Annotated in this window: 51 protein-coding genes and 1 riboswitch (1 of these 52 cut by a window edge); of the genes, 32 read left to right on the top strand and 19 right to left on the bottom strand. The window is 58.6% G+C overall.

Annotation, left to right across the window (positions count from 1 at the left end; translation table 11 throughout):
- Window positions 1–487, bottom strand: the 5' portion of a protein-coding gene (locus tag DW870_RS07520; protein ID WP_117840182.1) for a ThiF family adenylyltransferase. 311 nt of this gene lie to the left of the window's left edge; the window shows 487 of its 798 coding nt (coding positions 1–487); the start codon lies at window positions 485–487; its stop codon lies off the left edge, out of view.
- Window positions 488–666: 179 nt separating this feature from the next.
- Here DW870_RS07520 and DW870_RS07515 point away from each other — a divergent pair, with 179 nt between their 5' ends.
- The 5 genes from DW870_RS07515 to DW870_RS09275 all read left to right on the top strand — a co-directional run bounded on the left by DW870_RS07515 (window position 667) and on the right by DW870_RS09275 (window position 5,284).
- Complete coding sequence (locus DW870_RS07515; RefSeq protein WP_147332646.1) at window positions 667–945, top strand: autorepressor SdpR family transcription factor; 279 nt, start codon at window positions 667–669, stop codon at window positions 943–945.
- Window positions 938–1,642 carry an SdpI family protein gene (locus tag DW870_RS07510; protein ID WP_117840184.1) on the top strand — a complete coding sequence of 235 codons (705 nt, stop codon included), beginning with the start codon at window positions 938–940 and terminating at the stop codon, window positions 1,640–1,642. The genes DW870_RS07515 and DW870_RS07510 overlap by 8 nt, the downstream gene beginning before the upstream one ends.
- Before the next feature lie 184 nt (window positions 1,643–1,826).
- Window positions 1,827–3,506 carry an energy-dependent translational throttle protein EttA gene (gene ettA / locus DW870_RS07505; RefSeq protein WP_117840185.1) on the top strand — a complete coding sequence of 560 codons (1,680 nt, stop codon included), beginning with the start codon at window positions 1,827–1,829 and terminating at the stop codon, window positions 3,504–3,506.
- A gap of 280 nt (window positions 3,507–3,786) precedes the next feature.
- Window positions 3,787–4,914: a hypothetical protein gene (locus tag DW870_RS09280; RefSeq protein ID WP_147332645.1), complete on the top strand. Its 1,128-nt coding sequence runs from the start codon at window positions 3,787–3,789 to the stop codon at window positions 4,912–4,914.
- A 31-nt stretch (window positions 4,915–4,945) separates the two neighbouring features.
- Entirely contained in the window at window positions 4,946–5,284 is a 339-nt protein-coding gene (locus tag DW870_RS09275; RefSeq protein WP_147335439.1) for a hypothetical protein, read from the top strand.
- 54 nt (window positions 5,285–5,338) lie between these two features.
- Here the strand turns inward: DW870_RS09275 and DW870_RS07495 are convergent, their stop codons facing one another.
- Together DW870_RS07495 and DW870_RS07490 are read right to left on the bottom strand one after the other, a co-directional pair.
- A complete protein-coding gene (locus tag DW870_RS07495) occupies window positions 5,339–6,628 on the bottom strand; it encodes a hypothetical protein (protein ID WP_117840187.1) in 1,290 nt (429 codons plus the stop codon).
- A 139-nt stretch (window positions 6,629–6,767) separates the two neighbouring features.
- Complete coding sequence (locus tag DW870_RS07490; RefSeq protein WP_117840188.1) at window positions 6,768–7,721, bottom strand: hypothetical protein; 954 nt, start codon at window positions 7,719–7,721, stop codon at window positions 6,768–6,770.
- 483 nt (window positions 7,722–8,204) lie between these two features.
- Between DW870_RS07490 and DW870_RS07480 the strand changes: the two genes are divergently transcribed.
- From DW870_RS07480 to DW870_RS07450, 7 genes are all read left to right on the top strand, one after another.
- Window positions 8,205–8,486, top strand: coding sequence for a DUF2087 domain-containing protein (locus tag DW870_RS07480; RefSeq protein ID WP_055251466.1), 282 nt, complete (start codon window positions 8,205–8,207; stop codon window positions 8,484–8,486).
- Window positions 8,464–9,648, top strand: coding sequence for an MFS transporter (locus tag DW870_RS07475; RefSeq protein ID WP_117840189.1), 1,185 nt, complete (start codon window positions 8,464–8,466; stop codon window positions 9,646–9,648). The genes DW870_RS07480 and DW870_RS07475 overlap by 23 nt, the downstream gene beginning before the upstream one ends.
- A 153-nt stretch (window positions 9,649–9,801) precedes the next feature.
- The gene (locus DW870_RS07470; protein ID WP_117840190.1) at window positions 9,802–11,802 is read left to right on the top strand and encodes an NAD(+) synthase; all 2,001 of its coding nucleotides are present in this window, start codon (window positions 9,802–9,804) and stop codon (window positions 11,800–11,802) included.
- Between the two features lie 118 nt (window positions 11,803–11,920).
- Complete coding sequence (locus DW870_RS07465) at window positions 11,921–13,084, top strand: pyridoxal phosphate-dependent aminotransferase (RefSeq protein ID WP_006234344.1); 1,164 nt, start codon at window positions 11,921–11,923, stop codon at window positions 13,082–13,084.
- A gap of 201 nt (window positions 13,085–13,285) precedes the next feature.
- Window positions 13,286–14,236, top strand: coding sequence for an L-lactate dehydrogenase (locus tag DW870_RS07460; RefSeq protein ID WP_117564413.1), 951 nt, complete (start codon window positions 13,286–13,288; stop codon window positions 14,234–14,236).
- A 114-nt stretch (window positions 14,237–14,350) separates the two neighbouring features.
- On the top strand, window positions 14,351–15,511 hold the full coding sequence (locus tag DW870_RS07455) for an Mbeg1-like protein (protein WP_117840191.1): 1,161 nt from the start codon (window positions 14,351–14,353) through the stop codon (window positions 15,509–15,511).
- A gap of 111 nt (window positions 15,512–15,622) precedes the next feature.
- The gene (locus DW870_RS07450) at window positions 15,623–16,627 is read left to right on the top strand and encodes a nucleoid-associated protein (protein WP_022094136.1); all 1,005 of its coding nucleotides are present in this window, start codon (window positions 15,623–15,625) and stop codon (window positions 16,625–16,627) included.
- 133 nt (window positions 16,628–16,760) lie between these two features.
- Here the strand turns inward: DW870_RS07450 and dapD are convergent, their stop codons facing one another.
- Genes dapD through dapA form a run of 3 tightly spaced genes read right to left on the bottom strand, consistent with a single transcriptional unit; the run spans window position 16,761 to window position 20,562 of the window.
- Window positions 16,761–17,480, bottom strand: coding sequence for a 2,3,4,5-tetrahydropyridine-2,6-dicarboxylate N-acetyltransferase (gene dapD, locus DW870_RS07445; protein WP_099431491.1), 720 nt, complete (start codon window positions 17,478–17,480; stop codon window positions 16,761–16,763).
- A 39-nt stretch (window positions 17,481–17,519) separates the two neighbouring features.
- Complete coding sequence (gene dapB / locus DW870_RS07440; protein WP_197032804.1) at window positions 17,520–18,260, bottom strand: 4-hydroxy-tetrahydrodipicolinate reductase; 741 nt, start codon at window positions 18,258–18,260, stop codon at window positions 17,520–17,522.
- Window positions 18,253–20,562: a 4-hydroxy-tetrahydrodipicolinate synthase gene (gene dapA / locus DW870_RS09500; protein ID WP_117840192.1), complete on the bottom strand. Its 2,310-nt coding sequence runs from the start codon at window positions 20,560–20,562 to the stop codon at window positions 18,253–18,255. Before dapA ends, dapB begins: the two co-directional genes overlap by 8 nt.
- Window positions 20,563–20,627: 65 nt before the next feature.
- Window positions 20,628–20,796: riboswitch (Lysine riboswitch) on the bottom strand.
- A 144-nt stretch (window positions 20,797–20,940) separates the two neighbouring features.
- Between dapA and DW870_RS07430 the strand changes: the two genes are divergently transcribed.
- From DW870_RS07430 to DW870_RS07400, 7 genes are all read left to right on the top strand, one after another.
- Window positions 20,941–22,128, top strand: coding sequence for an N-acetyldiaminopimelate deacetylase (locus DW870_RS07430; protein WP_233506200.1), 1,188 nt, complete (start codon window positions 20,941–20,943; stop codon window positions 22,126–22,128).
- Between the two features lie 102 nt (window positions 22,129–22,230).
- Window positions 22,231–22,512, top strand: coding sequence for a type II toxin-antitoxin system RelE/ParE family toxin (locus DW870_RS07425; RefSeq protein WP_006234335.1), 282 nt, complete (start codon window positions 22,231–22,233; stop codon window positions 22,510–22,512).
- Window positions 22,484–22,825, top strand: a complete 342-nt coding sequence (locus tag DW870_RS07420) for a HigA family addiction module antitoxin (protein ID WP_117877287.1) — start codon at window positions 22,484–22,486, stop codon at window positions 22,823–22,825. Before DW870_RS07425 ends, DW870_RS07420 begins: the two co-directional genes overlap by 29 nt.
- 28 nt (window positions 22,826–22,853) lie before the next feature.
- Window positions 22,854–23,177, top strand: coding sequence for a hypothetical protein (locus DW870_RS07415; RefSeq protein ID WP_117759042.1), 324 nt, complete (start codon window positions 22,854–22,856; stop codon window positions 23,175–23,177).
- 164 nt (window positions 23,178–23,341) lie between these two features.
- Complete coding sequence (locus tag DW870_RS07410; RefSeq protein ID WP_055309781.1) at window positions 23,342–23,785, top strand: FxLYD domain-containing protein; 444 nt, start codon at window positions 23,342–23,344, stop codon at window positions 23,783–23,785.
- Window positions 23,786–23,817: 32 nt separating this feature from the next.
- On the top strand, window positions 23,818–24,240 hold the full coding sequence (locus DW870_RS07405) for an XRE family transcriptional regulator (RefSeq protein ID WP_117759040.1): 423 nt from the start codon (window positions 23,818–23,820) through the stop codon (window positions 24,238–24,240).
- Window positions 24,241–24,338: 98 nt separating this feature from the next.
- On the top strand, window positions 24,339–25,718 hold the full coding sequence (locus tag DW870_RS07400; protein WP_117833482.1) for a protein kinase: 1,380 nt from the start codon (window positions 24,339–24,341) through the stop codon (window positions 25,716–25,718).
- Window positions 25,719–25,755: 37 nt separating this feature from the next.
- On the opposite strand, the gene DW870_RS07395 is transcribed toward DW870_RS07400, so the two are convergent.
- Both DW870_RS07395 and DW870_RS07390 read right to left on the bottom strand, forming a co-directional pair.
- Window positions 25,756–26,889: a glucosaminidase domain-containing protein gene (locus DW870_RS07395; RefSeq protein WP_117759034.1), complete on the bottom strand. Its 1,134-nt coding sequence runs from the start codon at window positions 26,887–26,889 to the stop codon at window positions 25,756–25,758.
- 234 nt (window positions 26,890–27,123) lie between these two features.
- Window positions 27,124–27,756 (bottom strand): MOSC domain-containing protein, encoded by a 633-nt coding sequence (locus DW870_RS07390; protein ID WP_199411461.1) that lies wholly within the window; start codon window positions 27,754–27,756, stop codon window positions 27,124–27,126.
- A 232-nt stretch (window positions 27,757–27,988) separates the two neighbouring features.
- Here DW870_RS07390 and DW870_RS07385 point away from each other — a divergent pair, with 232 nt between their 5' ends.
- On the top strand, window positions 27,989–29,245 hold the full coding sequence (locus DW870_RS07385; RefSeq protein WP_117759032.1) for an ATP-grasp domain-containing protein: 1,257 nt from the start codon (window positions 27,989–27,991) through the stop codon (window positions 29,243–29,245).
- An 84-nt stretch (window positions 29,246–29,329) separates the two neighbouring features.
- The gene (locus DW870_RS07380) at window positions 29,330–30,076 is read left to right on the top strand and encodes an aspartate/glutamate racemase family protein (protein WP_040358337.1); all 747 of its coding nucleotides are present in this window, start codon (window positions 29,330–29,332) and stop codon (window positions 30,074–30,076) included.
- 125 nt (window positions 30,077–30,201) lie between these two features.
- Here DW870_RS07380 and DW870_RS07375 read toward each other — a convergent pair whose 3' ends face one another.
- The 5 genes from DW870_RS07375 to DW870_RS07355 form a co-directional block, all read right to left on the bottom strand.
- Window positions 30,202–30,948: an energy-coupling factor transporter transmembrane protein EcfT gene (locus tag DW870_RS07375; RefSeq protein ID WP_022094111.1), complete on the bottom strand. Its 747-nt coding sequence runs from the start codon at window positions 30,946–30,948 to the stop codon at window positions 30,202–30,204.
- On the bottom strand, window positions 30,941–32,692 hold the full coding sequence (locus DW870_RS07370) for an ABC transporter ATP-binding protein (RefSeq protein WP_117759030.1): 1,752 nt from the start codon (window positions 32,690–32,692) through the stop codon (window positions 30,941–30,943). The genes DW870_RS07375 and DW870_RS07370 overlap by 8 nt, the downstream gene beginning before the upstream one ends.
- Window positions 32,693–32,798: 106 nt before the next feature.
- Window positions 32,799–33,371, bottom strand: a complete 573-nt coding sequence (locus DW870_RS07365; protein ID WP_117759028.1) for a hypothetical protein — start codon at window positions 33,369–33,371, stop codon at window positions 32,799–32,801.
- A gap of 400 nt (window positions 33,372–33,771) precedes the next feature.
- Window positions 33,772–35,748, bottom strand: a complete 1,977-nt coding sequence (locus DW870_RS07360) for a C69 family dipeptidase (protein WP_117848671.1) — start codon at window positions 35,746–35,748, stop codon at window positions 33,772–33,774.
- A 408-nt stretch (window positions 35,749–36,156) separates the two neighbouring features.
- Entirely contained in the window at window positions 36,157–37,074 is a 918-nt protein-coding gene (locus DW870_RS07355; RefSeq protein WP_117759024.1) for a diacylglycerol kinase family protein, read from the bottom strand.
- A 98-nt stretch (window positions 37,075–37,172) separates the two neighbouring features.
- Here DW870_RS07355 and rnd point away from each other — a divergent pair, with 98 nt between their 5' ends.
- The 9 genes from rnd to DW870_RS07310 all read left to right on the top strand — a co-directional run bounded on the left by rnd (window position 37,173) and on the right by DW870_RS07310 (window position 46,250).
- Window positions 37,173–38,306, top strand: a complete 1,134-nt coding sequence (gene rnd / locus DW870_RS07350; protein ID WP_006234315.1) for a ribonuclease D — start codon at window positions 37,173–37,175, stop codon at window positions 38,304–38,306.
- Window positions 38,307–38,430: 124 nt separating this feature from the next.
- A complete protein-coding gene (locus DW870_RS07345; RefSeq protein WP_117759022.1) occupies window positions 38,431–39,135 on the top strand; it encodes a zinc metallopeptidase in 705 nt (234 codons plus the stop codon).
- A 115-nt stretch (window positions 39,136–39,250) separates the two neighbouring features.
- A complete protein-coding gene (gene xseA / locus DW870_RS07340) occupies window positions 39,251–40,702 on the top strand; it encodes an exodeoxyribonuclease VII large subunit (protein WP_369831645.1) in 1,452 nt (483 codons plus the stop codon).
- 42 nt (window positions 40,703–40,744) lie between these two features.
- Window positions 40,745–41,011, top strand: a complete 267-nt coding sequence (gene xseB, locus DW870_RS07335; RefSeq protein WP_006234311.1) for an exodeoxyribonuclease VII small subunit — start codon at window positions 40,745–40,747, stop codon at window positions 41,009–41,011.
- 49 nt (window positions 41,012–41,060) lie between these two features.
- A complete protein-coding gene (locus DW870_RS07330) occupies window positions 41,061–41,396 on the top strand; it encodes a histidine triad nucleotide-binding protein (protein WP_035137921.1) in 336 nt (111 codons plus the stop codon).
- Window positions 41,397–41,437: 41 nt separating this feature from the next.
- Window positions 41,438–42,328, top strand: a complete 891-nt coding sequence (locus tag DW870_RS07325) for a LysR family transcriptional regulator (protein WP_117877285.1) — start codon at window positions 41,438–41,440, stop codon at window positions 42,326–42,328.
- Window positions 42,329–42,447: 119 nt separating this feature from the next.
- The gene (locus tag DW870_RS07320) at window positions 42,448–43,608 is read left to right on the top strand and encodes an MFS transporter (RefSeq protein WP_117770120.1); all 1,161 of its coding nucleotides are present in this window, start codon (window positions 42,448–42,450) and stop codon (window positions 43,606–43,608) included.
- 120 nt (window positions 43,609–43,728) lie between these two features.
- Complete coding sequence (locus DW870_RS07315; protein ID WP_117770119.1) at window positions 43,729–44,907, top strand: acetate/propionate family kinase; 1,179 nt, start codon at window positions 43,729–43,731, stop codon at window positions 44,905–44,907.
- A 164-nt stretch (window positions 44,908–45,071) separates the two neighbouring features.
- Complete coding sequence (locus DW870_RS07310; protein ID WP_117770118.1) at window positions 45,072–46,250, top strand: acetate/propionate family kinase; 1,179 nt, start codon at window positions 45,072–45,074, stop codon at window positions 46,248–46,250.
- A 550-nt stretch (window positions 46,251–46,800) separates the two neighbouring features.
- On the opposite strand, the gene pta is transcribed toward DW870_RS07310, so the two are convergent.
- The gene (gene pta, locus DW870_RS07305; protein ID WP_006234296.1) at window positions 46,801–47,781 is read right to left on the bottom strand and encodes a phosphate acetyltransferase; all 981 of its coding nucleotides are present in this window, start codon (window positions 47,779–47,781) and stop codon (window positions 46,801–46,803) included.
- 231 nt (window positions 47,782–48,012) lie between these two features.
- Here pta and glf point away from each other — a divergent pair, with 231 nt between their 5' ends.
- Complete coding sequence (glf, locus tag DW870_RS07300) at window positions 48,013–49,215, top strand: UDP-galactopyranose mutase (protein WP_117770117.1); 1,203 nt, start codon at window positions 48,013–48,015, stop codon at window positions 49,213–49,215.
- Window positions 49,208–50,239: a glycosyltransferase family 2 protein gene (locus DW870_RS07295; RefSeq protein WP_006234294.1), complete on the top strand. Its 1,032-nt coding sequence runs from the start codon at window positions 49,208–49,210 to the stop codon at window positions 50,237–50,239. Before glf ends, DW870_RS07295 begins: the two co-directional genes overlap by 8 nt.
- Window positions 50,240–50,615: 376 nt before the next feature.
- Here the strand turns inward: DW870_RS07295 and DW870_RS07290 are convergent, their stop codons facing one another.
- From DW870_RS07290 to ppk1, 5 genes are all read right to left on the bottom strand, one after another.
- Complete coding sequence (locus DW870_RS07290; protein ID WP_117770116.1) at window positions 50,616–51,617, bottom strand: P1 family peptidase; 1,002 nt, start codon at window positions 51,615–51,617, stop codon at window positions 50,616–50,618.
- A gap of 101 nt (window positions 51,618–51,718) precedes the next feature.
- Window positions 51,719–52,300: a nucleoside triphosphate pyrophosphatase gene (locus tag DW870_RS07285; protein WP_117770115.1), complete on the bottom strand. Its 582-nt coding sequence runs from the start codon at window positions 52,298–52,300 to the stop codon at window positions 51,719–51,721.
- Window positions 52,297–52,839, bottom strand: a complete 543-nt coding sequence (locus tag DW870_RS07280; protein ID WP_055287259.1) for a DJ-1 family glyoxalase III — start codon at window positions 52,837–52,839, stop codon at window positions 52,297–52,299. Before DW870_RS07280 ends, DW870_RS07285 begins: the two co-directional genes overlap by 4 nt.
- A 106-nt stretch (window positions 52,840–52,945) precedes the next feature.
- Window positions 52,946–54,274 carry a 23S rRNA (uracil(1939)-C(5))-methyltransferase RlmD gene (rlmD, locus tag DW870_RS07275; RefSeq protein ID WP_117770114.1) on the bottom strand — a complete coding sequence of 443 codons (1,329 nt, stop codon included), beginning with the start codon at window positions 54,272–54,274 and terminating at the stop codon, window positions 52,946–52,948.
- Between the two features lie 98 nt (window positions 54,275–54,372).
- Window positions 54,373–56,946: a polyphosphate kinase 1 gene (ppk1, locus tag DW870_RS07270; RefSeq protein ID WP_233504633.1), complete on the bottom strand. Its 2,574-nt coding sequence runs from the start codon at window positions 56,944–56,946 to the stop codon at window positions 54,373–54,375.
- Between the last annotated feature and the right edge of the window lie 592 nt (window positions 56,947–57,538).

The following is a 57,538-nucleotide window of genomic DNA, read 5'->3' as shown; positions in this document are numbered from 1 at the left end:
CGCCCATGGAGCTAACCAAACGAATGCCGTGGTCCTGAGCATATTTGGCAATGGTGAGCTTGGCCGAGATGGTGTCGATGGCGTCGACGACGTAGTCGAGCTTGCCGTCTGTTTGCTCCAAAACGCTCGCGAAGAACTCGTCGATGTTGTCGCTCAGCAGGTATTCGGTGCGCTTGATAACGGTGGCGGCGGGATTGATATCGCGAATCATGGCTTCCATAACATCGACCTTGCGTTTGCCGACGGTGCTGTGAAAGGCGATAGCCTGGCGATTGATATTGCTGGGCGCGACGATGTCCTTGTCCAGAATGACGAAATGACCGATGCCGCCGCGGGCAAGTGCCTCGCAGCAGTTAGATCCCACGCCTCCGCAGCCGAGCACCAGCACCGTGGCATCAGCGAGCTTATCGAGTGCCTCGCGGCCCATGATGATCTCGAGCTTGGTGTCGCGTGTCTCGTTGGGAGTTGCGGCTGTGGTTTCAGTCATAGACATCCTCCGATGGGGAAGTGAATCGTGTTCTAGCTATCGCCATTATAGGTAATCGCCCATAGGCTGCGATGGCGTTTGCTTTGATGTGGTTTGAAGCATTGCGGTTAGATAGTTAGACAAACATCTAAATATCGAGTATAGTGTGCGCGTCGAACGAAATGATGAGAGGAGGTCTTATGCCGGGAGAGGGTTTTAAGGCGCTGGCCGATCCTACACGGCGTCACATTTTGGAACTGCTGCGCGAGGGCAATCGCACGGCCGGGGAGCTTGCCGAGCATTTTGACATCAGCAAGCCGTCGTTGAGCCATCACTTGGCGACGCTCAAAAACGCCGGGTTGGTGACCGACGAGCGCCATGGCCAAAACATCGTATACAGCTTAAATACCACCGTCATGCAGGATTTGATTGGTTGGTTTATGGGCTTTACAAACACGGAAGGTGATAAGGATGAATAACGAAAACAAGGGCATTCACGCCACGGGGGTATCGCGGCGTGTGTGGATTGCGCTGATCGCTCTGTGCGTCGCCAATGTCGTAGCGCACCTCATGGTGATGCCGAGCTTGCCTGGGCAGATTCCCACGCACTGGGGCGCGAACGGCGCCGTCGACGGTTGGGGTCCCAGCTGGATGGCCTCCGCGCTCGGCGTGCTGCCTCTGGTGCTTCTCGCAATGTTCTGCGTGGTGCCGCGCATCGATCCCAAAGGTGAGGCATATCGAACCTCGGGCAAGTTCTATCAGGGCTTCGTAATCGCCTTCACCTTGTTCATGTGCGCCGTAAGCTGGTTGGGTGAGCTTACGGTCTGGGGCGTGGTGCCGGCGGTCGGTTCGGTCAACGTGCTGATTTCCGGTGCTATCGGTTTGCTGTTCATCGGCGTAGGCAACTACTTGCCGCGTGTGAAGCAGAACTATACGCTCGGTATCAAGACGCCTTGGGCGCTTGCCGATCCCGAGAACTGGCGCCGTACGCAGCGCTTTGGCGGTGCCTGCTTTATGGTGCTGGGTGTTGGCCTGATTGCGATGGGCGTGGCAGGTGCGGTGCTTTCGAGTGAAGTCGTCGCCGCGGTGATTGCGGTTCTGGCGTTTGGTTCGGTCGGAGCCGTCTACGTCTACTCGTATCTGCTGTGGCGCAAATCTCAGCGGGCTGTTCGTTAAGGTTGCGGAAAACTAGCGTACGCAGTTCATAGTGTGTCCCGGGGGACTTTTCCCAGGTAGTATTAGGGGGTGTGGGCAACCATGCCCCTTTTTCGCTAAGTTTCAGAGCCGGTTTCCTCATTTCGTTTCCACTAAAGCGAAACAAGAATATGGAAACAGCAGGTAGAAAGGATAAAACAGACAAATGGCGGAGTTTATCTACCAGATGTATCAGGCTCGCAAGGCCCATGGCGACAAGGTAATCCTTGACGACGTGACCCTGAGCTTCTACCCCGGTGCCAAGATCGGCGTCGTGGGCCCCAACGGTATGGGCAAGTCGACCCTGCTCAAGATCATGGCCGGCATCGAGGAGGTCTCCAACGGCGATGCCAGGCTCACCCCCGGCTACACCGTGGGTATCCTGCAGCAGGAGCCGCCGCTCGACGACGACAAGACCGTCATCGAGAACGTGCGCATGGCGTTTGGCGACATGATTGCCAAGGTCGATCGCTTCAACAAGATCGGCGAGGAGATGTGCGACCCGGACTGCGACATGGACGCCCTCATGGCCGAGATGGGCAAGCTCCAGGACGAGATCGACGCCGCTGACGGCTGGGATATCGATTCCAAGCTCGGCCAGGCCATGGACGCCCTGCAGCTGCCCGATTCCGACATGCCGGTTAACGTGCTTTCCGGCGGCGAGCGCCGCCGCGTGGCCCTGTGCAAGCTGCTGCTCGAGGCTCCCGACCTGCTGCTGCTCGACGAGCCCACGAACCACCTGGACGCCGAGTCGATCCTGTGGCTTGAGCATTTCCTGCACAACTACCAGGGCGCGGTGCTGGCCGTCACGCACGATCGCTACTTCCTGGATAACGTTGCCGAGTGGATCTGCGAGGTCGACCGCGGTCACCTTTATCCCTACAAGGGCAACTACTCCACGTATCTGGAGACCAAGGCCGCCCGTATCGAGGCGCAGGGCAACCGCGATGCCAAGCTTGCCAAGCGCATGGAGGCCGAGCTCGAGTGGGTACGCAGCTCGCCCAAAGCTCGCCAGGCAAAGAACAAGGCCCGTCTGGCTCGCTACGAGGAGATGGAGGCCGAGGCCCGCGCAAGCCAGAAGCTCGACTGGACCGACATCCGCATCCCTGTGGGCCCGCGTTTGGGCAACAAGGTGCTCGAGGCCCATCATCTGCACAAGGAGTTCGATGGCCGCGTGCTCATCGACGACCTTTCTTTCACCCTGCCGCGTAACGGCATCGTGGGCGTCATCGGCCCCAACGGTGTGGGCAAGACTACGCTCTTCAAGACCATCGTGGGCCTGGAGCCGCTGACTTCGGGCGAGCTCGAGGTGGGCGAGACCGTCAAGATCTCCTATGTCGATCAGAACCGTTCCGGCATCGACCCCGACAAGAACTTGTGGGAGGTCGTCTCGGACGGCCTGGACCACATGATGGTCGGCGAGACCGAGGTTCCGAGCCGTGCTTATGTGGCGAGCTTTGGCTTTAAGGGCCAGGACCAGCAGAAACGCGCTGGCGTACTCTCCGGTGGCGAGCGCAACCGTCTGAACCTGGCGCTTACGCTCAAGCAGGGCGGCAACCTGCTGCTCCTCGACGAGCCCACGAACGACCTCGATGTCGAGACGCTGTCCTCGCTCGAAGCGGCGCTGCTCGAGTTCCCGGGCTGCTCGGTGGTCATTAGCCACGACCGTATGTTCCTGGACCGCGTCGCCACGCACATTCTGGCGTGGGAGGGCACCGACGATAATCCGGGCAACTGGTATTGGTTCGAGGGCAACTTCGAGGCCTATCAAGCCAACCGCATCGAGCGCCTGGGCGAGGACGCAGCCCAGCCGCATCGTATTCACCGCAAGCTGACGCGTGACTAGTAGCAAGTAGAAAGGCCGCCAGCAAGGGCGGCCTTTCTTGTAGCAATTGCACTGCAGCTATGCCCTGGCTGCTGGTTTGATTCATAATCAAAGTCATCTCTTTGGGATTAAAGCCCGTTTTTGCTATGAGTGATTTTCTAATTCCGTTTAAAACGTAAAGACGTATTGGGTTACAAGGACATAAGCGAATCGAATTGAAATATAACCAGTGCTGTAACGTTACAAAAAAGGTTATAGAATAGGAGTATCTTATAAGTCGCTCCTCTAGAAAGAAGAACATATGCTTTCGCGTCGTCGTTTTCTGCAACTTGTCGCGTCTTCAATTGTCGCCTTAGCCGCACGTCCGAAAGAGGTTTTTGCTTCGACGGGCAATATTGATGGTGAGCAGATACAATTTACTTCTGAAATTGCGCAAGAGCTTGCCGATAAATATATAAAGGGACTCCTCGGCTCTTCGTATACGCCTTCTGACCCTATTCCTTTTGTAGACGTTGATGGGTCCCCGCTTGGTTACATTGTTCCGGTTGTGACATCCAATAGAGCCGCGGGCTATTTGGTTTTAGATGCTTCAGATGATGAAATACTTACGGGATATCGTTTTGGAGACGGCTTAGTCAGCCCTATGGATCGGGGAGGAGATCTTGGTGTCGAGCCTTATTCTTTCAATAACCCAGTCGTAATGATCAATCCATTCGAATTCGGCGTGCAATCTTTGGACGGTTCAATAACAACAAATTGCGGAAGAACAATCCCGGCTGTTTCCATAGAAGGACGGCCTGTCGTTTTATCGAATAAACCTTCAAGCTGGAACGATGTTGTAATTTACGCAACTCAAATGCAGGATTACACAGTATCTGGATTTCGTTCCATTTCTCAGTTTATGTCATATGATGAAAGCGAGATTAAGAGGCTTACCGCCCACTATGCTTGTATGGTGACAGCTTTTTCGAACGTTGCGGAACTGTATGGCATTGCCAATTTATATAGCGACCCTTCGCAATATATGCAGATATGGAATTACACCAATACCCATGCTCTTTCCGATGAAGAACAGACTGTTCCCGGTGTTGTTTTGGGCGGAACGCCGATTTCAACCTGTGCAACGGGGTTTACAAATTACTGCGCAAGCAGAGGGAGTAATCTTATCGCTCGCACTGTCTCCTCCCCGGCTATCGTGAACATTCAAAATGAGATTAACTCTAATAGACCGAATGTTTTACATGCGAGTTTGTACAACGGATCAGCCCATTCTGTAACAGCGGAGGCTTACGCCACACTTACTGGTAAGAAAACTGGAGAGACAAGGCAGATGATTGGCATAGCGGACGGCTGGAATTCATCCTTATCCTTCCTGAAGTATGATCAGAGTTATTATGCGTGGACTTATGGAACGACTTTTTCGAAGTAGGACGATTCGTTTAGTCCTGTCTTTGGTGTTGATGGCTTTATTGGTGAGCTGTTCAACAAAAGAAGAGATGCCGCGCGGAGATTCCGGAGAAATGTCTGTGACAAACTCAGATTCATTGGAAATAGCTGGTGGGCATGCCGATGTGATGTTGCAAGGTAAAGGCATGCTTAGGTCGATTGATGCTGAAGACGCTGTCTGCTCAATAGAGGAATTAAAGACAGGTGAAACTGCATCGTACCGTGTTTCAGATAATGCTGCGAATATGATTGAGTCGATACCGATTGGAGCACAAGTTTCTTTTAGGTATTTTGCTCCGCAACTTGAGGAGGAGCTTGCTTCTCTGGTGTCTATATGCGCCGATGACAACTAAAAGGCCTGAATTTAAACGGCCTCGGATGGTCAATTGGCTATCCGAGGCCGTTTTTTACTCGACCGGGGCGTTGACCTTGTCGATGGTCCAGGCGGCTCCGAGGCCGCCGGTGGTGTTGCGGCGGATGCGCACGGTGACTTCGTGGCGCTCGCCTGCCTGCGTGTAACGCAGGGGGAAGCTTGCGCGGTTTCGCGCGGCCTCGATGGTACCGCGCTCGCGGGCGATCCAGTAGTACTCGCCGACAATGCCGAGGGTATCGGCGCCGTAGGGGAGATAGGTCGACAGCTGGTGTAGCAATGGACCGGGGCAGAAGACCTCGGTTGCGAAATCGATGGGGAAGTCCTCGGGGATGGCGGGCGCTACGGGTGCGGGGGCCGGTACCATCGTCGGTGCGAAGGCCTGCTCATTGACGGGCGTCACCTCGATGACGGGCGCGGGTTCGGCGCCGAGTACTGATTCGGTGTCCGCTTTCGGCATCGCCGCGGAATCTGCGGGCTCGACGATGGCGGGTGCGTCTGCGGTCGCGGTGTCGAACTCGACTTGCGGAGCGCTCTGATTCTCGACGCTCGACTTTGCCTCGATGGGCGTGGAGGCCATGGTGGTGATGCCGGCGTTGGCGTTCTCGGGGTCATAGACGACCGTGAGCGAGATGGCAGGCTGCGGTGCCTCGGGCTCCGATGCCACCTCGGTAGCGTCCTGTTCTGCGGGCTCGCAAGGCTGATCGTCCTCGGCCTCGTCGCCAAAGACATCGCTGTTTTGGAACGCAGACGTCTCGGGCTGGTCGGCGGCTTCTTCGGTTGTCGACTTGGGAGCTTCGTTGAGCTCCGCAGTGGCTTCCTGCTCGGATATGACTTTGGGATCGGCCGTGGTGGCGATTTCGGTTTCGGCTTCTGCCGTTACCTCAATAGCGACTTCGATCTCGGGCTCGGGCTCGGGCACAGCTTCAACTACGGGCTCGGGACGCTTAACGTGCTTGGGACGCACGGCCTTGAGGTCCTTCTCACCGCGTTTTTTCTTTTTGTAGGACTGTTTAGCGCCCTTGGCTGCCTTGGGCTTGTCCTCGCCCTTGGCAAGGGCGGCATCCCAGGCATCGTTGGCGATGACGGTGGCATACAGGCGACCGCCCTTAAAGACGGTCAGCTTAATGCAGTCGTCGAGCTCCTCGAGCAGCTCGCGCGTGGACTCAAAGCCGAGGTCATAAGCGGCCATGTCACCAGCGGCGAGTGCCTCCTCGACCTGCGTCATAAACGTTTGCTTGCCGCATCCGATTGCATCGCGCAGCAGGCGATACAGATAGATGTGGTTGCCCAGCGAAAGCGTGGGCCTAACTATTGTCTTGCTCATGGCAAATCTCCTCTTTACACACCAAAGCATCTTACCATCGCACGGGGCGTGCCGCCTCGGCGCCCAAGGCAAACGGGCGCGAACCGCTTTCGATTCGCGCCCGTTGTACAGGTCGGTTATCTATGAGAGACAAATGTGCTTAGTTGCCCGATGCCGTGCCTTGGCTCGAGTTGTCAGATGCCGTGCCGGAAGCGGTTCCGCTCGAGCTGTTGGTGTTGCTACTGTCTGCTGCGCCCGTTCCCGACGTGGTGTCGCTCGTTTGGTCGCCCGTGTTCGGCTGTGAACCGTCAGTCGTTTGGCTTGAGTCGGTCGTGCCGGACGGCGTGCCACTGTTGGCCGTAGAGGAATCGGTGCCCTGCGATTGGTTTTGGGTGTTCGAGGACGAATCGGCAGAGGTAGAACTGTCTTGCGTGCCGTCCGCCTGTGCCTGCTGATCCTGCGACTGGGTGTTGCCATTTGCATCGCTCTCGGTCGTGCGCGACGAAAGGATTGGCTCGGGGCGCTCGCCCAGACCCTCACCGGCGGTGGTTATAAGGATGGCGCCGGCGCAGGCGATGACCGCGACGATGGCGATGGCGATCGAGAAGACGATGACCTTCTTTTGCGTCTGGCTGCGCTCTGCCGCCGCCTTGGCGCGCAGACTGTCGGGAGCGACGCGCGCCGTGGTCGCGCGCCCCGCAATCTGGCGCATCTCCTGCGTAGTCGCGGCGCCGCCCAGGTGCTCCTCGGCATCAAGCTCAACGGGTTCATAGGCGCCGGCAGGGTAGTCGTCGGCGGTGTGTGTACCTTTGAGGGCTTCGGCGCTGGCAGAGATAAAGTGGCGGTAGACCTGCGAAGACACAACGGTGATGACCGAGCTCACGGCGGCGCCGATTACCGATCCGGCGATACCGATCTTGGAGGCAAGCGCGACGCTCGTGGCGGCGGCTGCGGCGCCGGCAATGATCTGAGGAATGGAAATGTCGTCGAACAGGCCCTTTTTGGGCGCGATGGCCATGGTCTGTCCGATGGAGTGGTTCTCGTGCACGCCGTTGTTGAGCGATGCCGGCGTCATAACGCGCGTGCGCGGCGCGTCAGTGTACTTGGTTGTCATACGGGGTCCTCCCGGTGTAAATCTGCTTCGTTTCGTGTAGCCATCAGGGTACCCACCAGATGTGAATCGTGCGTGACGTTTAACAGATACCATCAACTCATCAAGGGGGGCTTGCTGTCTTTGGCGAAATAGCTTGATGCTAAACTGGACTTACGATTGCGAGGTGGTTTACGTGATGTACCCGTATATGACATTCGAAGACGGTACCGAGGTCATTCATTCTGACCTGATTACAGATGTCGATGTCGAAAAGGTTATCGTGCATTTTGAACGACCGACGGCAGAGGGCTTCGACTCCGCTCGTTGTGAGTTGCCTTCCTGTTCGTGGACTGACTGGGAAGGGCATTTTACTCAGAGTGAAAAACGAGCTTTCGAAGAGTGTTTGAGCAAATTATTTAGATTAGTTCGAATAAAGAAGCTGAATGCGATGACCTAAAGCGTATGCATTTTTAGTATTAGATGCGTATGAAATGGAGGATGTGAATGGATGAGCTAATAGACTTTAAAAAACGATTTCTCAAGAATGGCGAGCTGGTTTCAATTCCAAAAAAGGAAAGCTATAAAAGAATCATGCTGCTATGGGCCGTCTCTTTCTTTGAATTAAATACAAGTTATACGGAGCTTCAGGTTAATCGTGTGCTTTCACAGCTCTATCCTGATTATGCCGTGTTGAGGCGGTATTTGGTTGATTATGGATTCCTATTAAGGGATGAACGAGGCCTGAAATACGAGGTTAATCGTGATGTTCACGGTATTGAGAGCTAGCCGTCCGGTTCGGGTCCTATATATTGCTAGAGGGATAAGCGAAATAGGCAATTGGTGTGCGAATATTGCTTTGCCAATGCTGATTTACGAGGTAACTCACGATGTTTCTGCAACTGCTTTGATGGTCTGCTGCAGATTTGCCCCCTCTCTGTTTTCAGTTGCGCTCGCGCAGCTGCCTCAGAAGATGGGTATCGGGACACTGCAGGCCATGAGATTGGCAGACTTAATTCGCGCGGGATTATTCATTTGCTATATTTTTGTTGATAGTAAATGGAGTATGTTTGCTATTACGTGCGCGGTATCGCTTTGCCGAACGGTTGAAATGCCCTGCTTTTACTCGTTGTTAAGAGCCAATACGAATAGTATCAATCGCGACGTAATTAATAATTCGTTTGGGTTTCTGCAGAATTTGATGATGGTTCTGGGGCCAGTTGCCGGCGGTTTTGTTGTCGCTCAATTTGGGGCGGAGGCTGTTCTTGCATTAGACGCGCTATCTTTTGCCGCGTCGTTCTGGTTGCTGCGAGATGTTCCGTCGGTTATCGAGGTTAATGATAAAGAGGGGATAAGCAAAAATGAAAAATACAGGACTGAATTTAGTGATCTTAGCGCGAAGCACTTGGCAATTGGTTTCCTATTAATCGATATTTCTAGTGGCGTGGCATTCGGCTCTCTGAATTCTCTTTTGCCAGCTATAGCGCAATTGCAATTTGACTCGTCATCGATACAATACGGATTCCTTCAGAGCAGTCTTACAATCGGACTGTTGTTCGGAAATACAATATATGGTCGTTTAATCAGTGGTTCCGATTGCGTTAAATCATATTGTTTTGTGACGTATCTTGCGCTCGGTGCGTATCTGGCGTTTGGCTATCGCTATGCGTCTGGGATATCGTTTATTTTCCTTTTTATCGTCGGTGCCGGAAACGCCATTCAAGATGTGCTTCTCATAACATCGCTGCAGGATTTGGCGAGAGACGGATCTGAATCGATAGGCCTGTTTTCAATTAGGGAGTCTTTGCAATCGGTTGCTGTTGTTATTTCAACACTCCTTGTTTCGCTGTTCACGAGCATCGCGATGTTCTCAATTCTCGTTACAGGACTTGGTGTATTTTCAATTATGATGGTAGTTGTGTTTCAATTGAATTATTTGCGAAAGATGTGACGTTGATATGCAGATGTGACGTTGATATGCCTTAATTTTGAAATACATGCTCTTAGCACAGGTTGGCCTCTCAGTAAACTGGGAGGTTGCTTTGGCTAGTTAGAGATATGTGAACGTCCGTTAGACTGAATCTCAGGGTAGAAGGGGCCTCCAGTGTCCAGATCAACAAAGCAATGCTGCGTTTCGGCTAATAAGAACGATGGCTTTTTGCGTGTGGCGGCGGCGTCGCCGCGGATTCGCGTGGCCGATGTCGAGGGCAATGCCGAGGTTGCGCTGGCGGCCGTTCGCGAGGCTGCCGAGCGCGGCGTTCGTGCTCTGGTTTTGCCCGAGCTTAATCTGACTGGCTATACCGCGGCCGATCTGTTCCATAACCGCACATTACTGCATGCCTGCGAGACCGCACTGGCACATATTCTCGATGAAACCCGCGGGCTGCCGATTGTCTTTACCATCGGTCTTCCCGTTGCAGTTGCCGAGAGTATCTACAACTGCGCCGCCGTGTGCTGCGCGGGCGAGCTTTTGGGCCTCACGGCCAAAAAGTATCTGCCCAATTACGGTGAGTTTTATGAGCGCCGCTGGTTTGCTCCGGCGCCCGTAGATTCTGTGTGGGTCGAGTTTGCCGGTCAGGGTCCGGTTCCGCTGGGTTCGGGGCTTGTCTACCGCTGCTGTGATGAAGGTGCCGAGGATATGGTGCTGGGCGTTGAGGTCTGCGAGGACCTGTGGGTGCCGGCGCCCCCTTCGACCGAGATGGCGCTTGCCGGTGCGACGGTGATCCTCAATCCGTCGGCTTCGGACGAGATTATCGGTAAGGCGGATTACCGACGCAGCCTCATATCCAACCAGAGCGCGCGCCTGTACTGCGCCTATGCCTATGCGGACGCGAGTGAGGGCGAGTCCACGACCGATATGGTCTTTGCGGGCGAGAACCTCGTCTACGAAAACGGCTCCAAGCTCGCCGCGACCAAACTGCTTACCTGCGATATGGCCATCGCCGACGTTGACCTTGACCGCCTGGTTGCCGAGCGCCGTCGCTCGACGACGTGGGCGCGCGCGGACGATGCGCCGGAGGCCACGACCGTTGAGTTTTCGTTTGAGGGCGTGCTGGCCAAAGAGCCTGTTCTGCGCGATGCCTGCGATATCGACCGCGTTTTCCCTCGCGCGCCTTTTGTGCCGGCCGACCACGGCGACCTGGCCGAGCGCTGCGAGACCATCCTCGACCTGCAGACTGCCGGCCTCAAGACCCGCCTTGCCCATACGGGTACCAAGGCTGCAGTCATCGGTCTTTCGGGCGGCCTGGACTCCACGCTGGCACTGCTTGTAGCCGTGCGTGCCTTCGATGCACTGGGGCTGCCGCGCACGGGCATCACGGCAGTCTCCATGCCCGGCTTTGGCACGACGCACCGCACTAAGTCGAATGCCGAGTCGCTCGCCCGCGACTTGGGTGTGAGCTTCCGCGAGGTTTCGATCCACGCGGCTGTGGAGCAGCACTTCAAGGACATTGAGCACGATCCGGCCGTGCAGGACGTAACCTACGAGAACAGCCAGGCGCGCGAACGTACGCAGATTCTGATGGACCTGGCCAACCAGGCTGGCGGTTTTGTCATTGGCACGGGCGACCTGTCGGAGCTGGCGCTCGGCTGGGCTACCTATAACGGCGACCACATGAGCATGTACGCCGTCAACGCGAGCGTGCCCAAGACGCTTGTGCGCCATCTGGTGCGCTATGCCGCCGATGTCTTTGGCGGGCGCATTGCCGAGGTCTTGCTCGATATCCTCGATACGCCGGTGTCCCCCGAGCTTCTGCCGCCCACGGGCGACGGCGAGATTGCGCAGAAGACCGAGGATTTGGTGGGCCCATACGAGTTGCACGACTACTTCCTCTACTACCTGCTGCGTTTTGGCTTTGAGCCGGCCAAGATCTACCGCATGGCGCTCAAGAGCTTTGAGGGCGTCTACGATGTCAAGACCGTCCACACATGGCTACGTACGTTCTACCGTCGCTTCTTTGCCCAGCAGTTTAAGCGCAGCTGCCTGCCCGATGGTCCCAAGGTGGGTTCGGTGACGCTCAGCCCGCGCGGCGATTGGCGTATGCCGAGTGACGCAAGCTCACGTCTGTGGCTCGCGCAGATCGACGCCCTCAATCCAATTGACTAAGGTTGGCTAAATTGAACCAATACGGGGGTTGTAAGCGTTACACTTTTGAAATCTGATGGCCCGTATCGCGCGGCGCTCTTGTCGGAGCGCCGCGTTTTTTATATCGAAAGGTGGCACCATGCAGGCATCGCAGCGTCTCGACCGCTTTGGCGCGGAGGTCTTCGCCTCGCTCAACAATAAGCTTCTCGCGCTGAAGGCTCAGGGCAAGACCATTTACAACATGAGCGTGGGCACGCCCGACTTTAAGCCGTACGACCACGTGGTCGAGGCGCTCACGCAGGCAGCCCAAGATCCCGAGATGTGGAAGTATGCCCTGCGCGACCTGCCCGAACTCAAGCAAGCCGTGTGCGATTACTATGAGCGCCGCTTTGGCGTTTCGGGCATTACGCCGTCCATGGTGCAGTCGTGCAACGGCACACAGGAGGGCGTGGGCCATTTGGGCCTGGCCCTGCTCGATCCGGGTGACACCATTCTGGTTCCCGATCCGTGCTACCCGGTCTTTGAGGCAGGTGCCAAGATCGCCGATGCCAAGCTCGAGTACTATCCGTTGGTTGCCGAGCATAATTACCTGCCCTATGTGGCGGGTATCGATCCCGAGGTTGCCGACCGTGCCAAGTATATGATCGTGTCGCTGCCCGCGAACCCGGTCGGCTCGGTGGGCACGCCCGAGGTCTACGAGGAGATCATCGCTTTCGCCCGCGAGCACGATCTGCTCATCGTCCATGACAACGCGTACTCCGACATCGTGTTCGACGGCGAGCCGGGTGGCAGCTTCTTGCAGTATCCCGGCGCGCTCGAGGTGGGCGTGGAGTTCTTCTCGCTCTCCAAGTCGTTTAACGTCACCGGTGCGCGTATCGGCTTTTTGGTCGGCCGCGAGGACGTGGTCTCTGCCTTTGCCAAGCTGCGCGGCCAGATCGACTTTGGTATGTTCTTCCCGATCCAGAAGGCTGCTATCGCCTGCCTGAACGGTCCGCGCGATGAGGTCGAGGCGCAGCGTCTGAAGTACCAGGAACGCCGCGATGCCCTGTGCGACGGTCTTGAGGGCCTGGGCTGGGAGCGTCCCAACGCGCATGGCTCTATGTTTGTGTGGGCCAAGCTTCCCGGTGGTCGCACCGATTCCATGGCGTTTTGCGAGGAGCTTATGGAGAAGGCCGGCGTTGTGGTGACGCCGGGCGCGAGCTTTGGCCCTTCGGGCGAGGGGCACGTGCGTATGGCACTGGTCTTGCCGCCCGATCAGATCGCTTTGGCTGTCGAGGCCATTCGCGAGGCTGGCCTGTATTAGAAACCTATTTCGACCCGTCAATAGCTCGAAACCGATTTCGTGCAGTTATTTTACGAATTCTGCAAACAATTTCGGTAAACGGTCGATTTTTGGCTGCGAATAGGGGCATAATCAAAGTCCCGATTGGATGTATTGGGATTACGACAAGCCGCTCGGGTCGTTCCCGGGCGGCTTGTTTGTGGAGAGAGATGGGAGTTTCTAATGGTTAACGAGAAGAAGGTCGCTATTGTCGGCTGCGGTTTCGTCGGTTCGTCTTCGGCGTTCGCACTGATGCAGAGTGGTCTGTTCTCCGAGATGGTCCTCATCGACGTGGACAAGAACCGTGCCGAGGGTGAGGCCCTGGATATCGCGCACGGCATGACGTTTGCCGAGCCGATGAAGATCTACGCCGGCGATTATTCCGATGTCGCCGACGCCGCCATGATCGTCGTCACTGCTGGCGCTGCCCAGAAGCCCGGTGAGACCCGCCTGGACCTGGTCAACAAGAACGTCAGCATCTTCAAGTCCATTATTCCCGAGATTAAGAAGTCCGGCTTCGACGGCATTCTGTTAATCGTCTCCAACCCGGTCGATGTTCTGACCTACGCCGCCATCAAGATGTCCGGCCTGCCCGAGGGCCACGTCATCGGTTCCGGTACCGTGCTCGACACCGGCCGCCTGCAGCAGATGCTTGGTGCCCACGTCGAGGTTGACCCGCGCGATGTCCAGGCCTATGTCATGGGTGAGCACGGCGACTCCGAGTTCGTCGCTTGGTCCAGCGCTCAGGTTGCCGGCGTTCCGCTGAACACCTTCTGTGAGCTTCACGGCCACCTGGAGCATGAGGCTGCCGAGAAGCGTATCGCCGAGGACGTCAAGAACTCCGCCTACACCATCATCGAGAAGAAGCACGCCACCTACTATGGCGTCGCCATGGCCGTCAAGCGCATCTGCACCGCCGTCATGCGCGATGAGCAGACCGTTCTGCCCGTCTCCTCGCTCATGGTGGGCGAGTATGGCCTGTCCGATCTCGCCATCTCCATGCCGACTGTCGTTGGCCGCGACGGCGTTGTCTGCCGCGTCCCCGTCCCGCTGGACGATGACGAGCAGCATGAGCTCACCGCTTCCGCCAAGGCCCTCAAGGACATCATCGACAGCGTCGACTTCTCCTGCTAAATCAAGCTCGCCAGAGCGAAAAGCTACAATGAAGGCGTCCGGGTCCACACGGCCCGGGCGCCTTTTTGGTGCAAAGTAACCTGACCTCAATGCACCATAGTTGATGGGAGGGCCATGTCGGATTCGCCTAATTTTTTGACCTATGCCCAGACGGCGTTTGATCCGTTTGAGGAGCGGCCGTTCTGCGCGGTGGATAGCCTGGTCTTTGCGTGGCTGTCCTATTTGCGTTTGCCGGGTGATATGGCGGAGCTGACGGACTGGCAGGGCCTAGACGTACGCGAGCTGCTGCGTGCCGAGTGCTACCGGGACATGATTGACGACTTGTGGGACCCAGAGGGGAGCAGGGCCTTGTTGGAGGCCGTGGCAGCAAGCCCTCGCTACCGTGGCGTGCACGTTTGCGGCTATCGTGCCGTGAGCGATGTGGTGGCGACAGAGCAGTTTGCAGCCATGGCGTTCCGGTTTCCGGCGGGGTTTAGCTATCTTTCCTTCCGGGGGACCGACAGCACGATTGTGGGCTGGAAAGAGGACTTTAACATGGCGTTCCGGTGTCCTGTGCCGGCCCAGGAATCCGCGACGCGTTATGTGGACGAGGCGGCGGATGCGATTGACGGGCCGCTTTTGTGCGGAGGTCATTCCAAGGGTGGAAACCTTGCGGTGTACGGTGCGGCGATGTGCCCCGATGTCGCCCGTGAGCGAATCGAACGGGCGTATTCCCATGATGGTCCGGGCTTCGTCGAGGAGTTTCTGAGCGGCAACGCCTTCGCCGACCTATCCGGTCGAATCGACAAGACGCTACCTCGGTCGTCGATCTTTGGCATGATTTTCGAGACACAGGAGGACTATGCCATCGTTGAGAGCACCGAGTTCAGCCTGCTTCAGCATAATCCCTTTAGCTGGGTGGTTGATGGTCGCGACTTCGTGTACTGTGAGCGCCTGTCCGCCGGTGCTCGATACGTTGATGGCTCCATTCGCGAGATGCTGCTTGCGGTGTCGCCTAGCGAGCGCGAGCGTTTTGTAGATGCGTTGTTCTCCGTGCTTGAGGCTACGGGTGCTGAGCGGTTTGCGGATATCGCTGGGAATCTGCGCGAGAGCCTGCCCGTGATGCTCCAGGCTGCGCAAGGCTTTGACAAGGATACACGACGCTTTGTCTCGCAGACTATCGTTGCGATTCTTAAGTGTGCGCTTCTGCCCAAACGTCCCCAGATCGACATGCCCGCTGCCGGCAAGAGCTTGGCAGAACAGCTCGAGGCTTGGCAGTCCGAGCTCCTGCGCTAACCATTGGTGCAAAGCAACCTGTCCCCGATGCACCAATCTTCGATGCGCCTGGGGCGGGATCGACCGCTATACTGGTTCGTGCCGAAATCGATCTAGAACGGAATGCCGTATATGAAAATCAATCACGCGATTCTGCATATCCTGGACTTTGACTCTGCCGTCAACGTCATGAGCCAGCGCGAGCTCGATATCGAAAGTCGTACCGTGCGCAATTTCGTAACCACGCATCTGCGCCGCGCACGCACCTCGGCCGACAATAAACGCGCCACGTTTGCCGAGAACTCTGCGTTCGGCGGCGAGCTCAAGGGCTATTTCTTTGGCGAGCGCGAATTCGTGGACCTGTCGCAGCAGATTGCGGAGTTTATCTCCTCCGAGCTCACCAAAGCCGAGAAAGCCGAGTCTACCGATGTGCTCGTGGCTGATTTTGACGACGATGAGGATGCCCGCTGGTTTGCCGTGATGCTGCTGGGCTCCAAGCAGGCTTTTATGCACGAGGTGGGCCGCGAGGAAGGGGAGGTACGCAACGACATCGCGCGCCACTACGCTATTCTGCCGAATCCCTCGCAAAAGGTGCCAAGCTATGCCATCGTGCGCGCGAGCACCATGGAGATCGGCTACGTGGACAAGAAGCGCAAGATTGCCGGCGAGGATCGTATGCTTATCCCCGATGGCCTGCTGCAGTGCGACACGGGCGTATCGGGTAAGGAGGTCATCGACACCGTGACGCGTGTGGTCGAGGAAGTCGCCGAGGAACACGGTGCCAATACGGCCGTAGCGCTCGCTAAGGTTAAGGCTGCCGTTGCCGAGAAGGTCGAGGATGACGAGGAGCTGCCGCCTTGGGATATCGTCGATGAGGTCTTTGAGGACGAGCCGGTCATCAAAGAGAGCGTGCGCGCGGCACTGACCGAGGAGAAGGTTCCTGAGCGCGTTCCTGTGGAGCGCAAGCAGGTCGAGCGCGCGGCCGTGCGCAATCACAAGATTCGTACCGATACGGGCATCGAGATCAGCTTCCCGGCCGAGATGGGTTCGAATTCCGAGTACATTGAGTTCGTCAATGAGCCCAACGGCCTCATCTCCATCGAACTCAAGAATATCGGCAGCATCGAGAATCGATAAGTTGCGTTACGTCTACAGCGAGAAAGCAAAGGCCGAAGCTCTTTGGGGCTTCGGCCTTCTTGTTTGGGGATGAATTGCCCCGCAGGTTGAGCATAAGTCAGCGAAAACGCGGTTTGTCAAAACCGCGTAACTATTAAAGTTGACGTAAGCCCTCTTCCAGGCCGGTCTTGCTGTCGGTCTTCTCGTCGCGCATCTTGATGACGCGGGCGGGGACACCGGCCACGACCGCACCGGCGGGGACGTCCTCGACGCACACGGCGCCGGCGGCAACGACAGCGCCCTTGCCTACGTGCACGCCCTCCAGAACCACGGCGTTGGCGCCGATCATGACATCGTCCTCGATGATGACGGGCGTGGCGCTGGCGGGCTCCACGACGCCTGCCAGCACGGTGCCGGCGCCGATGTGGCAGTTCTTACCCACGGTGGCGCGACCGCCCAGCACGGCGCCCATATCGATCATGGAACCCTCGCCGATAACGGAGCCGATGTTGATGATGGCGCCCATCATGATGACGGCACGGTCGCCAATCTCGACGCGGTCGCGGATGATCGCGCCCGGCTCGATGCGGGCGTTGATGCCCTTAAGGTCGAGCATGGGCACGGCGGAGTTGCGGCAATCGTTTTCAACGTCGTAGTAATCGATGGAGTCGGCGTTGGCGTCCAGGATGGCCTTAAGCTCATCCCAGTCGCCAAAGACGGTCTTGCCACGACGACCGCCGTAGACATGTGCGTCGCCCCAGGCAACCTTCATGCCCGGCTTCTCGCGCACGTACAGCTTGACGGGCGTCTTTTTGGGCGCGGTGGCGATGTAGTTGATAATCTCCTGTGCATCCATCTCGGCTGCGTTGCTCATTTGCTATCTCTCCTTTGGGTGGATTCGGTTGATACCTGGTTAGGCAAACATGACCTGGTCGAACGTATAGAAGCCGGGTTCGCGGGCGACGAGCTTCTGCGCGGCTGCCAGGGCGCCGTTGACAAAGATCTGACGGCTCGTGGCGCGGTGGGTGAGCGTGACTTCCTCGTCCTGGCCAAAGAAACCCACCTCGTGCACGCCGGCTACGGTGCCGCCGCGCAGCGAGTGCATACCGATTTCCTTGGGGTCGCGCGCGCCGCACATGCCCTCGCGGCCATAGACGGGGTGGTAGCCTGCCTCGGGCTCGGCCTCGACGACGGCGTCGAGCAACAACTTGGCAGTGCCGCTGGGGGCGTCGACCTTTTGGTTGTGGTGCGTCTCGACGATCTCGCAGTCAAAGCCGGGCAGCTCGCGTGTGGCCTGGGCCACCAGATGACGCAGGGCGGCGATGCCGATGGAGTAGTTGCCCGAGTGCATGACGCGGGCGTTCTGACCCAGCTCGCGCAGGCGGTCCATCTGCTCGGGGGTGTAGCCTGTGGTGCCTGAGACCAACGCCGCGCCCGTGCGCTCGACATAGGCGACGACGGCATCGAAGGTCACGACGTTCGAGAAGTCGATAATCACATCGGCTGCCGGGGCGCTCTCGAGCCCGGACAGATCAAAACCGATCTGGGCGACGATATCAAAAACGGGCTGCCCGCCGGCGTCGACAATGCCTTCGGCGGTAGTGCGGATGAGCGAGCCCATGCGGCCCGTTCCCATAATGACGGTCTTAATCAAGCAGACCAGCTCCCTTCAGAGCATCGGTAAGTGCGGCTCGCGTGTCGTCTGCCATGGGGCACAGCGGCATACGGTAGTTTGCCTCGATCATGCCCATCTGGGCGAGCGCTTCCTTGACGGGGATGGGGTTGACCTCGCTAAAGAGGGCGTTGATGAGCGGCTGGCCGGCAATCTGGATATCGCGGGCGCGCGCTACGTCGCCGTCCAGATAAGCGCGGCACATGTCGTGTACGAGCTGCGGCTGCACGTCGGCCCACACGCTGATGGTGCCCGAAGCGCCCAGGCTCATGAGCGGCACTGTGAGTGCATCCTCGCCCGAGTACATGCGGAAGTCATCGGACAGCAGGTGGGCGATCTTGGCCGCGTAGGCGACGTTGCCCGAGGCCTCCTTGATGCCCATGATGTTGGGGTGCGCGGCTAGGCGCTCTACGTTGCGCTCGCTGATACCGCAGCCGCAGCGGCCGGGGATGTTGTACAGGATGCAGGGGATGTCAACGGCATCGGCGACGGTCTTAAAGTGCTGATAGATACCCTCTTCATTGGACTTGTTGTAGTAGGGGGTGATGAGCAGCAGACCGTCGGCGCCCAGGCCCTGATAGGTGAGCGACTTGGTGAGCATGGTCTGCGTGGAGTTGGAGCCCGAGCCGGCGATGACGGGGACGCGTCCTGCAACATGCTTGACCACGGCGGCGACGACGGAGTTGTCCTCGTCATCGGTCATCGTGGCACTCTCACCGGTGGTGCCCAGGGTGAGGATGGCGTCGGTGCCGTTTTGCAGGTGGAAATCGATAAGGCGCTCGAGCGCGTCAAAGTCGACGCTGCCGTCCTTTTTAAACGGCGTAACTAGGGCGACGATTGAGCCCTCGAGAGTGCGGATGTCCATGTTCTTCTCCTTCGCCTTCGCGATCTGGATGCGTTTGTTCCATTGAGCTGCGACTGCTAGGCGCTCGTCTTGGGCGCGACGGCGGGCACTTTCGGCGCGCGACTTGGCCAGCAGCTCTCGGCCGCACGGCAGCACGTCGAGCGTGGCAAAGTAATCGCCCGGGCGCTCAGAGCGTCGAATGAGGTCGGCCGAGCCATCGGGGCGCAGCAGGACCTCGGCGGAGCGCAGGCGGCCGTTGTAGTTGTAGCCCATAGAGTAGCCATGCGCACCGGTGTCGTGAATCACGAGCAGGTCGCCCATTTCGATATGCGGCAGCTCGCGGTCGATGGCGAACTTGTCATTGTTCTCGCACAGATTGCCCGTGATGTCGTAGGTGTCTGTGACGGGCGCTGTGGTCTTGTCGTCGCCACCCGGCTGGCCCATCACCGTAATGTGGTGGTAAGCGCCGTACATGGCAGGGCGGATCAGGTCGACGGCGCTTGCATCGACACCGATATAGTCCTTGTAAATCTGCTTCTCGTGAATGGCCTTGGTGACCAGGCAGCCGTAGGGACCCATCATAAAGCGACCCATCTCGGTGCAGATGGCCACATCGCCCATGCCGGCAGGAACCAGGATCTCGTCGTAGGCAGCGTGTACCCCCTCGCCGATGGCGTGAATGTTGTTGGCCTGTTGCTCGGGCTGATAGGGAATGCCGACGCCGCCGGACAGATTGATGAAGGCGACGTGCGCGCCGGTCTCGCGCTCCAGGCGTGCGGCAAGCTCAAAGAGGATGCGTGCGAGCTTGGGGTAGTAGTCGTTGGTGACGGTGTTGCTGGCAAGGAATGCGTGGATGCCAAAGTTTTCGGCGCCCTTGGCCTTGAGCATGCGGAAGGCCTCGAAGAGCTGCTCGGTGGTCATGCCATATTTGGAGTCGCCCGGGTTGTCCATGATGCCGTTGGAGAGCTGGAACAGACCGCCTGGATTAAAGCGGCAGCTGACCGTTTTGGGGATGGGCCCCGCAACGCGCTCAAAGAACTCGATGTGGCTGATGTCGTCAAAGTTGACGATGGCGCCCAGCTTGTCGGCGAGCTCAAAGTCGGCAGCCGGCGTATCGTTGGACGAGAACATGATGTCGTGTCCCGTGATACCCAGCGAGCGGGCGATCATGAGCTCGGTATAGCTCGAGCAATCGCAGCCGCAGCCGTATTTGTTGAGAATGGAGATGAGCGCCGGGTTGGGGTTGGCCTTGACGGCAAAGTATTCCTTAAAGCCCGGGTTCCATGCAAAGGCGTCGCACACTTCTTGCATGTTGCGGCGGATGCCCGCCTCGTCGTATAGATGAAACGGCGTGGGGAACTGCTCGACGATATGCTCGAGTGTCTCCTTGTCCACAAACGGCTGCTTGGCCGCATATGCCTCGTTGGGGGTCAATGCCATGTCCCGTAAACCTCGCTATCCAGACGGCGCCATCTGCGCATCGAATCCGCATAGCGTGGACCCAATGTCCGGATAGCGCTCCCGCATTGCTGCAGACAGTCCTGTGGGTGTTTCCCACAGGCCCACCAGGTTGTTCGTGCCCGAAAAACCCAGTTCGGCGGGTTTCGCCTCCCCACGGGGTCAAAGCCTGCTGGCTCGCCCGCGGCTCTTCGTGCCCGCGCCTCTATCAAGTGGTAAAGACCCTATCACGTTGCACTTTACCAAACAAGAGTATTCGTATATAACGTTTAAAAAATGCAAGGATATGCTGGAAACATGTGCGCCACAATCCTGTATCACAATAAGTTGCAACAGATGTGCCTCACGAAGGGATCCTCTATGACCGAGCTCCAAGAACTCCGTCGCTATCGCCGCGATCTCCATCGCATTCCGGAGCTCGATTTCGATCTTCCGCAAACCATTGCCTATATCGAGGGCGTGTTGGCACCGCTCGCTTGCGAGGTGACCCATCCGTGCCCCAGCTGCGTCTGCGCTTTCTTCGACGCCGGCGTTGGTGCCGCGCATGCCACGGCGATTCGCGCCGATATGGATGCGCTGCCCATTGCCGAGGCAACAGGGGCAGCGTTCGCCTCGACACATCCCGGCAAGATGCACGCTTGCGGACATGACGGACACATGGCCATGGCACTTGCCGCCGCGACGTATGTCGACCGTACGATTCGCGAGCAGCCGGGCGCCATTAGGCGCAACGTACTCTTTGTGTTCCAGCCGGCCGAGGAAACGACAGGTGGTGCCAAGACGGTATGCGAGAGTGGTGTGTTCGAGCGCTATGGGGCCGACCGCATTTTTGGCTTCCATGTGTGGCCCGATCTGCCTGCCGGCACGTTGGCGAGTTGTTCCGGTCCGCTGCTGGCGCGTTCGAGCGAGACGCATATCCATATTCACGGTACGAGCATCCACATCGCTAAGACCTATGGTGTGCCGGTTGGGGAGTCGCACGATGCCGCGTTGGCGGCAGCGAAGTTTTTGGTTGCCGAGCGCGAGCTGATGGACGAGCTGGGCACCGACGAGCCCTGTATCGGTAAGTTTGGTCTGCTGCAGGCCGGTACCGTCTGCAACGCGGTGGCGGGGGAGGCCCATGTTGCCGGCAGCCTGCGTGTGTTTACGGACGACATGTTCGACCGTGCGCGTGAGGGTGTGCGCCGCGTGCTTGATGAGGCATGCGCCGCAACGGGCTGCGCATATGACCTCGATTTTGCCGAGGGCTATCCGCCGGTCGACAACGACCCCGAGCTGTTTGCCAACATCATGCCTGCCTTGCCCGAGCTGCAACTTGTGGACGAGCCGCTGCTGATCGCCGAGGATTTCGCGTTCTATCAGCGCCATCTGCCGGGCGTGTTTTTCCTGCTGGGTACGGGTATGCCAGAGGACCAAGACAACCCGAGTGATTCGGATGGCTGCCCCGCTTATGCCACAAGCGCTCTGCATACCGATAGCATGCTCTTCGACGAGGAGATTCTTCTCAAAGGCTTCGATGTCTACAAACGATTACTTTCGCTTGACTAAGGCGTGAAGGACTATTTGTTCTAGAAAACACGAACAAACGTACGATATAATAGAGATGTAAGTCTATAGAAACGTTTGACGTTACTAACGTAAGGCGATACTATGATTGCATCGTATAAAGATGAGGATACCGAACGCTTTGCCATGGGTGTGCGGGTCAGGAGGTTCGTGCCCTTTGAGCGCGTTGCGCTGAGGAAGATTCGCCAACTGCAGGTTTGTGCTTCGCTTGATGATCTTCGCGTTCCGCCGGGCAACCGCCTGGAAGCTTTGAAGGGCGATCGTGCCGGTCAATATAGCATCCGTGTTAACGAGCGCTATCGGGTCTGTTTTGAGTGGAGACAGGAGATGGCTTGGAATGTCGAAATCGTCGATTATCACAAGTGATGAGACCTCGGCCGATTTGCTGTCGCCGGTGACCCCTGGTGAGCTTCTCAAAGAGGAGTTTCTTGTTCCCATGGGCATTTCTCAATATCGCCTTGCGAAAGAGACCGGGATTCCGGCTCAGCGTATCGGGCAGATTGTCTTGGGAAAACGTCGCGTGACGGCCGACATCGACCTCCGTCTTTGCCGTTATTTTGGCCTGACGGATGGTTATTGGCTGCGCGCTCAGGTGGCGTTTGACCTTGAGGTCGAGAAAAGGCGGATCGAACCGGAACTCGATAAGATCGTTCCTGTTCAGCAGGCCATCGCACTGTAGTGCTCAGAGATGATGGGGTGGCGCGGCGATGAAGCGACGCCGACAGTCTGCTGTATATAGTCCGGGCGGTTGCGGGTGCGGCTTGCTGCTGCTCCCGGTCATCGCTGTGAGCATTGGCGTAATGTTTGCGCTTGCCGGGTTGGCAGCAGCGGCACTCGTGTTGCTGATTGTGGCCATTGGCGTGACGATTTGGCTTTGCCGCAATCGCGAGCAACGCCGTGCCGACGGTAAAACCACTGTCGGCTGGGTCGTCTTCCTGATTATTGCGTACCCGCTGAGTGCCAGCTACCTGGTGTTCTTTGTCCTGTTGATGATCAGCGCCTTTACTGGGGAATCCGTAACGGTGGGTTGACGCGCTGCCAGCAGACGGTTGCGCAAAGTGCGTTTGCTCGGCGTTTGGATAACTGCATTGGCCGTTTACTGCAGCCTTAGCTCTCAGCTAATGAATTCAAGTTCAATCCTTTCTACGATGTGCTGTGTGCCGGCGCGGTAGCCGGATCGTAGGAAGGATGAATAATGGCAAAAGAGGGAAAGAAGCCGATCGGCAAGATTGTCCTAGGCGTCATCGTGGTGCTGGTTATCGTCGGTGCCGTGGGCTCTATGGGTGGCAATTCAACCGATTCGTCTGCGAGCGATTCGGCAAAACCTGCCGAGGCGACACAGCAGGCTGAGGAGCAAAAAGAACCGCAAGAACCGTATACCATTGCTGATGAGGCTGAAGACACCTCCAATCAGTTTGCCTATAAGATCACGGGCACGCTGACCAATAACACGGACAAGGAAAAGAGCTACATTCAGATTGAGTATGTTCTGTATGATGCCGATGGCAACCAGGTTGGAACGGCTCTTGCAAACACCAATCATCTGAAGGCGGGCGGCTCCTGGAAGTTCGAGGCGCTGGGTACAGTGTCTCCCGACCAGGTTGCTAGCTGGGAGCGTTCGGACGTAAGTGGTTTCTAGCATGTTGCATGCACTGGGGGAGGTGAAGCCGTATGCCCGATAAAAAGCTGACCGAGGAGTTGCTCAATGAGCTTCTCGATGCGCCGAACATCGATGGCTATATCAGGGAGCACGACTTTGCCGCCCCGTCGCTTTCGGACTACCTGAAGCAGCTACTGCAGGAAAAGGGCTTGGAGCGTTCGCGCGTGGTTCGCATGGCCGATCTCAATGAGACCTTTGGCTATCAGATCTTTACCGGCGCGCGTCATCCGAGTCGCAATAAGGTGCTGCAGATTGCCTTTGCGATGGCGCTGACGCTCAAAGAGACCAACCGTGCGCTGACGGCTGCCGGGGTAAGCGTCCTTAACTGCAAGGACCACCGCGATGCGATTATCATCTTTTGCATCGATCGCGGGTGCAGCCTCCAAAAGGTCAACGAGGAGCTGTATCGCTTTGGCGAGGAGACGGTGAGTTAGCGGCTGATATCTGAGCCGGTGGAGCTGTCGAACAACGATGCAAACGAACGGGGCGCGGATGCCATGGGGTGTCTGCGCCCTGCGCTATGATGGAGGCTATGGATACTCAGACCCCAACATATTCCAATGACGAGCTGACCGCAGCGCTTGCCGAGCACCTGGCGTCGCTCGATCGCGACGACAGCTATCGCGTGGAGCGTGTACTTAAGCGCTCGTCCGTTGAAACAACCGAGCTCGTGTACTTTGAAGGAACCGGCGGTGGTTCGCTCGGCCCCTTTGTCCGTAAGCGCATCGATGCTTCGGCTCAAATCGGTGGGGCATACGGGCGTCTGTTTGCCGCTCAGCGGGCAGGTAGGCGTTTTGAGCACCTGCCCAGAATCGTCGATTGTCGTCGTGCGGGCGACGAGCTCAACGTGGTTATGGAATACATCGAAGGGGAGACACTCGGGGCGCTGGTGGACCGTCTGGGAGCCACCCCCGATTATGCGCACGAATTGTATCCTGCCCTATGCGATGCCGTGGGCGAGCTCCACGCCGGTTTTGCGATGGCGGGGGAGACGTCGGCGCCGGTGATCCATCGCGACCTCAAGCCGTCGAATATCATCATGACAGGTGCCAACTATACGCCTGATGACGGTCTGACGTTTTCGTCGCTGGTGATTATCGACTTGGGGATCGCGCGCGTATGGCGCGATGGCGCCGATGCCGACACCATCAAGTTTGGGACACGGCCCTATGCGCCGCCCGAGCAGTATGGGTTTGGGCAGACGAGCGTGCGAAGCGACGTCTACGCACTTGGCGCCCTGTTGTTCTTCTGCTTGACGGGAGTCGACCCTAAACCAGGGCTCGACATGCGCGAGCAATGCGAGGCGCGTGGCATTCCCACCCCACTTGCCGATGTCATCTGCATGTCGATGGCGCTCGACCCGGCCAAGCGTTTTGCGAGCGCGGAAGCGTTGGGACGGGCGACGCGCGCGGCATACGATCTGAGTCGCCCCGTGCGGCCTCCTGCGCCTGCGCCTGTCCGTACTCCGGCCTCGGAGACGGTGTTGACGCCCCAAGGGCTCCAGAACCCCACAGGGCTTCCTAGGCCTGCCGCCTCCGCTGCATGCGGTTTGCTCTCTCGCGTTCCGGAGTCTCTGGGGCGTATTTGGAATACGCTCGTCTGCTTCTCGCTGCTTGTGTTCTTTGCCGGAAGTCACTTTGCCGTCTTTCACCCCACGGGAGCAAACCAAAGCTACCCGACGTGGCTTCTCATAATCGAGTATTTTTTCTTTGTCGATGGCCTTATGGTGCTTATGCATTTTGCGCTGCTCGATAAGCGCCGTCTTCGTCGGCGATTCGCACTGCTCGACAGCTATCGCGGCAAGAAACTCGCGAAACTCTGGCTCAAGGCATTGGGTGTGCTGCTCCTATGCATGATCGTCATAGTCGCGGTTGCCAATGCGACCGGCGTTGTCGATACCTCCGCTACCTAAAAGAAAAGGGCCCCATTGGGGCCCTTTGCAGTTGCACTTAGATGCGGTTCATCTGAGCGGCGACTTTGTTGTACCAGTCCTGCCACGTGGGCGGGCAGTACTTTTTGGCCGCAGCCGGGGTAAGGGTGGAGCCGTAGTTGGCGCCCAGATAGGCAACGTGAGCGGAGATGCCCTCGCTCCAGCTGCCAAAGCTGCGCCAACCGCCGCCACGTGCACTCCAGCCCCAGGCGTTATAAGAATTGGCGCAATAAGCACCCTTGGTGCTCTCGATGCAGGCGATGGCGGGGGACCAACGGGGGTCGACACCGGTATTCCAAGCGGCGACGGCAAAGTTATAGCCCTGGCCTGCCATAGGGGAGCCGGCGAGATAATTGTCGATGCGGCTCGTCCACTCATTAATGAACGAATCGTAATCGGAGCTACCGGTATTGGAGTTGTTCACCGTGGTGTCGATGGTGGTGTTGGTGTTGGTGGCCTGGCTGCTGGAATTGCTGCCGCTTACGCCCTCGCCCGAGAGCTTCTCGGCGGCAGCGGCCTTATCGGCCTCAAGCTTGGCAAGCTCGGCGGCATTTTCCTGCTCGGCTTTTGCCTGTGCCTCGCTGCGGAGCTGCTGGGCCTGTGCCAGCGCATCCTCGGCGTTTTTCTGCTCCGCCTCAAGCTGAGACTTGGCCTGCTGGAGCTCGGCCTTGTTCTGCTCGAGTTCGGTTTGCATGCTATTGAGCTCTTCGATCTCGTCGACGCTCGAGCTCGTGATCTGGTTGGTGTATTTGCAGGTCGTGATGAACTCACCCAGGCTCTGCGCGTTGACCAGGAAGCTCACGATGGGATTGGTGCCCTTCTGATACTTGTACAGATCGCGCATGGCAGAGCTTGCCTTGGCCTGCTGCTCGGGAAGCTTAGCCTCGATTTCCTCGATGCTTGCCTCATTGGAGTCAATCTGCTTTTGCAGGTCATCGAGTTTGGTGCGGGCGTCGTTGTAGGCGCTCGTGGCGGCTTCGATCTTCTGCTGGGCTGCGGAAAGCTGGTCCTGCGTTGCCTGCGAGGCGGCATACGCCGCAACGGGGGAGAGCATCGGCGAGGCCGTCAGCGCAACGGCGAGCGCGGCGCTCGTGATGATACGAGCCGGCTTCGACGCAATGAGCGCTGCGGTGCGATGATTCGAATGCTGCATCCAGTCCCTCTGCAATCAATCGTAGGTTATGGTTCGAACGGTATTCTACTACTGCTTTCGACCTCAACTTGAACCTTAAAGGTTCCAAAGGGTCAAGTTGAACTTGAGGCTTTGGCTTTGACCTGCAGTTATGATGAATTGTTGAGAAACCATAGAGTTCAACTTTAACGTTACGGGGGCCTGTTTAAGAGGAACTTTGGGCTGTAAAAGCTATCTCAACGTGGGGTTTTACAACTACAGCGTGCCCTCCTGGCGAGCCTGCTCAATCTCTTCGAGCGCCTCGGCGGGGGTGAACGAGCAAGTGCCGTCGCCGAGCTTGACCACCTGGATTTCGTCGCCGGTATGGACCTCTCCGCCCTTTAGTACCACGCCGAAAACGCCCTCGTGGGGAAAGATGCAGTCGCCGGCGAGATAGTAGATGGCACAGCGGGTATGGCAGACTTTGCCGATCTGACTGATTTCGACGAGTACTTCGCTGCCGAGCTTGAGCTGCGTGCCCAAGGGGAGTGAGAGCAGGTTGATACCCTGGGTGGTGAAGTTCTCGCCAAAGTCGCCCTCGTGCACATCGAGCCCGCGCGCCTGCGCCGTCTGGATGGACTCCGCGGCTAAAAAAGAGACCTGGCGGTGCCAATGTCCGGCGTGCGCATCGGTAGCGAGGCCAAATTGCTCGATGACGGTGTCGCGTCCATCGGCGACGGGCGACTTGCGAGTGCCTTTGTGCTCCGACGTGTTGATTGAGACGATACGGGCAGGCCCGTTGTAAGCATCGTTTGCGGTGCGTAGGGGAGCTGCCGTCTGGGCACGATCCGCAAGTTCGCGCTTGGCGGCGTCAATGATGGGGTTGTTGATCGGATGAGCCTGGGGCACGGTGCACCTTTCGACGGGGCGGGCAACATGTTGAATCCTACAACAATGGTAGGTTCATTGCCCATTGTCATACAACGGTGAGCGCCGTCTTTGTGCTGGCCTTCGTGCTGGACGATTACGTCGATTGCCATAGATACGGTGGAGCTTTGGGCGTCGGCGGCTTGGCACGCTAGAATAAATCAGATGCGCAAAGACCGCCCGTTGTGTGGGCAGTTCATGATAGGAAGTTTCCATGGCATTGCAATTTACAGAGCGCGAGTTCATTCCCGTGCTGCTCGGTGGCGACATCAACGCCTATTCGGTGGCGCGCGCCTTCTACGAGGAGTACCAGGTCAAGAGTCTGGTCTTTGGCAAGTACCAGACGGGTCCCGCGTACCGCAGCCAGATTATCGACTACACGCCCAACGTGGATATCGATACCATGCCCGTGATGCTCAAAACCGTCAACGGCATTGCCCAAGCGCATGCCGATAAGACGATTGTCCTTGTGGGCTGTGGCGATAACTATGTTGCCCTCGTGGCTCAGGCCAAGGATGCCCATGAGTTGGCGGATAACATCGTCGCGCCTTACGCTCCCTACAGCATGCTCGAGCAGTGCCAGAAGAAGGAGATCTTCTACGAGCTGTGCGAGAAGCATGGCGTGCCTTATCCGCATACCTTTACCTTCACCATGGCGATGCTGAACGACCAAGGCGAGGCACCTGCCGAGGTGCTCGACCAGATCGATTTTCCTTACCCGATGATTCTGAAGCCTTCTGACGGCATCATGTGGTGGCAGCACGAGTTCGAGGGCCAGAAGAAGGCCTATGAGATTGCCGACCGCGCCGAGCTGGAACAGGTCATTCGCGATTCGTATGCCAGCGGCTACACTGACGACCTGATCTTGCAGGACCGCGTGCCCGGTAACGACGAGTACATGCGCGTGCTCACCAGCTATTCCGACCGCAACGGCAAGGTGCGCATGATGTGCCTGGGCCATGTGCTGCTCGAGGAGCATCAGCCCCACGGTGTCGGCAACCATGCCTGTATCATTACCGAGCCCAACGACGAGCTCATGGACGGCGTGCGCAAGTTGCTCGAGGACCTTCACTTTGTGGGCTATTCCAACTTTGACGTTAAGTACGACGAGCGCGACGGCTCGTTTAAGTTCTTCGATTTCAACACGCGCCAGGGCCGCAGCAACTACTACGTCACTAACAGTGGCTTTAACGTTGCCAAGTATGTGGTGGACGAGTATGTGTTCAACCGTCCATTTGAGCCGGAGTTTGTGACGGCTCAGGACGAGGCCCTGTGGATGGTCGTCCCCATGGGCGTCGTCGACAAGTACGTCAAGGATCCCGAGCTGCGCGCTAAGGTGCATCGTCTGGACAAGGAGGGCAAGGGCGCCGACCCTTCGTTTATGAAGGGCGACTTTGTCTTTAACCGCTGGCTGCGCATGTGGCACACCAAGCTGCGCCACTTCAAGCTGTTCAAGACGTATTACAAGTAGATGAGCGCGGCGCCCGTCCGGTTTGCATCGGGCGGGCGCGGGTATGATACGCGCAATTGCGCAAGCGTCACCAAGGAGGCGGCGATGGAAAAGCTGGGAGTTATCGGCGGCATGGGCGCCGAGGCCACGTCGTATTACTACGACCAGGTGGTGCGCCACACGGCTGCTGCCTGCGATCAGGAACATATCGACATGGTGGTGCTCTCCAAGTCGACCATGCCCGACCGCACGTTGGCCATTAAGACCGGCGAGCATGCCAAGCTGCTGGCGACCATGAAAGAGTGTGCCCAGGCACTCGAGTCGCTGGGCTGCGCGCACATTGCCATTCCCTGCAACACGTCACACTACTTCTACGATCAGATCCAGTCGTTTACGAAGGTGCCGATTATCCACATGCCGCGTGAGTCGGTGCGCTATGCTCTGGCCGGTGCGGTGATGGGGGAGTGCGAGTTCGACCCCAACCTGAGTATGCCGGCCGAGCCGGTGCACAAGATTGGCATCATGGGCACCGACGGAACCGTGGGCGCGGGCGTCTACGGCCGCGAATGTAAGGCTGCGGGTGTTGAGGTCGTCTATCCCAGCGAGAAACGTCAGAACGATGTGATGTCGCTTATCTACGATGATGTGAAGGCCGGACGTGAGCCCGATATGGATAAGTTCGACCGCGTGATGTGGGAGTTCGCCCGTAGCGGCTGCGACCGCGTCATTCTGGCCTGCACCGAGCTCTCGGTGCTGCAAAAGTACCGAGAGATGCCCGAGATCACCCTCGACGCCATGGATGTCCTGGTGCGCGAATCCATCATCCGCAGCGGCGCCCCCTACCGCCTCTAGCTTCCGACCCGCCAAAAAGGGACAGGTTAATTTTGGTAGGTTTTATCTGGTGAAACAGTAAAGGCCTCGGCTCGTTTGGTGCGAGCCGAGGCCTTTTGCGTTGGGCGGTTGCTGTCGGTGGTGAACTAGAACAGGAAGCCGATGGCGATGAGGGCGATGCTGACGATGAGCACGGCGATGTCCAGGCCCTTGATGGGGTAGCGCTTGTACGAGCTGGCGCGCGTACGCAGATAGAAGCCGCGCTGTTCTGCCGCCAAGGCTGTGGCATCGGTCTTGCCCACGCTTGAGATGAGCAGCGGCACGCACAGTGGCAACATGAGCTTAAGCTTCTTGATGGGGTTCTTGGTGTCGTACTCGACGCCGCGTGCGGTCTGCGCCTCCATGATGGCATTCATCTCCTGACCAAACACCGGCACAAAGCGCAGCGCCGTGGTAAAGGTGAAGGCATAGCGATACGGCACGTGCAGCACCTCGACGCAGGCGTTGGCAAGGTCGTTGAGCTTGGTCACCATGAGCATGAGGATGAGTGGTAACGCCACACCCAGCAGGCGCAGGCAGGCCTTCGATCCTGTGATGAGGCCCGTGTCGGTGATAAAACCCCACACCACGTTGCCATCGCGCATAAAGGCCAGCTGGAGCACCAGCATGATAAGCGCGAGCGGAATCAGCAACTTGAGCAGCGAGAACAGACGGTCGACGACGCCGGCATAGGCACCCAGTGCAAGGGTGAGTGCCAAAAAGCCCAGCAGCGCTACGTAGGTGTCGGACAAGAAGATGCCGACGATGATGGCAGCGGCGAGGCCCAGTTTGACGACGGGGTTCAGGCGATGCAGCAGCGTATCGCCCGGCATGTAGTCGATGACGTTAACCACGGTGGACCATCTCCTTGGTAATTCGAACGACATCGGTGACCTCGCTCACCTGCGCAAAAGCGGGCGAGACGGAAGATGCCAGACGGCGCGAGAGTTCAATAACCTGGGGAGGCTCCACGTAGGCATGCTGCATGAGTTCGATGTTCGAGAATAGCTCGTGCGTGCGGCCGCGGTCGAGGATGCGACCGTCGGCCATCACCACAATGCGCTCGGCAAAATCCGAGACGACTTCCATATCGTGGCAGACCATGATAACGGCGCAACCGCGCTCGGCCATGGTGCGCACCGTTTCCATGACGGTCATGCACTCGCGGTAATCAAGGCCGCTCGTGGGCTCATCGAGTACGACGATCTTGGGCTCAACCACTACGACGGAGGCAAGCGCCACCATTTGTCGCTGGCCACGCGAAAGCGAGAACGGCGCCTCATCGGCAGGCAGGCCAAAGCGGTCGATGACGAGTTGGGCACGACGCAGAGCCTCGGCACGGTCCATGCCGCCAAGCTCCAGGCCAAAGGCGACCTCGTCGAGCACGGTGTCCTTGCAGATCTGGCGGTCGGGGTTTTGGAAGAGGGTCGCGACCTCGCGAGCGATGCGGCTCGTGGGAACGGCTGCGGTATCCAGTCCCGTGACGCGCACGCTGCCCGAGGCGGGCTTAAGCAGGCCTATGAGCAGTTTGGTGAGCGTGGTCTTGCCGGCGCCGTTTTGGCCGACGATGCCCACGAGCTCGCCAGGATAGAGCGTCAGGCTAAGGTCGCGTACGGCGGCTCCGCCATTGGGATAGGCAAACTCAACATGGTCGAAGGTGAGTACGGGTTCGGCGTCCTTGGCATGAGGACGCAACGACGGTGCATGCGGGGAACCGGCGGGCGCCTGGGCTTCGATAGCCGCGTGTGCGGGGTCGACGATGCCCGAAATCAGGCGCTCGGCCTCATCGACATCCAAGCAGGGGGTGCCGCTTACCAGGCCATCGGCCTCGAGGCTATTGAAGATACGCGTGACGCGAGGGCAGTCGACGCCGATGGCACGGAGCTCGTCGGTATGCGCGAAGACCTCGTGTGGCTCGCCCTGCAGCGCGATTTCGCCATGGTTGAGCACGAGCACGCGGTTGCAGTACTCCGAGAGCAGGGCGACCTTTTGCTCAACGACGACGATGGTGATTCCAAGTGCGCGGTTTGCCTCACGCAGCGTCTCGAAGACCAACGTGGAGCTAGCGGGGTCGAGTGCCGCGGTGGGCTCGTCGAGAACCAAGACGCGCGGACGCATGGCGAGGATGGCGGCGATGGCTACCTTTTGCTTCTGTCCGCCCGAGAGGGTGGCGATCTCGCGGTCGCGCAGGTCGCTGATGCCGACGGTCTCGAGCGTTTCGCTCACGCGCCGCTCGATCTGGTCGTGGGGAACGCCAAAGTTCTCGAGGCCAAAGAGCATCTCGTCCTCGACGACCGAGGCGACCATCTGCGTGTCGATATCCTGCAGCACACTGCCGACGATTTGCGACACGTCGGTCAGCGAGACCTCGCAGGTGTCGTGGCCGTCAACCATGACGGACCCAAAGAACGTGCCGGTGTAGTGGTGGGGCACGGCACCCGACAGGCAGGCGGCAAGCGTGGACTTGCCGGCGCCCGAGGGCCCGATGATGCCGATGAAATCTCCCTTGTTCACGCTGAGCGAGATGTGGCTGAGCGCCTGCTCGGTCTGCGTGCCATAGGAGAACGAGACATCGTCGACGTTGATGATCGTTTCCATGGATACCTTTCATAGTCATTGGGGACGTTCTTAAATGACCAGTCGTTTAAGAACGTCCCCAAGAGCTCGTTGTTTGGGACAGTCTTTACCGATGGGGCACTGTGGGTTAGTTGAGCCTAAGGGCCTTCTGGATGGGCAAGTAGAGGGCGCCGACCAGAATGGCGTTAAAGACGGCGGTCATGGCGACGACGGGCAACATGGCGGCGGCGAGCTCGCCGACCACGCCGAGCATGGCCATCTTGATGACCATGAAGATGACGCCGGAGACAAAGGTGGTCAGGAAGGTTGCGACAATGGCGATCGCGGGCTTGACCTGACCGTTCTTGCCGGCGGCGTTGACGATGCCGGCCATGAGCATGGCGGCGATGCCCTCAGCGGCAAAATCGACGAACGGCGAAGCGGTGGTGATCTGGATTACGGCAGCCGAGATGAGGCCAATGACGAGCGCCTGGCCGATGTTGGGGCGAACGACCAGGATGGTGAGGCAGAAGGCCGAGATGATGAACTCGGGGCTGATCATGCCGCCCGAGATGCCCGAGATGGCCTTGCCGACGGTGAAGTTGAGGATGAAGCCGGCAGCGAGCAGGATGGCGAGCAGGACGAGAGCACGGACGTCGAGTTTGCCGCGGTCGGCGGTCTGGACGGTGCGGGGCTGGGCGGCGGTGGTGTTCTGAGACATGGTGAAAATCCTTTCGGAATGGGGGTGCAAGAGAAAAGCGGAGGCGCGTGATGCGAATGCGATCGGGCTCGAGATAGAAAAAGGCCCCCGGTCGAAACCGGAGGCCTTCCAATCACCTAGAGCGCAAAAACAGGCGTGAGGGACTCACTGTCGACCGATCGTATTCGCATCACGCCACCACCAGTTGTTGAGAGACTTCATCGTGTTCTTCATGTTGGTGGCTCCTTTCGTGATACCGTGGCACGGTCGCACCTAGTTGCTGTTGCGCTGCACTATAGCACAGCGAAGTGCGTGCGGGGAAATCTTTTTTGAAAAGATTTCAGGCGGGTTTCCCGCCGGTCAAAAGAGCGGGCTGGGCGGGCGAGGCTGCCATTGCTGCCTTGCCCGCCCAGCTAAGACGTTACTCCTTATTGCGACGGTAGAGGAAGTAACCGCCCGCGGAGATGACGGCAACGCCAGCGATGGCGAATGCGGCCACCATGCGGCCATCAAAACGATCGCCAGTGGTGGGCAGGCCGCCCTTGGTGTTCGTCTTGTTAGTGGTTACCGTGGTCGTGGTGTCGGACTTGCTAGGCTTCTCAGGCTTGGCGGCTGGCTGCTCGGGCTTAGCGGGCTGCTCGGGGGTACCGGGCTGCTCAGGAGTACCAGGCTGCTCGGGAGTGCCGGGCTGATCCGGGGTGACCGGATCGGTGGCAAGAGCATCCTTGGCGTAGGTGATGGACACCTTGAGGCCGTTGGTCTCGGTGTTCAGGTCGCTTGGGGTGAAGGGCTGGTCGAAGTTTTCGGCCTTCTGATAGGCGCGCATCTCCTGGAGCAGTGCCTTGCACTTCTTGTAGGTGTTCTCGGTAGCAGCCTTGCCGGCCTTGTTGGCCAGGGCAGTGCGGCCCTCGGTGGTCGTCTCGGCCAGCATGGCGGTGTCGACTTCCTTGTTCTGCTCGATGAGCTCGTTCTGGAGCGCATCGAGGTAGGTGCGGACGCTGGTGGCGAATTGTGCGCGGTTCGCGAAGCAAAGCGAGTTGATGTCCATCAGGACGTAGTTAATGGAGTTCTCGGGCTCCTCGTTGTTCACGATGTCCGTCTCGCTGCAGTGACCATAATCAACGGTCTGGTCGCTGAAGTAGGGGCTGACTTCGGTCATCAGAGCGGAGTATAGCGGGATAGCGACGGAGAACTCGGCGCAGGAGAGCATCTCCCACTGGATGGTTGCAACCTCGGGGTCATAGCCCTTTCGAATCTGGAAGAGGTTGGCCTCGGCGTTGCGGTCGGAACCGATGCTGCTGACACCGTCAGTATTGGCATTAAGGCCGGGGACTTTTTCACCGCGGTTGCCGAAGGCGCGAATCAGCTCAAACGTGTTCCAGTCGGACTTGCTGGGCTGGAAGAACAGCGGCTGCATCTCATGAACCATGGCACCGAGCGTGACGTCATTCTTGTCCTTGTCCTTGACGATCTCGTAGTCGGTGCCCTCGGTCAGCGGAGCCATAAAGTAGTCACGGCCCTGGATATAACGCGCCCAAGAGCCCATGCCCGTATTGTTGATAGATACACCGTAGGTCTGGGCAACATCGAACTGTCCGTCTTCAAAGTACTTGGCGAAGCCCTTCTCTTCGGGCATAGTCTTGATCCCCTCAGAGTGGAGGCAGTTCTCAGGATCGTCAAGATTGACCTGGAAATTGAGGTTACTAATGTTGGGGTTGACCGAAGCGACGTCGTCGGTCAGCTTCATAGCGATCCACTGGTGGCCGGAAAGCGCGGCGAACAGCCAAGTTTCGGTGTTGTCGGCGATGACAATCTGGTCGTTGGAGCAGACGCCCTGCTCGTCAATTAGACTGCCGATAAGCTCGACGCCCTCGCGGGCCGTTGCGCTCTCGCCCAAGATGACGCCCGCGTAGCTGTACTCGCCGATGCCGGTATTTTTGACCTCGGGATTTGCTTTGTGGGCATGCTCGGTCGTGGGATCCGCTGCCTTGGCATCGTCGTTGTAGGAGGTGCTCAGTGTTGCGGAGCAGGAGACGCCCTTCTCATTGATGCCGGCCTCGGAGTAGGCATCCCAGCGTCCGTCCCACTCAGCAGGATGGTCGCGCACGTAGCTGTAACGATACGTAGTCTTGGTCGAGGTGTAGGAGAATCCGGACTCGTTCGAGCTGTAGGTATGACCAGGGCCATAAGAGGGCTCGATGCCATAGTGTTTGAGGTAACGAGTGCCAATGTCCTCGGTGCGGCCATAGTACGTGTTACCGTCGGCCGTAAGGTTCTTGCCCATGTACATCTGCGTGCAGGCGAGCGCAGATGTCGGCATGGACATGATGGTTGCAGCTCCAAAGGCGAGGCCTATGCCAAGCTTTTTGAGCGCGTTGACGGGGTGAGTTTTCCTCATTTTCCCTCCCAGCGTGCGAAAGCCCTCCGTTGCCAGAGGGCTTCAGCCAATAAAGACACCCCATTAGCGTAACGAACTGGAAACAATATTCATCTATGAAAGAAACTTACTCGATAAGCGTAATGAAATATGCGATGAGCGGTTAATTGTACTCAGTTTATAGCTTTACTTTAATAAAGACGCCCTGTAATTACTGTAGTCGAATAAAGTAGCTGGGAATGCCCGAAATGAAAATCCCCTGCTGTTTGGCAAATGCATAAACGGCAGGGGAGACGATAATTGGATGAATATCATACCAATGTAGATTTACTTCTTTCGGCGGTGAATCACGTTGATGGCGTAACCGACGAGCATGGCCAAGACGATGACAATAAAGCCGATCAGGGGATTGTCGTTCATGGGGTCCTCCTATTTTCCGAGCGGTGAGAATTCGTCGACGATGAGGTCGAGGCATTGCGGAAGCGCGCGGGCACCAAAGACGCCCGAGTTGCTGGAGATGATCTCGCCATCGAACTGCATGCCCAGCGACGGCGTGCAGGTGATCTTGGCTTCCTTGGTCTGGATGATCTTGAACTGCGGACGGCCGAGCAACTTGCCGGCGGGGTCGAGCGCGGCGGTGATCACGGTCGGGAGCAGCTGGACGGTTTTTACGGGCTCGATGACCGCGATGTCGACCATGCCGTCGTTCATGCGGCAATCGGGGAACAGGTTGATGTCGTTTTGAATGACCGAGGTGTTGCCGGCCATGCAGCAGATGCCATCGAGCTCCTCGACAATGCCGTCATGCTCAATCGTAAAGTGCGCTACCGTAGGGTTGGGCGTGGCGAGCGCAGAGAGGAAGTAGGCGATCTCGCCGATGTCGTTTTTGGTGGGGGCGGCCTTCATCATGATCTCGGCGTCGAAGCCCGAGCCGGCGATGATGATAAAGCCGTGGCGCTTCTCGTTGCCGTCTTCGTCGAGCCAAAAGAGCTCGCCCATGTCTACTTTGACCGTGCGACCGGCGCGGCAAGCCTTGGCAAGCGCCGCCGCCTCGGGGGCATTGCCGATGTTGTTGAAGAACAGGCAGGCCGTACCGGAGGGGAAGACGAGCGTGGGGACACCGCATCCGCGCATCTGGTCGAGCACGTTGGAGACAGTGCCATCACCGCCCGAAACGACCACGCGATCAAACTCGCGCACGTCTGCCACGGCGTCCTCGGGTTCCATGCCATCGCCGATAAAGCGCATCACGACCTCGTCGCCGCCCTGTGCAAGGGCGTGCGTGAATGCGAAGATTTCATCTGAGCTGGGGCCCGATGCCGGGTTGTGGATGATAAGGCAGCGCATACTTACGTTCCCGTTCTGTGACTAACCGAGTATAGTTGTAAGGCAATGCCGATATCCTACCCGTGTTTTTCGGGCCTAACCTTATTCGATGGGTTGATATGTACATTTCCACACATCAGGCTCTACTCGACTTTTGCCAGCGCGCCCGTGAGTTCGACGCGATTGCCGTCGATACCGAGTTTTTGCGCGAGCGCACGTTCCATCCGCGCCTGTGCTTGGTTCAGATTGCCACCCCTGCCGAGAGCGTCGCGGTCGATCCCCTGGTGATCGACGACCTATCGCCGCTGGCCGAGCTTATGGCAGACGAGAGCGTGACTAAGGTCTTCCACGCCTGCTCGCAGGATATGGAGGTTATGCTCCATACCGTGGGCGTGCTGCCACGACCGATTTTCGATACGCAGGTCGCCGCTGCCTTTTTGGGCGAGCGCCAGCAGATTTCGTATGGCGCGCTTGTTCAGACGTTTTGCGGCGTCTCGCTGCCCAAGACCGAGTCGCTGACCGACTGGTCGCGTCGCCCGCTGACCGATAAGCAGATTGAGTACGCGATTGATGACGTCAAGTACCTGATCGTCGCCTATACCGAGATGATGAGTCGCCTGCGCGAGCTGGGCCGTGTGGACTGGGTGCTCGACGAGCTACGCCCGCTGGCTGACGAGTCGCACTATCGCGCCGACCGTCACGAGGCATTCCGCAAGGTCAAGCGCATCAACTCGTGCAGCCGCCACCAGCTGGGCATCGCGCGCGAGCTCGCCGCCTGGCGCGAGGACCGCGCCGAGCGCCGTAACATCCCGCGCAAGTGGGTCATGTCCGACGACACGCTGCTTGCGCTCGTCAAGCGCAATCCCGTGCGCGTTGAGGAGTTCCGTAGCATTCGCGGTACCGATCAGTTGGGGGAGCGCGACGTGGACGGTGCGCTCATGGCCATCAAGCGCGGCGCAAGCTGCCCGCACGATCGCCTGCCGCTCATGGTGCGCGGGCATCGCCAGATCTCTCCGGAGCTGGAGAGCGTGACGGATCTCATGTACGCGCTTATCCGCCTGGTTGCCGAACGCTCGGGAGTGGCGACCTCGGTCATTGCCTCGCGCGATGACCTGGCCGACTATATTGAGCATCCCGAGCAGAGCCCCTTGCGCGAAGGCTGGCGCTTTGAGCTTGTGGGCTCGCGCCTGGACGATCTGCTCTCGGGCAACATGGGACTCACTGTGAAGGACGGCAAAATCGAGCTTTTGTAGTTACGCGGTTTGCCAAGCGCTGCAAACGTTTTAGAGCTGCAATGCCAAAACATCGATGGTGTCTCGTTGGCTGGGCGAGTGGGTAAAATGCCTCCAACGTGTAACTCGATTCGGAGGAATTCGCATGCCTTATTACTATGGATACGGCTTTGGCATCGACCCGCTGTACCTGCTGGTTGTTCTTGTCTGCACGGTGATCGGTCTTGCCGCACAGAACTATATCAACTCGACGTACAAAACCTGGTCCAAGGTTCGCTCGGACGGCGACACGGGCGCCACGGTCGCTCGCCGCATGCTCGACGCCAACGGCTGCAACGCCGTGGGTATCAAGGGCGTCGCTGGTGAGCTCACCGATCATTACAACCCGCAGGACAACAACCTGTATCTCTCGGATGCCAACCGTTCGGGCGGGTCGGTCGCAAGCGTTGCCGTTGCCTGCCACGAGGCGGGCCATGCCGCCCAGCGTCAAAGCGGTTATGCCATGATGAAGGTTCGCACCGCCCTCGTGCCGGTCGTCAACTTTACCCAGAACACCTGGACCATCGTGTTGCTCTTGGGCCTATTTATGAACATTGCCGGGCTCACGGCCCTCGCGCTGATCTTCTTCTCGTTTAGCGTGCTGTTCCAACTGGTTACGCTGCCGGTCGAGATTGATGCTAGTCGGCGCGCCGTGGCGTATATTGAGCAGTCGGGTATGAGCTCCAAGCAGGTCAACGGTGCCAAGAAGGTGCTGACGGCCGCCGCGCTTACCTATGTGGCTGCGGCGCTCACCTCGATTATTCAGCTGCTCTATCTTATGGCTCGCTACAACAGAAACTCCAACCGATAACAAATTGGGTCGCTGGGCGCCGCGGGGATTCGTGTCCCCGCGGCGCTGTACTATGTGTTGGACTTGAATTTGCGCAGGGCCGAAGCCCTTGTGCACGATGACGAAAGGAGGCTGCGTGGCAGGCTGGAATCTGACCGGCAATACCGTTTCCGCCGAGTTCGACGGTTCGGACGATCAGGAGCGCAAGGAGCTCAGCGTGAGCCAAGCGGTGGAGATCGCCGCCGGCGCGCTCGACGCCATTCCGCAGCTGAGCGTTTTGGGTGAGGTCACGGGTTTTCGTGGTCCCAATGCCCGAAGCGGCCACTGCTACTTCCAGATTAAAGACGACTCGGCCGCCGTCGACTGCATCATCTGGAAGGGCGCCTATCTCAAGCGTACCTTCGATCTGCGTGACGGCATGCAGGTGAGCTTTAAGGGCAGCTTCAACCTCTATAAGGCCACAGGCCGCATGAGCTTTGTCGCTCGCTCGTTTTCGCTGGCGGGGGAGGGTCTGCTGCGTCAACAAGTGGCGCAACTGGCCGAAAAGCTACGCCGCGAGGGCCTGATGGACGAAGCGCGCAAGCGCCGCATCCCGGTGTTCTGCTCCCGCGTGGCGGTCGTCACCTCGCTTTCCGGTGCGGTAATCGACGACGTCAAGCGTACATTGCGTCGGCGCAATCCGCTCGTCGAGCTTGTCTGCGTGGGCGCCAAGGTTCAAGGCGAGGGTGCGCCGGCCGAGCTTATCGAGGGCCTGCGCCGTGCCGCCGCCATCACGCCGGCGCCCGACTGCATCTTGCTGGTGCGCGGCGGCGGCTCCTTCGAGGACCTCATGACCTTCAACGACGAGGAGCTTGCCCGTGCAGTGGCTGCCTGTCCCGTGCCCGTGGTGACCGGTATCGGCCATGAGCCCGATACCTCGATTTGCGACATGGTGAGCGACCGCCGCGCCTCCACGCCCACGGCGGCGGCAGAATCGGTGGCGCCGGCTATGACGGAGTTGGCCGATGTGCTCGAGGCGCGCCATCAGCGTCTGGGTGCCGCGATGGCATCGATGATTGGGTCGGCCCAGGTCGACCTGGAGATGCTCGATCAGCGCGGTCGCCGTGCCTGGGATACCTATACGGCTCGCCTGGGCGATGCGCTCGATGCGGCTGCGTGCCGCCCGTGCCTCAACGACCCCACATTTATGGTCGAGCGTCGCGAATCGGAGCTTGCGCTGACCGCCGATCGCCTGTCGGGCGCCATAGTACGCTCGGTCGGGACATTTCGCTCCAACTTTGAGCGCTTGCCCGAGCGTCTGGTTGCAAGCACCTCGGGGCTCGATGGCAAGCGCCATGCGCTCACGCTCGCGAGCTCTCGCCTGGAGCATCAGGGGCGCACGATGCTCAACAAGCCAGCGTCCGACCTGGGCCGTACGGCAGCCTCGCTCGATGCCCTGTCGCCGCTCAAGGTGCTTGCCCGCGGCTATTCCATCGCGTACAGCGTTGACGGCGTGGCTATGAGCGCCAAGACCTTTAAGCCGGGCGACGCCATTCGCGTACGCATGGCAGACGGCAACGTGGCAGCAACGGTCGATACGGTCGAGTAGGCTGCGTTTCATAGCGATAAACCTTTAGGAAAGGAAACAGATATGGCAGAGAAAACCCCGGTCGAGCAGCTTACGTACAAGCAGGCTTCGCAGGAGTTGGAGCTCATCATCCGCAGCCTGGAGTCGGGCGATATGGAGCTCGAGGAGTCGCTCGAGAGCTATACCCGCGGCGTAGAGCTCCTCAAGAGCCTGCGTACTCGCTTGTCCGATGCCGAGCAGAAGGTCTCGGTGCTCCTTAAGGACGTCGACGGCAACGACGTGCTCGCCGACGGCGAGGCCGCCAACACGGACGACAACCTCTCGTTCTAACCACCCCGACCAAATATAATTACCTTGGTCTGCGAGAAAGGAACCAACCATGTGTGATTGCATCTTCTGCAAAATTGCCAACCACGAGATCCCCTCGACCGTCGTTTACGAGGACGATCAAGTCATCGCCTTCGACGACCTCAACCCCCAGGCGCCGGTCCACACTCTCGTGATTCCCAAGAAGCACTACAGCGATATCGCCGATAATGTGCCTGCCGAGACCATGGGCGCCATGGCTCACGCCATCCAGGAGGTCGCTAAGGCCAAGGGCTTGGAGGACGGTTTCCGCGTCATCTCCAACAAGGGCGTCAACGCCGGTCAGACCGTCATGCATTTCCATATGCACGTCCTCGGCGGCAAGAACTTGGGTGAGAACCTCATCTGAGGGCGCGTAGGCCGTCGACTTGGCTGCCTTTGGAGTAATCTATGCAGCTTTCTCAACTCGAATACCTTCAAGCGGTAGCGAACTATGGCGGCGTGCGCAAAGCAGCTCGCTCCGTTCATGTGAGTCCGCAGGCCGTTTCGTCGGCAATCAAAAAGTTGGAATCTGAGTATCAGATCGTTTTGCTCAACCGATCGGCGGGGGAGGCTGTTTTGTCTCCGGCGGGCAGAGAATTTGCGCGTCGTGCACGCGTGATCCTGGCACAAGTCGACGATCTCAAAAAGTACGCTCAATCGAGGGACGACGGCGTCTCGCCCGACGGCCACTTTCGTCTTTACGCCCCCTGCCTTCATGGGCGGGGGCGCCTTTTTGCCGAAAACTGGTATGACTCGTTTGAAAGCTCGCACCCTCAGATTCACCTCGATGTGTGGCATCAGCCAACGGCTACATGCTTTGAATCACTTATACTTGGCATTTCGGACGCGGCTATCTCGTTTGAGGAACCACGGGACAGCGTCCTTTCTTCAAAATATATGGGTGAAAAGGAGCTCAGGGTTCTTTCATGCCCAGCTGGTCATCAATCTGTGGGTGCTATGACCGTTCGTGAGTTACTGGGCGGCAGGCTCGCTGTTCCCATTAATTTGTCACCCTGTCTCAATGCAATCAATCAATGTCCCGAAGCTCAGCTGGTTAATTTCCGCTTTCGCGATGTCGAATACGGAAACAGGGCGCAGGCTGAGTTTCTTCAAGCCGGGGGATTGATATTGAGTTTTTCTGGCTCTTCTCTCGCATCGGATGGATCGGAAGTGAGCGAGTGCTCCATTGAAGCCTCACATGACGTAGCCTTGCCCATCTACTTTTGCTATCGACAAAATGCCTGGACCGATCGACACCAGACGGTATTTCTTCACCTATTGCGTCATCTCGCTTCGTGAGGCCATTTGGCCTCGTGTCGTCAAGTGAATGTTGACGCCCTGCAACACATAGCTGACAGCTTTGCCCTCATGCTTTTCCAAGATTTCGATTTAGATTGCTGACTCTTGGAGGGCGGAGCATGAAAAACCGTACGGTTTTGCTTTATATGACGTTCGTTTTTCTGTCGAACTTCAGCACTATTTTGTATTTTCTGACGGTTTACCTTGAATTCGTCGGATTCTCGATAGTGGCGATTTCTAGCATGATGATTGCATATCAAGTGAGCAAGTTCATCCTCGAAGTTCCCACTGGCTATATTGCTGATAGGTTTGGACGAAAGGCAAGCGGTCTCGTTGGCGTCGTGGGGATGCTTGGATACTACGCCGCCCTGCTTCTCGTCCGTTCCCCTCTGCTTTTAATCGGTGCGTTCGCTCTCAAAGGTTTTGCCGTTGCATGTCTGAGCGGATCCATAGAAGCGATTTACATTGACAGCGTCTCTCAGGACCAGCTCGTAAGACTTAATGTCGTTGAGCGATTTGTTTTCTATGCCTCTTATGCCATCTCCGCTTGCGTGGGCGGTTTCATTTCGTCTGTCGGTGCATATCTCATTGGTCTTTCGGCAGATATCATCGCAATGGTGTTGACGTTGGTTGTCGTTGTCTGCATTCCTGAGATGCGAAGAGGGGGCACTGCGGGGGCACCTGAGCGTGGAATTAGCCCGAAGATGATCGGTGCCGCTATTGCGTGTAATGGCATTCTTCGTTCAGCGTTCATCATGGACTGTTCTCAGGCATTTGCTTTTGTCGCCCTGGAAGACTTTTTCTCACTGCTGCTTGCGGGCCGCGGAATGAATTCCGTCGCTTCGGGTGTGACCATTGCGGTCCAGCTCCTTGCCTCGGCCTCCATGGGGCTTATTGTGCCCAGTGTGATTGCTCATGTCGACAAGGGCCGTTTTGCGCGTATTTGCGGCATCATTCGCTTAGTCTTGACAGCTTTGTTTTTGATCCCCCTTACTCCGGCTAATTTGCTGCCCGTGTTCTATGTGCTGCAGACAGTTGCGTACTCGTTGTTTGCCCCAATCAAATACTCAGTTTTCCAAAATGCTGCCGACTCATCGATGCGCTGTTCACTGATTTCGGTTCAAAGCCAGATGGTGGCGGTGGGTGCCGTTCTTTTCTATCTGCTCAACTCTGTGCTGAGTAGCGTTGCGGGCATTCGAGTCGTATTGCTTGTTGCGCTCGGGATTTCTTCCCTGGTGTATATCCCCGCGCTATTTCGTCTTACAAGTCAAAGGCCATGAGTATTTAGGCACCGATAACTTATATATCAACGCAATAAACCCGAGCGCGAGGGCGTTTGGGTTTATTATTGAAGTGTATGTAACCTGGCGGCGCCACACCGCCTGTTAGTAGGGAGACACATGAACGTTCTGGTCGTCAACGCAGGATCTTCGACCCTTAAGTATCAGGTCATCGATACCAAGTCCCACAAGGTGTCCGCAAAGGGCTCCTGCGAGCGCGTCTGCTTTACCGGCGGTACCTTCACCCATGCTGCCAACGGCTCCAAGAAGGTGACCGAGAACATCGAGTTCCCCGACCACAAGGTCGCCATCGAGGCTGTCCTGAAGGACCTCGAGGCCAACGGCGTCAAGATCGAGGGCATCGGTCACCGCATCGTTCAGGGCGGTTGGTACTTTGGCGATTCCTCCCTCGTCGACGAGGACGTTCTCGCCAAGATTCGCGAGGTCGCCCCGCTAGCGCCGCTGCACAACAACCCCGAGGCCAACGTTATCGAGTACTGCCTGGAGCAGTATCCCGACCTGCCCAACGTTACGGTCTACGACACCGCTTTCCACTTCAACATGCCCGAGGTCGCCAAGACTTACGCCCTTCCCAAGGATGTTTGCGACAAGCTGCACATCCGTAAGTACGGCGCCCACGGCACCAGCTACCGCTACATCTCCAAGAAGGTCGCCGAGATGACCAACGGCGAGGCCCGCAAGGTCGTCGTGTGCCACATCGGCTCCGGTGCCTCCCTGTGCGCCATCGAGGACGGCAAGTGCATGGACACCACCATGGGCCTCACCCCGCTCGACGGCGTCATGATGGGCACCCGCTGCGGCTCCATCGACCCGGCTACCGTGTGCTACCTGCAGCGCGAGGGCGGCTACACCTTCGACGAGGTCGACGAGATGATGAACAAGAAGTCCGGCCTTTTGGCTGTGACCGGCGGCAAGACCAACGACTGCCGCAATGTCGAGGAGCTCGCCGCTGCTGGTGACCCTGAGGCTCAGCTCGCCTTCGATATGTTCGTCTACAAGATTGCCGCCAAGGCTGCCGAGATGGCCACTTCCATGTGCGGCATGGACACGCTGGTCTTCACCGCCGGCATCGGTGAGCACGCTCCGGCCGTTCGCGCCGGCGTTGCCGACCGTCTGGCCTTTATGGGCGTCAAGATGGACCATGCCCGTAACGCCCTGCGTGGCGACGGCGCTTGGTGCCTGTCTGCCAAGGATTCCAAGGTCAAGATCTTCGTCATTCCCACGGACGAGGAGTTCATGATCGCTTCTGACGTCGAGCGCATCGTCAACGGCAAGTAATTGCAAGAGGGGAGGGGCTGGACGACCGAGCGCCGTTCGGCCCCTCTTTTGTGCTCGTTGGGCGATATGCTTGATAGCTATTTATCAAGTTGTGATAACTTCTTATTAAAATGCGGCCGCCTTAAGGGGTCTGCGTCGACCGTATTGCACTGCAAAGGAGTCTCATGAACGTACTTGTTGTCAACGCCGGCAGCTCAAGCCTTAAATATCAGCTTTTGGATACCGTTACCCGCGAGGTTTTCGCCAAGGGCAACTGCGAACGTATCGGTTCGGACATGGGCATCTTTGGCCACTCCGAGAACGGTGGCGCCAAGCAGACCGAGGAGGTCCCTTTCCCCGATCATCGCTCTGCTATCGCTCGTGTGCTCGAGGAGCTCGAGAAGACCGACTTTACGATTGATGGCATTGGGCATCGCATCGTTCAGGGCGGCTGGCACTTCGATGATTCCGCGGTCGTCGACGACGAGGTCATGGCCAAGATTCTCGAGGTGGCACCGCTTGCTCCGCTGCACAACTACGGCGAGGCCGCGGCGATTGAGTATTGCCGTGAGAAGTATCCGGAGCTGCCCAACGTGGCGGTCTTCGACACCTCGTTCCACATGACCATGCCCGAGGTCGCCTATACCTACGCGCTGCCCAAGGACGTGTGCGACAAGTACCACGTGCGCAAGTACGGCGCCCACGGCACGAGCCACCGCTATGAGTGGATGATGGCCAAGGAGATCCTGGGTTCGCGCTGCCACCGTCTGCTTTCGTGCCATTTGGGTAACGGTGCTTCGCTTGCTGCTATCGAGGACGGCGTGTGCCGCGACACCACGATGGGCCTCACGCCGCTTGACGGTCTGATGATGGGTACCCGCTGCGGTTCCATTGACCCGGCTACCGTATGCTACCTGCAGCGCGAGGGCGGTTACAGCTACCGGGAAGTCGACGACATGATGAACAAGCAGTCCGGCCTGCTTGCCATTTCGGGTATCTCCAACGACGCCCGCGACATCCGCACGCGCGCCTCCGAGGGCGATGAGCGCTGCCTGCTTGCCTTCGATATGTTCGCCTATAAGGCCATGCAGCAGGCCGGTTCCATGATCGCTTCCATGGCGGGCGTGGACACCATTACCTTTACCGCCGGCATCGGCGAGAACGACTGGTCGATCCGCAAGGCCTTCTGCGACTGCTTTGAGTGGTTGGGCGTGCGCATCGACAACAACAAGAACCGCGAGGCCGTGGGCAACGGCCCACAGGTCATCAGCGCCGCCGGCTCTTCCGTCACGGTTATGGTCATCCCCACCGACGAGGAATACATGATCGCCCACGACGTCGAGCGCCTGACCAAGAACAACTAACGCGCGCATTTGCAAGTAAACGAAAGGCCTCCAGAGCAACAGCTCCGGAGGCCTTTTTACTAGCAGGTGGACGGCGGAAACCCCATCCCATTTCGAGCGCAAATACTGGGACACGCTTTCCGGTTGAGGCACGTTGCGGAAAGTGCGACCCACAATAAAGCAAAATTCCGTCCCAAAGTTTCCCAAACAGGCCCCAAGCGGAAGCCACATCCCACAATCTGCCTCCAAACTGGGATGTAGTTTCCGGCACAACAACCGCCGAAGCCCACCGGCCTTTCAATCTCCAAAGTGATCATCATCAGCAACGCCTGCGCTCCCAGCAACGGCACCCATCCATTCAGATTTTCAGCTCCAGCTCGTAGCCAAGCCGCCGTCCACCCCGGATTCTCTGATTGCTACGTGGCGGCAGGGACCCTACAGGGTAAAGCTCTGAAAATATTCCGCAGGACGCATGAAACCCCCGCCGCACGAAGTGCGCAGCGGGGGTTTCATGCATGTCCGAGGACGTTTTCAGAGCTTTACCCTGTAGGGTCCCGAGGGGATATGTCCGCTACTCAGCCATCTGGGCCTGGACGGCGGTGATGGCCACGACACCCACGATGTCGTCGGCAGAGCAGCCGCGCGAAAGGTCGTTAACCGGCTTGGCGATGCCCTGCAGGATGGGGCCGTAGGCGTCGGCGCCGGCGAAGCGCTGGACCAGCTTGTAGCCGATGTTGCCGGCCTCGAGGTCGGGGAACACGAGCACGTTGGCCTTACCGGCAACGGAGGAACCAGGAGCCTTGAGCTGGGCGACGGTGGGAACGATGGCGGCGTCGAGCTGCAGGTCGCCATCGATGGCGAGCTCGGGAGCCTTCTCCTTGCAGAACTTCACGGCCTCTTGGACCTTCTTGGCGACCTCGCCGCCGGCGGAGCCCATGGTGGAGTAGGAGAGCATGGCCACGTGCGGCTCAACGTTGCCCATGAAGGTGGACCAGGAGTGAGCGGAGGCGATGGCGATCTCAGAGAGCTCGTCGGAGGACGGGTTGATGTTGAGGCCGCAGTCGGCGAAGATCAGCGTGCCGTCGGTGCCGAACTGCGGGGTGTCGGTGCACATCACGAAGAAGGCCGAGACCAGCTTGGTGCCCGGGGCGGTCTTGAGGATCTGAAGCGCAGGGCGCAGGGTGTCGGCGGTGGAGTGGCAGGCGCCGGAGACCAGGCCGTCGGCGTCGCCCATCTTGACCATCATGGTGCCAAAGTAGGTGGCATCCATCACCTGGGCGCGAGCCTGCTCGATGGTAACGCCCTTCTTGGCGCGGAGCTCGGCAAACTTCTGCGCGTACTCCTCGTGCTTCTCGGCATTACGCGGGTCGATGACGGTAGCGCCGGGAACGTTGATCTCGTCGGGGTTGCCCAGGATGACGATCTTTGCCAGGCCCTCCTCGATGATCTTGGTGGCCGCGACGATGGTGCGCGGATCCTCGCCCTCGGGCAGGACGATTGTCTTAAGGTCGGCCTTGGCGGCAGACTTCATACGGTTTAGGAAATCGCTCATGTTACTCCTTACAAGCGTTTCGCTAAGCTCCAGGCGCCCGGCTGTTCACGAATAAACCCGCTGCTAGCGGGTTTACCTTTCAATTATGTACGCCGCGGTGCTTGAGCTTTCCTTGTGTGGCAAGCTCATTATAGGACGCATTAGCGCTATAATCGCTCTGATAAATATGTCTCGAAGAATGTTCGAGAAAAGCCCAGCTAACGAGCCCGTGGCTTTTGACAAGGAGTATCGATGCAGATTACCTCAGGCCTGCCTGAAGGCTTTAACGCCGGCGTATACGACATGATTGTCGTCGGTGCTGGATATGCCGGTGCCGTTTGCGCCCGTCGTCTCGCCGAGACTATCGGCTATCGCGTTGCCGTTCTGGAACGCCGTAGCCACATTGCGGGTAACGCCTACGACTGCGCTGATGAGGCCGGAATCCTGGTCCACGAGTATGGTCCGCACATCTACCATACCTTTAATGAGCGCGTCCACAATTTCCTGTCGCGCTTTACCAAGTGGACGGACTACCAGCACAAGGTGCTCGCCAACATCAACGGCACCCTTATGCCTGTGCCCTTTAACCACGCGAGCCTCAAGCTTGCCTTTGGCGATGAGCGCGGCGAGGAGCTGTATCAGAAGCTCGTGGAGACCTTTGGCAAGGACGTCAAGGTGCCCATCATGGAGCTGCGCAAGAAGAACGACCCGGATCTTGCCGAGGTCGCCGATTACGTCTACGAGAACGTCTTTTTGCATTACACCATGAAGCAGTGGGGTCAGACGCCCGACCAGATCGATCCCTCGATCACCGGCCGCGTTCCCGTCTTTGTGGGCGACGATGACCGCTACTTCCCGCAGGCTCCCTTCCAGGGCATGCCGCAGGACGGCTATACCGCGCTGTTCGAGCGCATGCTCGACCACGATCTGATTGATGTGTTCTGCGACGTGGACGCCCGCGACCTCTTCGAGATCGACGAGACCACCGTCAAGATCGACGGTAAGGTCTATGGCGGCGAGATCGTCTACACCGGTCCGCTTGACGAGCTGTTCAACCTCGACCTGGGCGCTCTGCCGTACCGTACGCTCGACATGAAGTTCGAGACGCTCGATATGGACCAGTTCCAGCCCGTGGGCACCGTCAACTACACCACGAGCGAGGACTACACGCGCATTACCGAGTTCAAGAACATGACCGGTCAGATCCTGCCCGGCAAGACCACCATCATGAAGGAGTACTCCAAGGCCTATACGCCCGGCTCGGGCGAGACGCCGTACTACGCCATTCTTGAGCCCGAGAACCGTGAGCTCTATGAGCGCTATCTTGAGCGCGTCCAGAACCTGACGAACTTCCACCCGGTGGGTCGTCTGGCCGAGTATCGTTACTACGATATGGACGCCGTGACCAATTCCGCCCTCGATCTTTCGGATGAGATTATCGCCTGCCATGCATAAAGTCATAACATTCGGTATTCCCTCGTATAACGCCGCCAAGGACATGGACCATTGCATCACCTCCATCTTGGAGGGGAGCAATTACGCCACCGATATCGAGATTATCGTGGTGGACGACGGCTCCAAGGACGAGACGGCCGATAAGGCCGATGAGTGGGAGGCACGTTATCCCGGTATCATTCGCGCGGTACACCAGGAGAACGGTGGCCACGGTATTGCCGTCCTTTCGGGTCTGCGCGAGGCACAGGGCACCTACTACAAGGTTGTCGACTCGGATGACTGGCTCGACGCTGCGGCTCTTTCGACCATGCTGTCGATTCTGCGTGGCTTTGAAGAGCGCGATCAGCGCGTTGACCTGTTTATCTCGAACTACGTGTACGAGAAGGTTTACGAGGGCACGCATACCGCTATTGGCTACAAATTTGCCCTGCCGCGCAAAAAGATCTTTTCCTGGGATCAGATCGGTCATTTCCGCCTGGACCAGAACCTACTCATGCACAGCCTGTGCTATCGCACGGATGTGCTGCGCGAGTCCAACCTTCCCATGCCGCCGCACACGTTCTATGTGGACAACATCTACGCCTACGTGCCGCTGCCGCGTTGCAAGACCATGTACTACGCCGACATCGACCTCTATCGCTACTTTATCGGTCGCGAGGGCCAGAGTGTCAACGAGGCCACGATGGTCAAGCGTCTGGACCAGCAGTTCCGTGTGACGCGCATCATGATGGAGTCGTACCACCTGTACAGCGATGTTGAGTCGTCGCGTCTGCGCTCGTACATGATGGGCTATTTCACCATGATGATGGCGATCTGCTCGGTGCTCACCAAGCTTTCCGAGGAAGATTGCGCCGACGAGCGCCTAAAGACGCTGTGGAATGATTTGAAGGCCTACGACGAGCGCATGTATCGTCGTGCCCGCTACGGCGTGGTCGGGTTCTTCACCAATCTGCGCGGACGGGCCGGAGACAAAACCACACTCGGCCTATACCGTCTTGCCTCAAAGATCTTCAAATTCAACTAGCTGCCGAGTAATCGCTGCTGATAGGTTGACTGGGCCCCTTGGCCTTTAGTTTGCTACTGCGAACAGTCCTGCTCGCACGGAAAGCACATTAAGTGCTTTCCGGCTCGTGCGGAACTTGTATCAAACTAAAGGCCAAGGGGCCTCTGCTATAAGAATCGATTGTCAGGTTATTTGAATTTGAAGATCTTCGACGCGCGGTACACAGGGGCCTGGGCTGAAAAAATATTAGTTGGTAGTCGGTCGGAGGCGGGCGGGCATTACGTTTGTCGCGAGTTCCGCATGCAAAGAAGGCCACTTAATGTGGCCTTCGTCTTGCATAGGACTGTAGAGCAGCAAACGTAATGCCCGCCCGCCTCCGACCGACGGTCGAGTGAGATTACTTCGCAGCACCTGGGATTCCGTGGGAGGTTTTGGCGGTTTTGGCTCCGTTTGCGATGGCAGTTTCCAGGGCCCTTACTGCGAGCATGCCCAGCAGGTCTAGGGGAACGGCGGCGCTTGCCTGGGCGCCCAGTTTGCCGCTGGCGAGGGTGTAGATGGTGTCGCCGTCGTTGGTGGTGTGTGTGGGGCGGATGGCGTGTGCGTAGGCGTCTGCGGCCATCTGGGAGACCTTGGTGGCTTGTGCCTTAGTGAGTTCCACGTTGGTGACGATGCAGCTGATGGTGGTGTTGGTGCGGTCGAGCGGCATCTGCATGGATCCGGCGGCGGCAAAGGCTGCGAGTTCCATGTCGACGATCTGGTCGCTATCGGCTGCGGCGCGCATGCCGGAGACCCACTCGCCGGTGAAGGGGTCGACAACGTTGCCGCAGGCGTTGACCGAGACCACGGCGCCCACCTTGATGGGGCCGAGTGCCACGGCGGCAGCTCCAAGGCCGGCCTTCATGCAGGTGGCAGGCCCCATGAGCTTACCCACGGTAGCGCCCGTGCCGGCGCCTACGTTGCCCTGTTCGAGCTTGGTGGGGGTGTGGTCGAGTGCTTCGCGCACGGCGGCGATGCCGGCCTCAATGTCGGGGCGCACGGTGGGGTTACCAAAGGCAAGGTCGAAGATACAGCTGGAGCACACGATAGGCACCTGCGTGGGGCCGACGGGAAGGCCGATGCCGCGGCTCTCAAGCTCGCGAGCGACGCCGCTTGCAGCTTCGAGGCCAAAGGCCGATCCGCCCGAAAGGCAGACGGCGTGGACCTTGTCGACGGTGTTCTCGGGTCGTAGCAGGTCGGTCTCGCGCGAAGCGGGAGCGCCACCGCGTACGTCAACGCCGCCGGTGGCGCCCTCGGGTGCCACGATTACGGTGCAACCGGTGCCGGCCTCCTCGTCCGTATAGTTGCCATAGCAAAAGCCATCGACATCGCAGACGTCAATGGCCTCGAGCAGTGTATCCATGTTTAACTCCTATCGGTTTTCCGCCGCGCCTTGTGCCCGGTCGGGATCCGTACGGTACGCCAAAATTGTAGGCGCTGGGGAATACCCAGCGCCAGATGCAATTACGAGAGTTTTTGAATCGCGCGCGCGACGCGGGCGATGGGTAGGCCCACTACGTTATAGAAGTCGCCCGAAATATCGTGCACGAGCATGCGGCCGCCTGTGCCCTGGATGCCGTAGGCGCCTGCCTTATCCATGGGCTCACCCGAGGCAACGTAGTGCTCGATCTGCTCGTCGGTGAGCTCGTAGAACGTCACGTCGGTCACATCGACAAACGACAGGCTCTCGGCGGCATGCGGGGCGGCCGTATCGCCTGCCTTAACGATGCAGACGCCGGTTGCGACCTGGTGCGTGCGGCCCGAAAGCTCACGGAGCATGGTGCGCGCCTCGTCCTCGGTTGCCGGCTTGCCCAAAATCTTGCCGTCGAAGGTGACGATGGTGTCGGCCGCGACGGTCAACTCATTGGGCTCGGCATACTCGGCAGCAACGGCAGCCGCCTTGGCGCGTGCCAAGCGCTCGACAAGCGTGAGCGGGGGCTCGCCATCAAAGGGCGTTTCGTCGATATCCGCGGGAATCACGCGAATGTTGTAGCCTGCCTCGCGCATCAGCTCTATGCGGCGCGGCGATTGGGAAGCCAAAATCATAGTTGGATGCCCTCGGCGACCTTCTCGACGGCCTTGTCGCCGGCGAGCGTGCGCAGCAGCTCCAATGCAAAGGGGAGTGACTGTGCCATGCCGCTGGCAGTGATGATGTTGCCGTCTTGCGTGACCTTCTCGCCAGTATAGGCGCCTTCGGGGAAGCTTTTCTCAAAGCCAGGGAAGCACGTGGCGTGGCGCCCCTCGAGTAGGTCGAGCTCGCCCAGGATAAACGGGGCGGCGCAGATGGCGGCGACGTGCTTGGTCGCGGCGAACTCGCAGACCACGTCGCAGACACGCTGATCGGCGCGCAGGTTGGTGGCACCGGGCAGGCCGCCGGGCAGCACGACGCAGTCGTACTCGTCAAAGTTGATCTCATCAAAGAGCGCATCGCAGGTCACGGGGATCTGCAGCGAGCTTACGACCTCACGCGTGGGCATAATCGAGACGAGCGTGGCACGCACGCCGCCGCGACGCATGACATCGACCATGGTCAAGCATTCAATAGTTTCAAAGCCATCGGCGGCGAGAACGGCAACGCTGGGCATGAGGGTTCCTTTCATAGGCGGCATACAATTAGCCGTCTTATACCCCGAAGACCTCCGCTTGCCACGCTCGATTTCCCAATGATTTTTCTGAGCAATGATTAAGTGGCTAGTTGCGCCTAAGGTGGACGACGGTCTCGCAGTGGAAGGTTTGTGGGAACAGGTCGACTGGCGTGATCTTTACGGGGGAGAAGGTGCCTTCTTCGACAAAGCGTTTGAGATCGCGCGCCAGGGTGGCCGGGTCGCAGCTCACGTAGGCGACATCGTGGGCACTCGTGCTGGCGATAAGGTCGATCGCTTCGGGGGCGAGGCCTGCGCGCGGCGGGTCGACCACCAAGACGTCGGCATCCTGGTCGGGGAACTCGCGCACCGCGTCTCCGCCAATGACGTCGACGTTATCAAGCTTGTTGATCTCCAGGTTACGGCGCAGGTCGCGCACGGCGGGGCCGTAGGCCTCGACGGCGGCGACAAAGTCGCAGCGGCGGGCGAGCGGCAGGGTAAAGGTGCCGGCACCGCAGTACAGGTCCACGGCAAGCTCGTCTTCCTGCGGATCGAGCGTTTCCATGACAAGCTCGATCAAAATCTCGGCACCCTTGGTGTTGACCTGGAAAAAAGACGGGGCAGACAAGCGCATCTGACCCTCGGCGATATTCTCGGTCCATGAGCCCTCTCCGGCGAGCATTTCGACCTTGGAAACACGGCGGGCCTTCTTTTCGCCCTTGCTCATCACGCGTACGACACTTGTGGGGTGCGCGGCGTCTGCCAACACGCGCGAGACTTGCGAGCGCGGGAAAGAGCCCGTAGGCGTCCAGAGCGCCACCTCGAGTGCCTTGGTGCGACGCGAGGCGCGAATGCCCACGCGCTCAAGGCCCAGGTCGTGGCTGCCGCTCAGATAATTGAGCGCGCCGACGACCGATTTGAGTGCCTTGGGGAAGCGTTTGTCGAACAACGGGCACGAATCGACGGTCACGATCTTGCGAGGATCGACACCGTGCATGCCAAGACGCACGCGGCCGTTTACAACGGTCGGCTCGAGTTCGATTTTATTGCGGTAGCCCCAATCATCCTTGGTGTGGCGGATGGGTTGCACCAGTTCATCGACTTGATCGGGGCTGAACTTGCCGATACGCTCGAGCGTGGAGCGCAGATTTTGCTCCTTGGCGGCGAGCTGTGCCGTGCGTGAGAGATTGCCCCACGAGCAGCCGCCGCAGATGCCCACGAAGGGGCAGGGAGACTGAATGCGATCGGGGCTTGGCTCCAGAATCTCGGTGGTGCGGGCACGCATGAACGACTTGCCGTCCTGTACGACCTCGGCCTCGACGGTGTCGCCTGCCACGGCGCCCTGCACAAAGACGGCCTTGCCGTTGTCGGCGTGCGCCAGCCCGTCGGCGCCGTAGGTCATCGATTCTATAGTGAGCTTCATATTCCTGCCTGTCATTCGCGTTGTTGTTCGCACCATGGTAGCAGGGAAAAGCGCCCCGCATCCGAGGCTTTCCTCAAATGCGGGGCGCTTCTACAAACTGCTTCTACAAACGACTATTTCGTCTTGCCGGTAATGAGCGTCTTAAGACCCAGGCCGATCAGACCCAGGCCCATGCGCACGCGGCCGGGGCGATGGCGCTCGATGGCCTTGGTCTTGCCGGCGGGCTTATCGCGACGGGCGCTCGTCTCGGGTGCGGGCTTGATGACCTGCGGATCGGGCTGAGGTGCAGGTGCAGGCTCGGGCTCAATGACGGTCGCCTGGACCTCTTGGACCTTGGGTGTGGCCGGCTGCGGCTCAGGAGCAGGGGCGGGCTTTGCCTCGGCGGCGGGCTCCGGAGTCGCAGTAGCGGGCTCGGGCGCTTTCTCCACGGCGGGCTCTGCGGCAGCCTCGGGCTCATTCACCGGGGGAGCTGCAACCGCTTCCGGTTTGGCAGCTGCCCCGTGTTCAACATCGGCCTGAATGGCCTCCTCGGCCACACGTTCCTTCTCCTGTGCGCGCTGCTGCGCGGCGGCCTCGGCGTTGCGATAGGCACGCTCCAGCAGGGCTTCCTGCGAGTTGAAGGGTTTCTCACCCTCTGCACGCTCCACGGGGACCCAGGTGCCGTCGCTCGTGAGGCTGCGGGCCTTCACGTTGTCGCGCAGCTGCATGCCCATGTACTCGTGCACTAGGGCGCGGCAGGTGGGGTCGAGCACGGGGAAGGCAATCTCCACGCGGTGCTCGGTGTTGCGCGTCATCATGTCTGCCGAGCTCAGGTAAATCATGTCCGAGTCCACGCCGAAAGCATAGACGCGCGCGTGCTCCAAAAAGCGTCCGACGATGGAGCGGACATGCACGTTCTCGGTCTTGCCCGGAACACCGGGCTTGAGGCACGAGATGCCGCGGATGATCATGTCTACGCGCACGCCGGCACACGATGCCTCGGCGATCTTGTCGATAACCTCGCGGTCGGTCAGCGAGTTGAGCTTAAAGAACACGCGGGCGGGCTCGCCGGCAAGGGCGCGCTGGATCTCGCGGTCAAGCCCGCGCATGATGAGCGGTTTCAGTCCGACGGGCGCCACACCCAGGAAGCGGTAGTCGCCGCGCAGGTTGCCCAGCGACAGATTGCGGAAGAACAGGTTGGCGTCCTCGCCGATGCCGGGATGGGCTGTCATGAGCATAAAGTCGCTGTAGAGTTTGGCCGTCTTCTCGTTAAAGTTGCCGGTGCCCAAAAGCGTGAGGCGCGTTAGCGCCATGCCCTCGCGATAGGTGAGCTGGCAGATCTTTGAGTGGCATTTAAAGCCCTCGGAACCATAGATGACGGTGCAGCCGGCCTCTTCCAGGCGCTCGGCCCACTCGATGTTGTTCTGCTCGTCAAAGCGGGCACGAAGTTCCATGAGCACCGTGACCTCTTTGCCGTTCTCGGCAGCATCGATCAGCGACTCGCACAGGCGGCTCTGCTTGGCCACGCGGTAGAGCGTGATGCGCAGCGAGATGCACTCGGGGTCGTAGGCGGCCTCGTGCACCAGATCCAGGAAGGGGTTCATGGCCTCGTAGGGATAAAAGAGCAGCTTGTCGTGCTGCAGCACCTGCTCGCGGATGGAGCGGGTCATGTCGATGGTGGGATTGGGCTGCGGCCTAAACGGCGTAAAGAGCAGCTCGTTGCGCAGGTGCTCGGGAATCTTGCCCTCAATGCCAAAGACGTAGCCCAGGTCGAGCGGGATATCGCAGGTAAAGACAGAGCGGCGCGAAAGCTCGAGCGCCTTGCGGATGGTCTTGAGCGTTGCCTTCTCGAGCGACCCCGAGACCGCGAGCACTACCGGCTGCAGACGCAGGCGCTTCTTGAGGATGCGCTTCATGTGCTGGCGGTAGTCCTCTTCCTCTTCGACGCCCTCGCCGTCCGGATCGATGTCGGCGTTGCGGGTGACGCGGATCAGCGCACGATCCAGCGGCTTATAGGAGCCAAAGCAGCTGTCCAGGCAGGCGAGGATGACGTCCTCGAGCAAGATGTAGGAGTAGGTGCCGGTGGGCGAGGGGATCTCGACCACGCGGTTCATCGAGGCGGGAATCTCGATAAGGCCCAGCAGGCTCTCCTCGTCGGTGGCGCCGTCCAGACCACAGGCCAGATAGAGCGCGCCATTGCGTAGGTTGGGGAAGGGGTGGCGAGGATCGATGACCAGCGGCGAGATGACCGGCGACACGTAGGCCTGGAAGTAGCGGGTTACAAAGGTGCGCTCCTCGGGCGTAAGCGAATCGATGCGGGCGCGGTGAACGCCCAAGGTGTCGAGCTTGCCCTCGATGCTCTTAAAGATGGACTCCCAACGGGTAAGGAGCCCGGGCATTTCGGCCATGACAGCATCGACCTGTTCGGAGGCGGTCATATTGCTCTTGTTGTCGACAGGTTGCTTTTTGAGCTCTGCCAGATCGGACAGGCCGCCCACGCGCACCATGAGAAACTCGTCGAGGTTAGACTCGAAAATCGACACGAACTTTAGACGCTCGAACAGCGGAACGGTCTCATCGAAGGCTTCGTCAAGCACACGGTTGTCAAAGCGTAGCCAGCTGAGCTCTCGGTTCTGCGTGTACGAGAAGTCGCGAGGCGGTTTGCGCAGCTTTGCGGCGGCTTGCTTTTTTTCGATTTTGCTCGGCATATGCATCTGTCCGTTCAGTCCCCGCAGGGGACGGTAGCCTAACCCTATTCACTATTGTCTCAATTTAGTCGACTTGTGGCACGGACGTATTGTGCGAACGGTATCTTTACCTACTTCTTACGCTGACAAGGCATGCAACTAACTGTCCAACTCGTTTGGAAACAATCTATATCCATACTCAACTGGTGAGGATGTATGAATAAGAATGATTGCGAGCTGAATATAATCGAATCCAAATTGAATCATGGACAAACGACATATATATGCAGAAAACCGTTTTAGCTATGCAATTCCTAAACATGAAAATATTTGTGCAAGCTAGCTTAATTCCTTAGAAAAAAGAACATTTACCTTTGAAAACCTGCTTTAGAGAACCGAAGTGCATCATGGGAGAATCATATGCGATATACCGTTCATCGCACTTTGCTGACCGTTCGGGGGCGAGGTGGAATTGCAGGTGGTTTTTGGATATAACTAGAGCTGTCAGCAAGCAGCGTCCCATACAGAGGGGCGCTGATACATTCGGCCAGTAAGGCCCGAAAGAAAGGTAGGAGGCCATGACGAAAGGTCTGCACGTGCCTTCCGAGATCGG

Source organism: Collinsella sp. AM38-1BH (assembly GCF_003467545.1).
GTDB lineage: Bacteria > Actinomycetota > Coriobacteriia > Coriobacteriales > Coriobacteriaceae > Collinsella.
This window is presented reverse-complemented; position numbering and strand designations above follow the sequence as displayed.

What these genes read in the sequence shown, in the direction of transcription:
- DW870_RS07380 (WP_040358337.1), top strand. Translation starts at nt 29,330, where the DNA reads ATGGAAAAGCTGGGAGTTATCGGCGGCATGGGCGCCGAGGCCACGTCG.
- DW870_RS09275 (WP_147335439.1), top strand. Translation starts at nt 4,946, where the DNA reads ATGGCTTTATTGGTGAGCTGTTCAACAAAAGAAGAGATGCCGCGCGGA.
- ettA (WP_117840185.1), top strand. Translation starts at nt 1,827, where the DNA reads ATGGCGGAGTTTATCTACCAGATGTATCAGGCTCGCAAGGCCCATGGC.
- DW870_RS07400 (WP_117833482.1), top strand. Translation starts at nt 24,339, where the DNA reads ATGGATACTCAGACCCCAACATATTCCAATGACGAGCTGACCGCAGCG.
- rlmD (WP_117770114.1), bottom strand. Translation starts at nt 54,274, where the DNA reads ATGACAGGCAGGAATATGAAGCTCACTATAGAATCGATGACCTACGGC.
- DW870_RS07330 (WP_035137921.1), top strand. Translation starts at nt 41,061, where the DNA reads ATGTGTGATTGCATCTTCTGCAAAATTGCCAACCACGAGATCCCCTCG.
- DW870_RS07325 (WP_117877285.1), top strand. Translation starts at nt 41,438, where the DNA reads ATGCAGCTTTCTCAACTCGAATACCTTCAAGCGGTAGCGAACTATGGC.
- DW870_RS07510 (WP_117840184.1), top strand. Translation starts at nt 938, where the DNA reads ATGAATAACGAAAACAAGGGCATTCACGCCACGGGGGTATCGCGGCGT.
- xseB (WP_006234311.1), top strand. Translation starts at nt 40,745, where the DNA reads ATGGCAGAGAAAACCCCGGTCGAGCAGCTTACGTACAAGCAGGCTTCG.
- glf (WP_117770117.1), top strand. Translation starts at nt 48,013, where the DNA reads ATGCAGATTACCTCAGGCCTGCCTGAAGGCTTTAACGCCGGCGTATAC.
- dapA (WP_117840192.1), bottom strand. Translation starts at nt 20,562, where the DNA reads ATGGCATTGACCCCCAACGAGGCATATGCGGCCAAGCAGCCGTTTGTG.
- DW870_RS07460 (WP_117564413.1), top strand. Translation starts at nt 13,286, where the DNA reads ATGGTTAACGAGAAGAAGGTCGCTATTGTCGGCTGCGGTTTCGTCGGT.
- ppk1 (WP_233504633.1), bottom strand. Translation starts at nt 56,946, where the DNA reads ATGCCGAGCAAAATCGAAAAAAAGCAAGCCGCCGCAAAGCTGCGCAAA.
- DW870_RS07465 (WP_006234344.1), top strand. Translation starts at nt 11,921, where the DNA reads ATGCAGGCATCGCAGCGTCTCGACCGCTTTGGCGCGGAGGTCTTCGCC.
- DW870_RS07455 (WP_117840191.1), top strand. Translation starts at nt 14,351, where the DNA reads ATGTCGGATTCGCCTAATTTTTTGACCTATGCCCAGACGGCGTTTGAT.
- DW870_RS07345 (WP_117759022.1), top strand. Translation starts at nt 38,431, where the DNA reads ATGCCTTATTACTATGGATACGGCTTTGGCATCGACCCGCTGTACCTG.
- DW870_RS07290 (WP_117770116.1), bottom strand. Translation starts at nt 51,617, where the DNA reads ATGGATACACTGCTCGAGGCCATTGACGTCTGCGATGTCGATGGCTTT.
- DW870_RS07355 (WP_117759024.1), bottom strand. Translation starts at nt 37,074, where the DNA reads ATGCGCTGCCTTATCATCCACAACCCGGCATCGGGCCCCAGCTCAGAT.
- DW870_RS07415 (WP_117759042.1), top strand. Translation starts at nt 22,854, where the DNA reads ATGAAGCGACGCCGACAGTCTGCTGTATATAGTCCGGGCGGTTGCGGG.
- DW870_RS07515 (WP_147332646.1), top strand. Translation starts at nt 667, where the DNA reads ATGCCGGGAGAGGGTTTTAAGGCGCTGGCCGATCCTACACGGCGTCAC.
- DW870_RS07425 (WP_006234335.1), top strand. Translation starts at nt 22,231, where the DNA reads ATGATTGCATCGTATAAAGATGAGGATACCGAACGCTTTGCCATGGGT.
- DW870_RS07285 (WP_117770115.1), bottom strand. Translation starts at nt 52,300, where the DNA reads ATGATTTTGGCTTCCCAATCGCCGCGCCGCATAGAGCTGATGCGCGAG.
- DW870_RS07475 (WP_117840189.1), top strand. Translation starts at nt 8,464, where the DNA reads ATGTTCACGGTATTGAGAGCTAGCCGTCCGGTTCGGGTCCTATATATT.
- DW870_RS07450 (WP_022094136.1), top strand. Translation starts at nt 15,623, where the DNA reads ATGAAAATCAATCACGCGATTCTGCATATCCTGGACTTTGACTCTGCC.
- DW870_RS09280 (WP_147332645.1), top strand. Translation starts at nt 3,787, where the DNA reads ATGCTTTCGCGTCGTCGTTTTCTGCAACTTGTCGCGTCTTCAATTGTC.
- DW870_RS07365 (WP_117759028.1), bottom strand. Translation starts at nt 33,371, where the DNA reads ATGTCTCAGAACACCACCGCCGCCCAGCCCCGCACCGTCCAGACCGCC.
- rnd (WP_006234315.1), top strand. Translation starts at nt 37,173, where the DNA reads ATGTACATTTCCACACATCAGGCTCTACTCGACTTTTGCCAGCGCGCC.
- DW870_RS07395 (WP_117759034.1), bottom strand. Translation starts at nt 26,889, where the DNA reads ATGCAGCATTCGAATCATCGCACCGCAGCGCTCATTGCGTCGAAGCCG.
- DW870_RS07480 (WP_055251466.1), top strand. Translation starts at nt 8,205, where the DNA reads ATGGATGAGCTAATAGACTTTAAAAAACGATTTCTCAAGAATGGCGAG.
- DW870_RS07310 (WP_117770118.1), top strand. Translation starts at nt 45,072, where the DNA reads ATGAACGTACTTGTTGTCAACGCCGGCAGCTCAAGCCTTAAATATCAG.
- DW870_RS07295 (WP_006234294.1), top strand. Translation starts at nt 49,208, where the DNA reads ATGCATAAAGTCATAACATTCGGTATTCCCTCGTATAACGCCGCCAAG.
- DW870_RS07385 (WP_117759032.1), top strand. Translation starts at nt 27,989, where the DNA reads ATGGCATTGCAATTTACAGAGCGCGAGTTCATTCCCGTGCTGCTCGGT.
- DW870_RS07360 (WP_117848671.1), bottom strand. Translation starts at nt 35,748, where the DNA reads ATGAGGAAAACTCACCCCGTCAACGCGCTCAAAAAGCTTGGCATAGGC.
- DW870_RS07320 (WP_117770120.1), top strand. Translation starts at nt 42,448, where the DNA reads ATGAAAAACCGTACGGTTTTGCTTTATATGACGTTCGTTTTTCTGTCG.
- DW870_RS07405 (WP_117759040.1), top strand. Translation starts at nt 23,818, where the DNA reads ATGCCCGATAAAAAGCTGACCGAGGAGTTGCTCAATGAGCTTCTCGAT.
- pta (WP_006234296.1), bottom strand. Translation starts at nt 47,781, where the DNA reads ATGAGCGATTTCCTAAACCGTATGAAGTCTGCCGCCAAGGCCGACCTT.
- DW870_RS07280 (WP_055287259.1), bottom strand. Translation starts at nt 52,839, where the DNA reads ATGCCCAGCGTTGCCGTTCTCGCCGCCGATGGCTTTGAAACTATTGAA.
- DW870_RS07370 (WP_117759030.1), bottom strand. Translation starts at nt 32,692, where the DNA reads ATGGAAACGATCATCAACGTCGACGATGTCTCGTTCTCCTATGGCACG.
- DW870_RS07495 (WP_117840187.1), bottom strand. Translation starts at nt 6,628, where the DNA reads ATGAGCAAGACAATAGTTAGGCCCACGCTTTCGCTGGGCAACCACATC.
- DW870_RS07420 (WP_117877287.1), top strand. Translation starts at nt 22,484, where the DNA reads ATGTCGAAATCGTCGATTATCACAAGTGATGAGACCTCGGCCGATTTG.
- DW870_RS07490 (WP_117840188.1), bottom strand. Translation starts at nt 7,721, where the DNA reads ATGACAACCAAGTACACTGACGCGCCGCGCACGCGCGTTATGACGCCG.
- DW870_RS07410 (WP_055309781.1), top strand. Translation starts at nt 23,342, where the DNA reads ATGGCAAAAGAGGGAAAGAAGCCGATCGGCAAGATTGTCCTAGGCGTC.
- DW870_RS07315 (WP_117770119.1), top strand. Translation starts at nt 43,729, where the DNA reads ATGAACGTTCTGGTCGTCAACGCAGGATCTTCGACCCTTAAGTATCAG.
- dapD (WP_099431491.1), bottom strand. Translation starts at nt 17,480, where the DNA reads ATGAGCAACGCAGCCGAGATGGATGCACAGGAGATTATCAACTACATC.
- DW870_RS07430 (WP_233506200.1), top strand. Translation starts at nt 20,941, where the DNA reads ATGACCGAGCTCCAAGAACTCCGTCGCTATCGCCGCGATCTCCATCGC.